Origin of the sequence: Georgenia sp. Z1344 (assembly GCF_049856295.1) — a bacterium.
Taxonomy (GTDB): Bacteria; Actinomycetota; Actinomycetes; order Actinomycetales; family Actinomycetaceae; genus JB111.
The window spans coordinates 111,668-167,040 of sequence record NZ_JBNDMZ010000010.1; the positions used below are offsets into that span (position 1 = coordinate 111,668).

Consider the following 55,373-nt stretch of genomic DNA (forward strand, 5'->3'; position numbering starts at 1 on the left):
CTCGACGTCGTCGTCCGTGACGGCCCCGGCGAGCGCGAGCCCGCGCAGGACCTCCCACCGCTGCTGGGCGTCGACCTCCTGGCCGGCCAGAGGCGCGGTGCCGTCGACCCAGCCGCGGACGGTCGCCACCTGCTCGTCGGTGACCACGAGCTGGGCGGCCGCCCGCGAGAGCTGGAGCTGGGCGTCGGACCCGGCCTCGGCGAGGACCGCGAGGTCGTCCGCCACGGCGGCCCGGACCTGGTCGCGCGTGGTCGGGTCGGAGTACCGCTCGACGGCGGTGCGCACGTTCGCGAGCAGCACCCGCATCGCGGTGGGCTGCTGCTCGGAGGCCAGCGCCCGCAGCGCGAGGTCGAGGTACCGGCTCGCGGCCCACTGACCGTCACGCGTCATGTCCCACGCGGACGCGAGCACGAGGGTGCGCGGCATCGCCTCGGCGAACGCGTCGACGTGCTTGGTGGCCGCGGCGAGCGAGCGGTCGTCGAGCCGGACCTTGGCGTAGGAGAGGTCCTCGTCGTTGACGAGCAGCACCGCGGGCCAGGGCCGGCCCACGATCTCCGGCAGCTCGGTGCGCGCGCCGTCGACGTCGACCTCCTCGGACCAGCTGCGCACGAGCCGTTCGCCGTCGAGCTCGTACCCCGCCACCGCGAGCCGGTGCGGGCGCTGGACCGGGTGCGCGTCCGGCACGGACTGGAGGATCGCGGCGGTGGCGATCCGCTCGACGCCCTCGTCGTCCTTCTCGGTCGTCACCTCCGGCGTGAGCGTCGTGACGCCGGCGGACTCGAGCCACACGGTCGACCACGCCCGCAGGTCGCGCCCGGAGGCGGCCTCGAGCTCGACGAGCAGGTCGGACAGCTCGGTGTTGCCGAAGGCGTGCGCGGCGAAGTAGCGGCGCAGGCCCGTGAGGAAGGCGTCCTTCCCGACGAAGGTGACGAGCTGGGTGAGGACCGAGGAGCCCTTGGCGTAGGTGATCCCGTCGAAGTTGACCTCGACGTCCTCGAGGTCCTCGATCGACGCGACGATCGGGTGGGTCGTCGGCAGCTGGTCCTGGTCGAGCGCCCAGGCCTTCTCCAGCGACGTGAAGGTCACCCACGAGTCGTCGATCCCCAGGCCCTCGGCGGCGGCGAGGTGGGACGCGTACTCGGCGAACGACTCGTTGAGCCACAGGTCGTTCCACCACCGCATGGTCACGAGGTCGCCGAACCACATGTGGGCGAGCTCGTGGAGGATCGTGATGACGCGGCGCTCGCGCACGGCGCCGGACACGGGCCCGCGGAAGACGTAGTTCTCGAGATAGGTGACGAGGCCGACGTTCTCCATCGCGCCCGCGTTGAACTCCGGGACGAACACCTGGTCGTACTTCGTGAACGGGTAGGGGCGGTCGAACGCCTCCTCGTAGAAGGCGAAGCCCTGGCGGGTGACGTCCATGATCGTCTCGGCGTCGAGGTGCTCGGCGATCGAGGCGCGCGCGTAGACGCCGAGGGGGATCGTCCGGCCGTCGCTCGAGGTGAGCTCGCCGGTGGTCCCGGCGTACGGGCCGGCGACGATCGCCGTGAGGTAGGTCGAGATGCGGGCGGTGGGGGCGAACGTCCAGGTCCGCGCGTCGGCCTCGGAGTCGCCGTCGGCACCGGGGTCGACCGGGGCGTCGCTCACCTCGGCGGCCGCCTCGTTGGAGAAGACCGTCCAGCTCGCGGGGGCCGTGACGACGAAGCTGAACTCGGCCTTGAGGTCCGGCTGCTCGAAGCACGCGAACACGCGACGCGCGTCGGCCACCTCGAACTGCGAGTAGAGGTAGACGTTCTCGTCGACCGGGTCGACGAACCGGTGCAGGCCCTCGCCGGTGGTCATGTAGGCGCCGTCGGCCTCGACGACGATCTCGTTGGTCTCCGCGAGGCCCGTCAGCTCGATGCGCGAGTCGGCGAACGCGGACGTGTCGACGTCGGACCCGTTGAGCGTGATCCGGTGGACGACCGGCGCGATGAGGTCGAGGAACGTGGACGCGCCGGGGGTGGCCGCGAAGGTGAGCGTCGTCGTCGAACCGAACACCTCGGGTCCACGGGTGAGGTCGAGCTCGACCCGGTAGGTCTGCGTGGCCACGACGGAGGCGCGCTCGGCGGCCTCCGCCCGGGTGAGGTTCTCTGCGGGCACGAGGGCTCCTGTGGATCGGGGGATGACGCACCGGGACCGCCGTGGTCCCGGCCGGGCGCAGGAGCGCCGTCAGGCAGCGTAACCGCGTCCGGGCGCGGGCCGCCGTCGACACCCTGTGCCGCTCCCGCCGACCGGCCCGACCCCGTGGGACGATGAGGTCATGACGGACTCCGCCTCGTTCCAGCCGCACGACGTCGACCTGTTCTTCGACCCCCACTGCCCCTGGGCGTGGATGACCTCCCGCTGGCTCACCGAGGTCGCCGAGGCCCGCGGGCTCAACCTCCACCTCCACCTCATGCCGCTCGTCATCGTCAACGAGGGCAAGGACGTCCCCGCCGACTACCGCGCGGGCCTCGACCGCCAGTGGGGCGTGGTGCGCGTCTTCCAGGCCGCCAAGGAGCGCCTGACCGCCGAGCAGTTCGCCGCGCTCTACACGGCCGTCGGCACGAAGTTCCACCCGGAGGACCGCAAGAGCGAGGAGCTCGCGGTCGTGACCGAGGCGCTCGCCGAGCTCGACCTGCCGGCGGACCTCGTCGAGGCCGCCGAGGACTCCTCTCTCGACGAGGCCTTCCGGGCGACGACGGCCACCGCCCAGAAGCTGGTCGGCGACGACGTCGGCGTGCCGGTCATCAAGTACGGCGACGGCGCGTTCTTCGGCCCGGTCGTCACCCCCGCCCCCACGGGCGAGGACGCGCTGCGCCTGTGGGACGGCTTCGCGCTCGTCGTCTCCGTGCCCGGGCTCTACGAGCTCAAGCGCACCCGGACCTCGGGTCCGATCCTCGCCTGACCCCCTGATCGACCCGACGCGTGCCGGCGCACCGGCACGGCGGTTCGTCCCCGTCCCCTGAGAAGGAGTCCCATGCGGCACGGTCGCACCCTCGGCGCCGGCGCGGCGCTCGTCCTCGCGGCGGCGCTCGCCGCCTGCTCACCCGTCGAGAGCCTCGACGACGAGGAGACGAGCGAGTCCCAGGAGTCCCCGTCCGGGTCCTCGAGCTCCGAGGGTCCGGCGGAGGAGGAGACCGAGGAGTCGAGCACGGCCGACGACGACGAGGGCGCCGGGTCCGCCGCTGAGCCCAACGGCCCCGCGGAGGACGAGCCCAGGGACTCCCCGAGCGACGGGGCCGGCGAGGAACCGACCTCCGAGGAGGGCGACGACGACGCGGAGGGCGAGGCGCCGGCCGCCGACGGCGAGCGGATCACGATCGAGCACGACGCCGGCACCGTGTCCTACGCGCTGCCCGAGGGCTGGAACGACCTGTCGTTCGCCTACGAGGGCCACCCGACGATCGTCCTCGGCGCCGCCCCCCTGGAGACCGCCGCCAACGGCACGCAGCTCACGCTCACGGCGATCGAGGGCGGAGCCGGCTCGTTCGAGGCCTACCGCGAGGCGCTCGAGGCCCAGCGGCCGCCGGACGCCGAGATGTCGGAGGCCGACGCGATCACCGTCGACGGTTCCTCGGTACCCGGCCTGCGGGTGGAGATGTCGACGCCGACGGGCGGGTTCGTCCAGTACACCTACCCGATCTACACGGACGGCTACCAGTGGGAGCTCCAGTTCGCGATGGACGCGGGGGACGAGGAGGCGGACCTTCCGGGCCTTCGTCAGGTCGCGGAGTCGATCGACATCGAGTAGACCCGCCAGGCCCCGGGTGATTCGGACGGACTCCCGGTGATGCCGGACGGTCGCGGTCCGACAGGTAGTCCGACCTGGTCAGACGTCCCCATGACAGCGGTTCACCGGACCTCGACCGGCGGATCAATCTGACGTCAGGACAACGCGAAAGATCTCCCCCCGCCACGCAGCCACCGCCACTCTCGCCCTCGCCGCCACGCTCACGCTCGCGGCGTGCGGTGGTGACGACGAGGTTGCTCCCTCGCCCGACGACGACGCCACGACGACCGAGCCCTCGGAGCCGGCCGAGGAGCCGTCGGAGGACGAGGACAGCGACACCGAGGACGACGCGGCCGAGGCGCCCAGCGAGGACGCCCCCGCGGAGGACGAGGACACCGAGGACGACGCGGCCGCCGCCCCGAGCGACGACGCGGCCGAGGCGCCCAGCGACTCCGACGAGCAGGCCCCGGGCGCCGGCGCGACCGGCGAGCTCCCGCAGGTCGAGGTCACCTGGCCCGACGAGTGGGTCGACATGTCCGACCAGGTCCCGGAGCAGCCCGGCATGGGCATGCAGATCTACGGCGTGCCGAGCCAGGACGGCTTCTCGATGAACGCCGTCATCACGACCTACCCGGCGGGCACCGCCCCCGCGGGCTCGTCCTACGGCGACGTGCTCGTCCAGGAGCTCGGCGGCGACTCCGGCTCCCTCAACGAGGTCGGCGAGCGCGACATCGACGGCCACACCGCGACCGGCTACCAGCAGGACGCGAGCGAGTCCGGCTTCACCTTCCGCCAGCGGCTCTACGGCGTGGTCCTCGAGGACGGCAGCATCGTCGAGTTCGTGCTCTCGGCGGAGGTCGACGAGATCACGGAGGGCATGGAGCTCTTCGAGTCGGTGCTCGACTCGGCCACCATCAACTGACCCGAGACCACCAACGACTGACGTCCGACGTCGCCCGCGGCCCGGGACCCCTGCAGGGGTCCCGGGCCTCGGTGCGTCCGCCGATCTGTGGAACCGTCGAACCGCGGAACCATGGGGAGAACTCGCCGCACGACGCATCTTGTCACCGTGTGCGGGATGAGAGACTTCGGCCATGCAGATCTCGACGTCCCCCCGCCACGCCGCCGCCGCGGCCCTCACCCTCGCGACCGCCCTCACCCTCGCCGCCTGCGGCGGTGACGACGACTCCGCGATCGCGCCCTCGCCCGACGAGAACCCTCCGGCGTCCGAGCCTGCCGAGGAGAGCGAGCCCACCGACGAGGAGACCTCCGAGACGGAGAGCGAGCCGGCGGAGGAGACCGAGCCTGCCGAGGAGACGCAGCCCGCCGACGAGGAGACGAGCGAGGACGGCTCCGACGACGCGACGGAGGAGCCGACCGAGGAGGGCTCCGACGCCGCCGCGGGGTCCGGCGACGTGCCCCAGGTCGAGATGCAGTTCCCTGAGGGCTGGACCGACGTGAGCGAGCAGCTCGCCGCCGGCACGGCACCGCTCGAGGTGCAGGCCTACGCGGTGCCGGACGCGGAGCCCGGGACCTTCACGTCCAACATCGTGGTCGTCGCCTACCCGGCCGGCACCGTCCCGAGCGGCTCGTACCGCGATCTTGCCGAGCCGCAGGTCGCGGACCCCTCCAGCCTGCGCGACCTGCCCGAGCGCGAGATCGGCGGGCACCCGGCCGAGGGGTACTCGACCGACGCGTCGCAGCAGGGCATCACGTACCGCCAGCAGCTATACGGGGTCGTCCTCGAGGACGGCAGCGCCGTCGAGATCGTGTACTCGGCGGGCATCGAGTCCGTCGACGAGCACCAGGAGGCCTTCGAGGCGGCGCTCGACTCGGTCGTCATCAACTGACCGACGCCTCCGCCTCCAGCTCGTCGTGACGAAGGATCCGGCCGTGAGTGTTCCCGCCGCGCGTCCGACCGGCCCGCAACCGTCCGCCTCGTCTCCCACCGCTCCGCGTCCGTCCGCCCGACGTCTCGGCGTCAGCGCTCTCGCCCTCTCCCTCACGTTCGTGCTCGCCGCCTGCGGCGGGGACGACGACTCGACGCCCGGCCCCGCTCCCGAGCCGCCGGCCTCGGTCGGCGCGCCCGAGGGCACCGTGGCCCCGAGCGAGGCGGCCCCGAGCGGGGAGACCTCGACCGGGGAGACGCCTTCGGAGGACGAGAGCGCCGAGGAGTCCGGCACGGACGACGCGACCTCCGCACCCGAGGAGTCGAGCTCGGACTCGCGCGTGACCGGGTCGGCCGGTTCCGACGACGACGCCGTCGAGCCGGGTGATCCGGCAGCCGTCGGGGACGGCCGCGTGACGGTCGCACTGCCCGAGGAATGGGAGGCTCAGCCCCAGGAGCCGGGCAGCGGGGGGGCAGGAGGAGACGCTCAGCGCGCTGACCCTCACCGGCCCCGCCGACGTCCGGATCACGCTGTGGGAGCCGGGCTACTGGGGTGACGACTACGCCGAGTCGATGGTGGATCACTGCCGCTCCACGCCGGACGGGCCCGGGCAGGACGCGGCGCTCATCGAGCCGCGGGAGATCCTCGGCACCGAGGCGGACGGGTACGAGGTCACCATCGTCTTCGAGACCGAAGGCGTGGAGGACCAGCTTCTGCACGGCTACGGGCTGATGACGGAGGACGACCAGTTCCTCGAGGTCGTCGTGGGTGCACCCCAGGCCACGTTCGGCGAGTTCGAGCCGGATTTCCAGGCGATCATCGACTCGATCTCGGTCGACTGAGGGGCGTCGACGGGTACCTCCGCGGCGTGTCGCGTGCGGTTCATCTCACGGCGGGCAGGGATGCGAGATCGCGCCGGTGGTGCAAGCGTGGGGGCGATGAGCACCCGACCGACGCACGTCCGCGCCGCCGCAGCACTCGCTGCGACCGCGGGTTGTGCGCTCCTCCTCGCCGCCTGCGGCGGGGGCGAGGACGACTCCGAGAGCACGTCGGGGGAGACCCCCTCGACGGAGAGCTCGGGCGAGTCGTCGTCCGAGTCGTCGTCGGAGTCGTCGTCGGAGAGCCCGACCGCCGAGCCGTTCGACGGCCCGGAGGTCGAGATCACCTGGCCCGAGGGCTGGGAAGACCTGTCGCCGTACATCTCGACCACCCCCGAGGGGGCCGAGGTCCAGGCGTACGGCGACCCGACGAACCAGTTCGCGACCTCCGTCGTCGTCATGTCGTTCGGGGAGTCCACCACCGAGGGTCGGTCGTACGCCGAGATCCTCGAGGAGCAGGGGACCGATCTCGCCGAGCTCCTCGAGCTGCCCGGACGGGAGGTGGACGGAACCCCCGTCACCCCGTACGAGCGCGTCACCGACCCCGGGACCGGCTCGGTCGTCCAGCACCTCTACCCGGTCGAGCTCGACGACGGCGGTCTCGTGGAGATCACCCTGGTCGCCGAGGAGACCGAGTTCGCCAGCCTCATACCGACCTTCGACGAGATCCTCGCATCCGTCGTCATCGACTGAGTGAGGAAGGTCCCACGGGGAGATCTCCCCGTCGATCCTTCCCGTACTCGACAGACCCCTACCGGAAAGTGGTTCACATGAACATCACCCACAAGCCTGTCCGTCGCTCCCTCGTCGCGGCCGCCGCGCTCGGCGCCGGCCTCACGCTCGCCGCCTGCGGCGGGGGCGACGACGAGGAGACGACCACCACCGAGGAGGAGGCTCCGGAGACCGAGGAGGAGCCCGAGGCTCCCTCGGACGGCGGGGAGACCGAGTCCGACGCCGCCGAGACCGGGTCCGAGACCGAGTCCGACGACGCAGCGGGCCTCCCCCCGGAGACCGAGAGCGAGGCCGGTTCGGCCGGCGCGGCGCCCGGCGGCGAGTCCGAGAGCGGCGCCACCGGCGAGGAGCGCATCGAGATCACCTGGCCCGAGGGCTGGGAGGACCTGTCCGCGGCCGCCGGCGAGATGCCGATCCCGGAGGGCGTCGAGGAGATGCACGCCTACGGCACGACCGACTCGGCCAGCTTCGCCACGAACGTCACGGCCATCCGTTACGCGCCCGGCATCATGGGCGACGGCTCCTACATCGAGCTGCTCGAGCAGAGCGGCCAGGACACCTCGGCCTACACCGAGCTCGAGCCGCGCGACATCGACGGGAACGAGGCCGAGGGCCTCGAGTTCGAGCAGGACGCCCAGGGCACCGCCATCGTGCAGCGCGCCTACGGCTTCCAGCTCGAGGACGGCTCGTTCGTCGAGATCGTCCTCTCGTCCTCCGCCGACGAGTTCGAGGCCAACGAGGAGGACTTCAACGCGATCCTCGACTCGATCACGATCAACTGACCCGCTGAGGTGAGGTCCTGAGGGACCGCCCCGCAGGTCGCACGACGGCGTCGCCCACCTCGGGCGGCGCCGTCGTCGTGCGTGATGGGTGTCGGCACGAATGGTGGGGGAGCCCCGTGCGGATCCCGGTCCCACGCCTGTGGCGCCCTGATGCACAGTGGAGGGCATGAGGATCATGCACACGCCTGTCCGTCGATCCCTTGTCGCGGCCGTCGCGCTCGGCGCCGGCCTCACGCTCGCCGCCTGCGGCGGGGGCGACGACGAGGAGACGACCACCACCGAGGACTCCCCGCAGACGTCGGAGGAGCCCGAGGTCACGTCGGGCGGCGCGGGGGACGGCGCGGAGTCCGGGTCCGACGACGGCGCCGAATCGGGCTCCGGGTCCGAGACCGGGTCCGACGACCCCGCGGGCCTGCCGCCCGAGACCGGGAGCGAGTCCGGCTCGGCCGGCCCCGGTGGAGAGTCGGGGAGCGCTGCCGCCGAGGAACGCATCGACATCACCTGGCCCGAGGGCTGGGAGGACCTGGAGACCGACAGCGCCGGCCTGCCCCAGGGGGTGGCCGAAACCCACGCCTACGCGCTCGACCCGGCCGAGCCGTTCCCGACCGGGGCACGCGTCATCCGGTACGCGCCCGGCACGATCGGCGAGGGCACGTTCATGGAGCTGTTCGCGCAGAGCGGCCAGGACACGTCGGAGTTCACCGAGCTCGAGCCGCGCGACATCGGCGGGCACGAGGCGGAGGGCATCGAGACGACGCAGGACCTGGGCGACGGCGAGATGCGCCAGCGCGCCTACGGCTTCCCGCTCGAGGACGGCTCGTACGTCGAGATCTCGGTCCAGTCCCCGGTGGACGACTTCGACAGCCACGAGGAGGACTTCGAGGCGATCCTCGACTCCATCGAGATCAGCTGACCGGCCGAGGGCCGTCCCGAGGGACCGCCTCGCGGGTCGCACGACGGCGTCGCCGATCGCGGGTGGCGCCGTCGTCGTTCGTCGTGGTGCGCCGTCCCGGTGGATGTGGACAGGTGGCGGTTCGGAGCGGACGTGTGGATGACGAGCCGCCCGAGGTGCTGCGCGCGGCCAGCCTGGCCGCATGCGCACACGCACACGCACACGCTCCGGGTCCAGCAACGCCGCTCGCGGCACCTCCCTCACGGCGCTCCTGCTCGCCGCCGGCCTCGCCCTCGCCGGGTGCGGCGACGGCGAGCCGACGGGCGCGTCGGACGGGACGGTCGCGCCCGACGGGGCCCGGTCCTCAGAGTCCGGGGCCGGGTCGGACACCCCGCCCGACGACGACGAACGACCGGTGGATCCCGACCCTGGCTCCGACACCTCGCCCTCGTCCGTACCCGCACCCGAGCCCGATCCGGAGACCGAGGAGACAGAGACGAGGACCGGCTCCGCATCGGAGGACGCGGCGCCGTCCGGCGACCGCGCCCCGGCACCGGACGGGGCGCTGGCCCTCTCGGTGACCTACCCGGACGCGTGGGAGGAGCAGTCCGCCGCGGCGGCGAACCTCCCGCCGGGCTCGCTCGCCATGGCCACAGCGACCGCGGACGGCACGATCGCCGGCTCGACGGTCGTGGTGGAACCGGCCGACGGTCCGGTCGCGGACATGCCCGGCCTCCTTGCGGCGCGCGGGAACGACCCGGCGAGCATCGTCGAGGCGGGGACGCGGGACGTGGCCGGCGAGAGCGTGACGCGCTGGGAGGCGCGCAGCACGTCGGGGGAGTGGGACACGATCGCCTATCCGGTGCCAGGACCGGACGGCGTCGTCGTGCTCGTCATGTTCGTCGTCACCGCCGAGAGGACCGACGTCGTCGAGGAGGACGTCGCGACCGTCCTCGACTCCCTGGCGCTCGGGTGACGTCGGAGGTCGGGACGGCGACTGCGGCGCACCGCCGTCGTGGCGGCGATGCGCCGTCCTGCGCGACTGTCGGCCGCGCGCTGCCCGCCCGGCTCACCAGATGGCGACGCGCTCCTCCGGGGCCCGGTAGCCACCGTCGCCCGGCTGGACGTCGAACGCCCGGTGGAAGGCGTCGAGGTTGGAGGCCGTGACGTTCGCGCGGAACTCGTCGGGGGAGTGCGGGTCGGTGGACATCTGCGTGCGCAGCACCTCGTCGCGGTGCTTCGAGCGCCACACGCGCGCCCACCCGGTGAAGAAGCGCTGCAGGCCGGTGCGGCCGTCGACCACCGGAGCGTCGTCGAGGCTGTCGACCCCCTGCGCGCGCAGGGCGATCGCGTAGGCCTTGAGGCCGATGTCGAGCCCGCCGAGGTCGCCGATGTTCTCGCCGACGGTGAGGGCGCCGTTGACCGAGACCTCCGAGCTCTCGCCGAGCTGGGCGGGCACGAGGCCGTCGTACTGGGCGATGAGGGCGTTCGCGCGCTCCATGAACCGCTCGCGGTCCTCGTCGGTCCACCAGTTCTCGAGCTGGCCGTCGGGGCCGAACTTCGAGCCCTGGTCGTCGAACCCGTGCCCGATCTCGTGGCCGATCACCGTGCCGATGCCGCCGTAGTTGAAGGCGTCGTCGGTCTCCGGGTCGAAGAACGGGGGCTGGAGGATCGCGGCCGGGAAGACGATCTCGTTCCACACCGGGTTGTAGTACGCGTTGACGGTCTGCGGCGTCATCAGCCACTCCCGCCGGTCGACCTCGCCGCCGTAGCGCGACATCTCGTCGTCCCACCAGTACGCGCGCCCGGCGCGCACGGTGGCGACGAGGTCGCCCTCGGTCACGGTGAGGCCCGAGGAGTCGCGGACGATCTCCGGGTACCCGATCTTCGGGTTGAACGCGGCGAGCTTCGCCTGGGCCCGCTCCTTGGTCTCGGGGCTCATCCAGTCCAGCCCGTCGATCGAGACGCGGTATGCCTCGACGAGGTTGGTCACGAGCTCGTCCATGCGCGCCTTGTGCGTGGGCGGGAAGTGCCGCGCGACGTACAGCCGGCCGACGTCCTCGCCGAGCAGGCCCTCGACGAGCCCGACGCCCCGGCGCCAGCGCTCGCGATTCTCCTGCGCGCCGGTGAGCGTGCGCCCCGCGAAGTCGAACCGCTCGGCCACGATCTCCTCGGTGAGCAGGGACGCACGGGAGGCCGCCGCGTGGAAGGACAGCCAGACCTTGAGGTCCTCGAGCGGCGTCTCCGCCCAGGTCTGCGCGGCGCCGACGAGCGCGGACGGCGTGGCGACCAGCAGCTTGAGCTCGCCCTCGGGCAGGCGCAGCCCCGCGTGGTAGGCGTCCCAGTCGAGCCCGGGGGCCGAGCCGGCGAGCTCGACGAAGGACATCGGGTTGTCGATCTTGTCCGCCTCGCGGGTGGCGACGACGTCCCAGTGGTGCGCGGCGATACGCGTCTCGAGCGCGAGGATCCGCTCCGCGGCGCCCGCGCCCTCCCCGGCCTCGACGGCACCGACGAGCTCGAGGAGCCGGGCGACGTGCCCCGCGTACGCCTCGCGTACGGCGGCGTGCTCCGCCTCGCGGTAGTAGGCCTCGTCCGGCAGGCCGATGCCGTCCTGCGCGAACCACACGAGGTAGTCCGGGTCGGAGATGCCGGGGGAGACGTCGATGCCGGCGATGCCGGAGACGCCCGTGCGCTGGAGCTCGCCCATGACGCGGGCGAGCGAGGAGTGGTCGTCGGCACCGCGGACGAGTGCGAGGTCCGCCTCCAGCGGGGCGGCGCCGGCGGCCTCGATCGCGGCCTCGTCCATGAACATCGCGTACACCGCGCCGATCTTGGGCGCGGCACCCGCGGGGTCGGGGTTCTCCGCGGCGGCGTCGGCGCCGGCCTCGGCGACCGACCCGGCGTCCTCGCCCGTCGCGGCCGCCTCGCCGAGCTCCTCGATGAGGGCGCGGACCCGCTCCTCGGAGCGGTCGCGCAGGTCGACGAACCCGCCGATGCGCGCGCGGTCGGACGGGATCTCGGTCTCGGCGATCCAGCGTCCGTTGACGTGGCGGAAGAGATCGTCCTGCGGGCGGACGCCGCGGTCCACGTAGCTCTCGAGGTCGACGGGCTGCTCGGTGCTCGGTGAGGTCATGGCATCCAGCGTATGCGTGGCATGCCGCGTGCCACACTGTGCGCCATGCGCGTCCACATCGCCGCCGACCACGCCGGCTTCGAGCTCAAGTCCGCCCTCTCGGCCCACCTCGCGTCCGCCGGTCACGAGGTCGTCGACCACGGCGCCGAGACCTACGACGCCGAGGACGACTACCCCGGCTTCTGCTTCCAGGCCGGGGAGGCGGTTGTCGCTGACCCCGGCTCGCTCGGGGTCGTCATCGGCGGGTCCGGCAACGGCGAGCAGATCGCCGCCAACAAGGTGCGCGGCGTGCGCGCCGGTCTGGCCTGGTCGGTCGAGACCGCTCGCCTGACCCGGGCGCACAACGACGCCAACGTGGTCGGCGTCGGCGCCCGCATGCACACCCAGGAGGAGGCGTTCGAGATCGTCGACGCCTTCCTCGCCGAGCCGTTCTCGGGCGAGGCGCGCCACCAGCGGCGCATCGACCAGGTGGCCGAGCTCGAGTCGTGAACGGATAGAGGGGCAACGGCATGAGGTCCATGAGCACGACGACGAACCGCCCGGCCGCCCCGCGCCGTGCCCCTGCGCTCGCGGGCGCCTCGCTCGCGACCGCACTGGTCCTCGCCGCGTGCGGGGGCGATGACAACGACGACACCACCGACGCCGCCACGACCGAGGCGCCGCCGGCAACGACCGAGCCGGCTGAGTCGGAGAGCTCCGACGGCACCGGCCAGGACGACGGCGGTTCGGAGACCGACTCCGACGCGGCTCCGTCCGACGAGGGCGAGGCCGAGGCTGAGGCCTCCTCCCGGGCGGACGAGGCAGCCTCCGATGCGGACGAGGCGGCCTCCGACGCGGGTGCGACCAGCGGCGAGGGCACGCCCGGCGGCATCGCCCCGGTGTCGCTGGTCTGGCCCGCCGAGTGGATGGACCTCACCGACATGCTTGCGCCGCCGCCGGAGGGCGCCGAGATCGAGATGGTCGGCTCCTCGGGGACGCTGATCTACCCGGCCGGGGTGCTCACCGTCTACACCGCCGAGTTCGTGGACGGTCGCAGCTACCTCGAGCTCGTGGAAGCCGACGGCGCCCCCGCCGACGCGCTCACCGAGATCGAGCCCCGCGAGGTCGCCGGCCAGACCGTGACGCCCTACGAGGTCGACCTCACGCCCTACAGCTTTCCGGCGATCCAGCGGATCTACCCGCTCGAGCTCGCGGACGGTGCGATGGCCGGGCTCACGCTGACGGCACCCATCGAGGAGCTCGAGGCGGCCGAGCCCCTGTTCGAGGCGATCCTCGACTCTGTGACGATCGAGGAGTAGCGCGTGGACGGCCGCCCCGCGCCGCTCGTGCTCCTGGGCGGCAGTGGCCTGGGCGGGTGGATCTGGGAACGCGTGACGCCGCTGCTCGAGGCGGCCGGCCACCGGGTGGTCACCCCGCGCCTGCGCGGCATCGACGGCGACCCGACCCCGGCCGCCGAGGTGACGCTGACCTCCTGGGTCGACGACGTCGTCGCCGCCCTTGAGACGGTCGAAACGGATGACGCCTCAGGTGCCGAGAGTGCGGGTGAGGGCCCGGATCTGGGCTCGCCGGGAGTCGAGAGTGCGGCTCAGGGTCCGCCCGGCCCGGAGGGCGTGACGATCGTGGCCCACTCGTTCGCGGCCTTCATCGTCGCGGGCGTCCTCGCCCGGCAGCGCGCGAGCACGCCTCCACCAGCGACGAGTGAGCGGATCTCGGCCCGGACTCCCGCGACGAGTGAGGGGATTCCTGCCCCGCGCACGACACCGGTCCGCAGCGTCGTCATGATCGACGCCGTCCTGCCGACGCCCGGCCGCTCGTGGTTCGACCAACAGGGACCCGGCGCGTCGGAGGTCATGCCGCTGCTCGCCGTCGACGGCGCGACGCCCTGGTTCACCCGCCAGGAGATCGACGCCCTGTTCCCCGGGCACGGCCTCACCGACGACGACTACGCATGGATGGCGGAGCGGGTGAGCGGCCAGCCGCTGGGCACCTACGCCGAGCCGGCCGCCGACCTCGAGCTGACGGACGCCGGGTTCGACCTCGGCTACGTGCGCTGCCTACGGACGGACCCGCCGACGTCGCACGTCACCGCCGAGAGCCCCGGCTGGCGCTACCGGGAGATCGACGCCGGCCACTGGCCGATGGTCACGGCGCCCGACGAGACCGCGCGCGTCATCCTCGATCTCGTGCAGTCACAAGGTTTGTCCAGGGAATGATCGACATCCGCCCACCTGAGGCAGACGACCGCTCCTGACCGCCTCAGCGGCGACGGGCCGAGCCCCGCACGCTGAGCGCGGCGCAGAGCGCGGCCAGGAGGACCACCGCTGCGGCGAGCGGCCCCGACAAGATCGCCGCCACACCCACCGCCGGACCCTGGACGAGCCAGGCGAGCGGCAGGTCGAGCCCCTCGTCCCGGCCGGCGATCGCCTGGACGCGCGCGGCCTCCGCCGCGTCACCCGGCTCGAACAGCGAGCGGCGCCAGGCCACGGTGGCGAGCGCGTCGGCGATCGCCGACGCCGCCCACCACGCGCCGCCCGCGACCAGCGTGGTCCACACGACCGGCGACACCCCGGTGAGCGCCGCCCCGGCGAGCCCGATGACGGGGCCGAGTGCCGCCGTCGTGGCAGCTCCGGCCGCGAGGCCGAGCCGGGAGGACCGGCGACCGAGGTGCCGGACGAGGAGCACGCCGAGCGCCGACGCGATGAGCCATCCGACGGCGACGACGAGCGCGAGGAGCCCGGCGCGCGCGCCGTCCCCGGTGACGAACGTGCCGACGAGCCCGACGACGAGGGGCACGGCGGCGATCGTGCAGACGAGCGCGGAACGGGTGCGTGAACGGCGGGCGGCGGCGGTGAGCTCGGCGCGGACGTCGATGTGCTCGTGGGGCACGGAGTCGTCGCAGTGTGAGCAACCAGCCCCGTGCGCGTCGGCGGAGGCGGGCGTGGGGAGGGTGGAGGAGGACATGATGCTGAGATCATAAGGAGCATGTCCGCACCGCAGCCCGTGGGGATCGCCACGACCGAGCTCGCCGAGCTCGTGCTGGAGGTCGCCCAGCAGGTCCCCGCCGGTCGCGCGACCACCTACGGCCTCGTGGCCGAGGCCGTCCGCGACGTCACCGGCCGGGGCAGCGCCCGTTATGTCGGCACCGTCCTCTCGCGCCACGGATACCGCGTGCCCTGGTGGCGGGTGGTCCGCGCAGACGGGACGCTCCCACGCCAGCTCCGCGCCGAGGCGAGCGCGCGGTACGAGAACGAGGGCACGCCGCTCGAGCCGCTGGTGCCGACGATGATCGACCTGCGCCGCGCGCTGTGGGACGCCCCGACCGAGTGGAAGGCACCCGACCGGCATGCCTGAGGGTCACTCGATCCGGCGCCTCGCGACCATGCTCGACTCGCTGTTCACCGGCGCGGTGGTGCGCGCGTCCTCCCCGCAGGGGCGGTTCGCCGCCGGCGCCGAGGCGATCGACGGGTGGCGCGTGACAGGCACCGGCGCGCACGGCAAGCACCTGTTCGTCGAGCTCGAGCCGCCCACGGGCGGGGAGCCGCGGTTCGTCCACGTCCACCTCGGCCTCTACGGCGCGTGGTCGTTCGTCACCGCGAACGGGTTCGCCCCGCACGCGATCGGGGCGCCGCGCCGGCCCGCGGAGGGTGGCCCGGCGAGCGACGGGACCGGTGCCGTCTCGCCCGGGGCGGGGCGGGGGACGACGCCGGGTGGCGTCGTCGACACCGGCGGGGACGACAGCCTGGCCGTCGACGTCGTGCCCTCCGATCCCATGGACACCGAGGACCACGGCTATGCCGAGCTCGTGGTGCCCGAGCCGCGCCCGACCGTCCGGCTGCGGCTCCTCACCGACGGGGTGGTCGCGGACCTCACGGGCCCGGCGCGCTGCGACCTCATCGACGAGGGTCAGAAGGACGCGGTGCACGAGCGGCTCGGGCCCGACCCGCTGCGCCCCGACGCCGACCCCGACCGCTTCGTGGCCGCCGTGCGCCGTACCCGCCGCGGCATCGGCGAGCTGCTCATGGACCAGTCGGTCATCGCGGGGGTCGGCAACATCTACCGGGCCGAGGCGCTCTACCGTGCGCGCATCCACCCCCGAACCGAGGGGCGGGCCGTGAGCGTGGCGCGGCTGCGGGCGATGTGGGACGACGTCGCGGGGCTGCTGGCCGACGGGGTCGAGCACGGCGTCATCGTCACGACCCGCCCGGAGGACCGCCGCGCGCCGCGGCCGGACTCGTGGGCGCGGGCCGCCGAGCGCGCCACCGACGAGGAGGCCGACTTCCGCTGGTACGTCTACCGGCGTGCGGGGCGCGCCTGCCACGTGTGCGGGCAGGCCGTATCGATCGACGACATGGCGGGCCGCACCGTGTTCTGGTGCGGGAAGTGTCAGCGTCTGCTGCGCTCGCGCGCGCGGGCGGCGTAGACGGGGAGGCGGCCGCCGGTGGCCACCGCCGACGCGGCGGAGGCTCCTCGGTTCGGGCATGCGACCAGCTGTCCCCCAGGGCGCCACCGAGGCACCACGAGACCTGTCGTCGCCTCTATCCTGGGCGCCACCGTCGATGCCGACCCTGGCACCGGCCATGCGGAAGGAGTCACCATGCCCCAGCGCTCAGTGATCGTCGCCTCCGAGCACGGGCTGCACGCCCGTCCCGCTCAGGAGTTCGTCGCGGCGGCGACGGCGTCCGGTGCGGAGGTGACCATCTCGAAGGTGGACGGCGCCCCGGTATCCGCGAGCTCGATCCTCTCCGTCATGTCCCTCGGCGTGAAGCAGGGTGACACCGTGGTTCTGGCGGCGGAGGGCGAGGGTGCCGACGAGGCCGTCGATTCGCTGGCGACGCGCCTCGAGAACCCGCAGGACAACTGATGGACGCGACGACCGAGGGCGTACTGGACGGCATCGGGGTGGGCCGACGCGGCGTCGTCGGCCCCGTGCGGCAGGTCCGGGGCGGGCCCGAGCTGCCTGCCGACGAGCCCGCGCCGGCGGACCCGGAGGCGGCGGTCGCCGAGATCGAGGCGGCGCTCGCCGCCGTCCAGGAGGACCTCACGGCACGGTCCGCTGCCGCGGAGGGCACCACCCTCGGCGAGGTGCTCGGTGCGGCCGCGCTCATGGCGGGTGACCCCGCGCTCTCCGCCCGCGCCGCCGAGCTCGTGCGCGCCGGCACCGGCCGCGCGCACGCCGTCCACGACGCGGTAGAGGAATTCGCCACCACGTTCGAGTCCATCGGCGGCTACATGGCCGAGCGCGTCACCGACCTGCGTTCGGTCGGCGACCGGGTGGTCGCGCGCCTGACCGGACAGCCGGAGCCGGGACTCGACCTGCAGGAGCCGGCGGTCGTCGTCGCGCGGGACCTCTCGCCCGCCGACACCTCGGCGCTCGACCTCGACCTCGTCCTCGGCATCGTCACCGAGGAGGGCGGGCCCACCTCCCACACGGCGATCATCGCGGGCCAGCTCGGCCTGCCGTGCGTGGTCCGGGCCGCCGGCGCGACGGGGCTCGCGGACGGGGAGATCGTCGCCGTCGACGCCGCGCACGGCCGTGTCGTTCTCGATCCCGACGACGAACTTCGGGGCGAGCTCGACCGCCGCTCGGCCGCGCTGGACGCGCTCGAGGCCGACCGGGAACCCGGGGCGACCGCCGACGGGCACGCCGTCCAGCTGCTCGCCAACATCGGCACGGTCGCCGACGCCGAGCGCGCGGCCGCGACCGCTGCCGAGGGCGTCGGGCTCTTCCGCACCGAGGTGCTCTTCCTCGACGCCACCGAGGCGCCGGCCGTCCAGGCTCAGGCCGAGACGTACGCGGCCGTGCTGCGGGCGTTCGCCGGACGGAAGGTTGTCGTCCGGACCCTCGACGCCGGCGCCGACAAGCCGCTCGCCTTCGCCAACCAGGCGGACGAGGACAATCCCGCGCTCGGCGTACGGGGCTACCGGCTCGTGCGCACGATGCCGGAGATCGTCCGCGACCAGCTGCGCGCGCTCGCGAGCGCGAGGGGCCAGGCCGGTGCCGACGCCGCCGAGCTCTGGGTGATGGCGCCGATGATCTCCACGGCCGGCGAGGCGGCGGAGTTCGTCGCGACCGCCCGCGAGGCCGGGCTCACCGACGGCGTGGGGCTCGGCGTCATGGTCGAGGTCCCGGCCGTGGCGCTGCGCGCGGACGGCGTCCTCGCCGACGTCGACTTCGCCTCGCTCGGCACGAACGACCTGGCCCAGTACACGATGGCGTCGGACCGGCTGCTCGGCGGGCTCGCCGACCTCCTCGACCGGTGGCAGCCGGCGGTGCTCGAGCTCGTCGCGCGCACGGCGGCGGCCGGGGTGTCCGCCCGGAAGCCTGTGGGCGTGTGTGGCGAGTCCGCCGGGGACCCCCTCATGGCGCTCGCCCTGACCGGCATGGGCGTGACGAGCTTGTCGATGTCGGCTGGTGCGCTGCCGGCGGTCCGGCACGCCCTGCGCTCGCATACGCTGGCCGAGTGCGAAGCGATGGCGCAGGCCGCGCTCGCGGCCGCCGACGCGGCGGGGGCGCGCGACGCCGTCGTCCATCTCCTGCGACCGGAGGCACGGGAGGTGCTCGCGGTCTGAGTGGACGACGGCGCCGTAGGCGTTTGTCGTGTCCGGCCCGGCTTGTCGTGTGTTCGCCAGGGTCCGATCAGGCGTCGGCGTCGACCGAAGCTGACTCTCTCGCAGCGGTCGCACGGCGTCGCCGACCCACGAGGGCACTGGCGACGAACATGAGGACGACCCCCAGCAGGATGCCCGCGACGATCGCCCACGTGCCCCCGAGCTGGTCGAGCCAGCCGATGAACAGACCGAACCCGTAGTCGGAGTCGCCGAACGTCGCGGCTGCCGACCCGAACTCGCCGAGCATGTCGAGAAGTGCAAGCGGGATGACCGTGATGAGCGCGCCGTTGGCAAACGCGCCGAGTACGGCACCGCGGCGGCCGCCCTGTGCGTTTCCGATGACTCCGGCTGCGCCGCCGGTCATGAAGTGGGCGATGATGCCCGGGATGATGACCGCGGTTCCTGCGAAGCCCATGATGGCCATGCCGATGATTCCGGCGATGAGCGAGGACAGGAACCCGATCATCACCGCGTTGGGCGCGAACGGGAATGTCACGGGCACGTCGAGCGCAGGCTTGGCATTCGGGACGAGCTTCTCGGAGATGCCCTTGAAGGCAGGCACGATCTCGGCGAGGATCACCCGGACACCGGCGAGGATGATGAACACGCCGGCGGCGAACTGTCCGGCTGCCATGAGTGCCCAGACCACATAGTTCTGACCGTCCGAGATCTCCGTCGAGACGTACGCCGGTCCGGCGATCAGCGCCACGACGAGGAAGATCAGCCCCATCGACAGAGCAACGATCACCGTGCTGTCCCGGACGAAGCCCAGTGACTTCGGCACGTTGACCTTCTCGGTCGAGTTCTCGGGGTCGCCCTTCGTCACCTTGGCGACAAGGCCGGACAGGGCGATGCCGACGCCACCCGTGTGGCCGAGCGCGATGTCGTCATTGCCCGTCACCTTGCGCATGAACGGTTGCACGAGCGCCGGAGAGATCGTCACGATCAGTGCTTCGGCGATCGAGCCCCAGAGGATGGCTTCCCACTGAGACATCCCTGCCGTGATGAGGAGAACCGCAATCATCGCGGACTGGTAGAGCGCGACGTGTCCGGACAGGTAGATGTACTTGAACTGCGTCAGACGCGCGAACAGGACGTTGAGGATCATCCCGAAGAAGAAGATGAGTGCGGCTGTGGTGCCGTAGTCGACGAGCACGGGGCCGACGATCGCCTCGTTGTTCGGCACGACACCTTGGACGCCGAACACCTCGGAGAACATGGCGCCGAACGGGTCGAGCGCGGTGACGACGACACCGGCGCCGGCAGAGAGCACGAGGAACCCCACGAACGTGCGGATCGTGCCCTTCATGACGTCCGAGCCGCTCTTGCGCTGCAGGGCGAGGCCGAGCAGCGCGATCAGGGCGACGAGGATCGCGGGTTGACTGAAGACGTCGACGAGGACGTTCAGGAACGAGTTCATGCGGGTCTGCTTCCTGTGTGGGCCGCGGCGGTGCGGCGAAGATTCAGCTCGTGTGGGGGATCCCGAGGCGCTCAGCCGTGGTGCGGACCTTCTCGACCAGCTCGTTCTGGTCGATGATCGAGTCGAGGACGACGACGTCGTCGAAGTGGGCGACCGAGTTCTCCAGGTCCTTGCCGACGAAGAACACGTCGGCGTCGGCGTTGGAGGCGGATCCGAGGTCGGCGTGCTCGACCTCGACGCCGTCAGCCCCGATCGTCTTCAGCGCCTTCTCGATGTTCATCCGGACCATGAGGGACGAGCCGAGTCCGGAGCTGCACATTGCCATGAACTTCACGAGTACTCCTTGAGTGGTGGTGTGCCGCTGAGCGGCGTGGTCGTGACGCCGGGTTCAGGCCGCGTCGACGACGGCGCGGACCTGGGCGTGGGTCGTGGAGGACAGGAGTGCACCGCGCCGCTCCTCGTCGGTGAGCATGGCGGCGATGTCGGCGAGCGTGTCCTGGTGGCTGGAACTGTCGGTCGCTCCCAGGACCACGACGGCGCGAACCGGGTGGTCGGGTGAGTCGGCGAGCTCGGTGGGGCGTGCGAGCAGGAGGAGCGCCACCGACGTGCGGTTGACTCCTGCCTCGGGACGAGCGTGCGCAAGCGTGATCCCGAAGCCGAGATCCATGTAGGTACCGCCGGGTTCGTTCACGTTGGTGACGATCTGATCGACGTAGCCCGTATCGACCGACCCGTCGGCGACGAGCGGAGCGGCGGCGCGACGGATCGCCTCCTCCCAGCCGAGGGTGTCGGCGAAGGTGATCCGATCGTCGGTCAGCAGAGTGGACAACATCATGCTCCTCGGGTCGTGGACGGCAGCCCCGCCGTGGCGGGGTCTCGGAGTGGTGATCCGGACGTGACCACGGTGAAGCTCGCGGTCGCGTCCGCCGAGGCGAATGTCGTCCGACCGTGCACGATCGGCCTGTGGTCGGGCGCGTACGCCGTGGAGGAGGTGTGCAGTCGGAGCGAACCGGCAGGTGCGTCCAGCAGCGCAGCGACGTCGCCCGTGGGGCGGACCATCGACACACTCACGCGGTCCTCGACGAGCTGGAGACCGTAGGTCTCGCGAAGGAAGTCGTACAGCGAGATCTCGTGAAAGTCGGTCGTCGCGACGGCGGGGTAGGCGTCGTGGGAGAGCCACACGCGGCTCAAATGATCCACGGTGCCGTCGACGGAGCGGAGGCGGTCGAGCCGGACGACCGGCGCGGTCGGGTGCACCCCGAGCTCGAGGGCGACGTCGGCGGCTGGTGCGAAGACACCCTGCGTGAGAACGCGGGACGTCACCCGCCGTCCCTCAGCCGCCATCTGATGGAAGAAGCCCGTGAGGTCGAAGACCTCGGTGCGCGGGCCGGCGCTCCGCCGTCGTCCCGTGGTGAAGGTCCCGCGGCCCTGCTCTCGCCGGACGATGCCGTCGCGGTCGAGCTCGTCGAGCGCTCGTCGGACCGTGATCCGCGATACGCCGTACTCCTCGCACAGCAGGGCCTCGCTCGGCAATGGGGTATCCGCCGGAGCCGGACCGAACCGGCGCATGAGGTCGTCGCGAACCGCTCCCCACTTTCCCCGGCGCCCGTTGACACGGACCGCTTCCGGAGGAGTGCTGGTGGTGGATGACATCTGCGCCTCGCTGCACATCATGACGACTGGGGAGAAACATTATGACAAGTTGCGGGAGCGTTCGTCAATCATCATGACAACTTGATGGGCTTCCCACCAACGTCGAGGGCCGAGAAGCGCGTGCTCCTCGGCCCTCGAATGGAAGCGCTCGGTGGTCGAGCGCGCCGGCTCAGATGTAGATCGCCGGGTCCATCCAGCGGGCCTCCTCGGCCGGCGGCTTCGGAGCCAGCTCCTTGGCCGGCACGCCGACGGCGGATCGTCCGGCGCCGACATCCTTGACCACCACGGCGTTGGCGCCCACGCGCGCGTCGGCCCCGAGGGTGACCGGCCCGAGCACCTTGGCGCCGGCGCCGATCGTCACGCGGTCGCCCACGGTGGGGTGCCGCTTGCCCTTGGACATCGAGACTCCGCCGAGCGTGGTGCCGTGGAAGATCACCACGTCCTCACCCACCTCGGCGGTCTCCCCGATGACCACGCCCATGCCGTGGTCGATAAACATCCGGCGGCCGATGACGGCGCCCGGGTGGATCTCGATGCCGGTCAGCGCGCGCGCCGCCTGCGAGAGGAGCCGCGCGGGCAGCCGGAGCCGCCCGCGCGAGCCGTCGGCGTGCCAGAGCCGGTGAGCCACCCGGTGCGCCCACAGGGCGTGGACGCCCGGGTACGCGAGGGCGACCTCGACCTTCGACCGCGCGGCGGGGTCGCCGTGCTGGGCCGCCTCGAGGTCCTCGCGCAGGAGGACCCAGAAGGGCACACCGGAATCATGCACGTCAGTCGACCAGGCCCTCGAAGAGCGCGGTCGACTGGTAGCGCTCGCCGAGGTCCGGGAGGACGACGACGATGGTCTTGCCCGCGAGCTCGGGCCGCTTGGCGACCTGGACCGCGGCGGCGATCGCGGCGCCCGAGGAGATGCCGACGAGGAGGCCCTCCTCGGTGGCAGCGCGGCGCGCGTAGGTCAGGGCGGCGTCGATGTTGATGTCGACGACCTCGTCGTAGAGCTCGGTGTCGAGGATCTCGGGCACGAAGTTCGCGCCGAGGCCCTGGATCTTGTGCGGGCCGGGCTTGCCGCCGGTGAGGATGGGCGACTCCTCGGGCTCGACGGCCACGAGGTGGAGCTCCGGCTTCTGCTGCTTGAGGTAGCCGCCGGCGCCGGTGATCGTGCCGCCGGTGCCGATGCCGGACACGAACACGTCGACCGCGCCGTCCGTGTCGTTCCAGACCTCCGGGCCGGTCGTGGCGCGGTGGACCTCGACGTTGGCCTGGTTGGCGAACTGGCGGGCGAGCACCGCACCGGGGCGCTCGGCGGCGACCTTCTCGGCGGCCTCGACCGCTCCGCGCATGCCGTCGGGCCCGGGCGTGAGGATGAGCTCGGCGCCGAAGGCCCGCAGAAGGGCGCGGCGCTCCTTCGACATCGTCTCGGGCATCGTGAGGACGACCGTGTAGCCGCGGGCCGCGCCGACCATCGCGAGGGCGATGCCGGTGTTGCCGGACGTCGCCTCGACCACGGTGCCGCCCTCGGTCAGCTCGCCGGACGCCTCGGCGGCGTCGATGATCGCCACTCCGATGCGGTCCTTGACCGAGTTCGCGGGGTTGAAGTGCTCGAGCTTGGCGAGGACGGTCGCGCCGGCGCCGTCGGTCACGCGGTTGAGACGGACGAGCGGGGTGCGGCCGACGGCCTGGGTGACGTCGTCGAAGATCTGGGCCATGAGGGTCCTCCGGTTGGTGGGGTCAACGGGCGTACTGGTCGGGAGCGCCTCGGGGGCGCGGCCGCACCCGTCGACGCCGGAGCGGGGCTCGGGCGGTGGGGGCCGGGTACGGCGGGGCGGGGGTCGGGAGGCCTGACGGCTCGTGCGGGCCCGACGCCCTAGCGACAGCCGCCGTCGGTGCAGAACGCGAAGTGCGGCGGAGGCACGAGGGACACCAGGTCGTCGCGCACGCGTCACCTCCCTACCGGGGCCGTCGTCGGCCATGAACGTTTGAACTCTCAACCACCTTAGCCGGTGGCCACCGTCCATGGTGCCTGATCGGTGGGGCCGGTCGGCACCAGTCCCACGCGCGTCCGGGATGTGGGCGCGTCAGTCACCCACGACGCCGGCGTCGCTCCCGCCGTCCGCTGCAGCCTTCCGGCCACCCGCCGCCGGCCCGTGCGGCTCGATCGCGTCGCGGGCCTGCGGACGGGGAGCGGCGTCGCCGAGCTCGGTGTCCTCGAGCCGGGAGACCGGCCGCGCGCGCTCCGCCATCGTGTTGAGCAGGGCGGCGCCGCGCCCGGCGTCGTCGATCGTCACGAGCTGGATGCGTCCGCCCGATCGCTCGACCCGGATCGCCTCGCCCCTGCGCGTGACGAGCCCGACGCGACCGTGGGCATCGGTCCGCAGCCCCCAGCCGCCGAACTCGGCGAACGGCTCGACCTGCACGACGTCGGACCGCACGACCTCGTCGGCCCGCGCCCGGAGCACGGTCATGCCGAGCATCGAGCGGGCGACGAGGCCGTCCGCGTCGACCCGCACGTGGAACCGGAGGAAGGCCAGCTCGAGGGCGATGAGCGCGATGGCGAAGACGGCGCCCCACAGCCAGCTGCCGAGCACGCCCATGAGAACTCCGATCGCGGCCATGACGAGGACGAGGGTGACGAGCACGCCCGTCGATACGCCGGTTCCCTGCGCCCACACCGCGCGCTGGGTCGGCCCGAGGTCGGCACGCTCGGCGTCCGCGGGCACGGGCTCGGTCGCGCGGACGACCGGGTCGTCCCCGGCGCCGGCGGCCGCGGCGATGCCGACGACGAGGCCCGCGACGGACGCCATGAGGATGCCGGCAAGCGGCTCGCCCGGCGGGTCGGTGAGGTTCACCTGCACCGTGGCGACGGCGATCCCCGCGAACATCGTGGCCAGTCCTGCCGAGAGGCCGACCGTCATCCGCCGCGTCATCGACTGCCGGCCGGTCAGGGCCGCAAGCGGGCACGTGATCGCCAGGCTGACCGCGCACAGGATGGCCGGCACGAGCAGCAGCTCGGTGCGGGAGCTCCACCGGTCCGGGCCGTCCGTGCCCCAGTGCACCGCCACCTGGCTCGGGAGGTCACTCGCGACCGCGGCGATGTAGATCCACGCGGCCGCCGTGACGAGGAGCGGGAGGGCGACCCCGAGCAGGAGTCGACGTCCGCGGTGGGGGACCGGGCCGCGACCGGTGCGGGTGGCTGTGGCGTCGGCGGTGGTCATGACTGCGGCTCCTTGAGGAGGTGGATGACGGTGTTGAGGGGGACGCCGGAGTCCGCGGCCGCCCGGCGCACGGTCTCGATCGCGCGCAGCAGCTTGGCGTCCGGGTAGGGGTGGTCGGCGCGGACCGTGGCGCCACGACCGCGGCGGAGCTCGATGAAGCCCTCGTCGCGCAGCGCCTGGTAGGCGTGCAGCACGGTGTGCTGGTTGACGTCGAGCCCGGCGGCGAGGTCCTTCGCCGACGGCAGCTTCTCGCCCGGACGGACCTCGCCGGCCAGGATGGCGCCCCGGATCTGGGCGACCACCTGCTCGAAGAGCGGTTCCGCCGAGGCGGTGTCGATGACGACCTGCATAGGTTCACTCTATAGTTCTATGAGAACTAGAACAAGCCGTCCAGGTTGATGCCGTGGGTCCCCGCACTCGCGGGGCGAGATCCCCTCATCCGTGGGGCAGCTCGACCTCGTGGGGTCCTGCGACGATCACCCGGGCCGTCCCGCCGGACAGCTCTGCCGCCCGCGCCTCGAGCGCCCCCGGGTCGTCGGTGGCGACGTCCAGCTCGACACCTTCCGCGTTCCACCGCACGTCCAGGACCGACGTCATCGACGACCCCGACGACAGCAGCTCCGCCTCGAGCCGCGGCCCGACCGCATGGTCGGCCGTCACCGTGCACCGCGTGAGCACCCGCACGCCGACCCGGGGCAGTTCCTCGAGCGCCCCACCGACGGCGTCGCCGTACGCACGCACGAGACCGCCGGTCCCCAGCAGCGTCCCGCCGAAGTACCGCACGACGACGACGGCCACCGCCTCGAGGCCCGCCCCGTCGAGCCGGTCGAGCATCGGTCGGCCCGCCGTCCCCGAGGGCTCGCCGTCGTCGGAGCTGTGCGCGACCGGGGGCCCGCCGTCCTCACCGGGCAGGATCCACGCCGAGCAGTGGTGCCGGGCCTGCGGGTGCGCGGCCCGCGCGTCGGCCAGGAGGGAGCGGGCGGCGTCCTCGTCGTCGGCCCGTGCGGCGAGTGCGAGGAACCGCGACCGCTTCTCCACGACCTCGAACTCGGCCCGGGCGCCGCGCGCGGGGCGGAGCGCGACGAGGGGTGCGCCGTCGTCGGGGGAGAAGGTCCCGGACCCGGCGCCGACACCCCCGGGGCCGACGCCGGACGTGCCGGCCTCGGACCCAGACCCAGACCCAGACCCAGACCCAGACCCGGACCCGCCGGTGGCACCGGCGGTCACTCGGCGGCCTGCTCCTCACGCCCGAGCAGGTGGGCGACCCGGTCGGCCTCCAGGGCCGCGACATGGGCGTCGGCCGGGGTTCTCGTGGTGAGGACGAAGTCCGTCAGCTGCTTGCGGACCGTCGCGCGCAGGGCATCGGGGTCCCAGGGCTTGCCGATGTAATGGTCGAGCCCGCCCTCGTTGACCGCCCGGATCGTGTCCGCCTGCTCGGCCTCGGCGGTGAGCAGGATCTTGCGCGAGTCGGACGTGCGCGGGTCGACCCATGCCTCGACGAGCATGTCGACGCCGTTGCGGCCGGGGAGCCCGTGGTCGACGAGCAGCATCGCGGGGATGTCCTCGTCCGCCATCACCTCGTCGACGATCTCCCACGCGTCGTCGACCGTGTCGGCCTCCTCGATGCGCACCGTCGCCGCGAACGGTTCGAGGTCACGCACGACGGCGGCCCGCACCCCGGGGTCGTCCTCCAGCACGACGATGGTCAGCCTCATCTCGTCTCCCTCCCGGCGGTCCCGTCCGCCACCTGCGCGCCCGGACCGGGCGGCAGCTCCACGATCATCTCCGTCAGTCCCTCGCGCGAGCGAGCCGTCATCGTCCCCCCGGCGTGCTCGACGATGTCACGCGACAGCGCAAGCCCCAGTCCCAGTCCACCGCCGCTGCCGCCGGACCGGGTGGTGAACCGCCGCGTGAAGATCCGTTCGAGGTCGCCGGCCGGGATCGGCGGCCCGTCGTTCCCGACGACGACGCGCACGTTCCCGTCCTCCGTCGCCGACACGTCGATCGACAGGGTGCCGTGCCCGCCCATGGCGTCGGCCGCGTTGACGAGGACGTTGGTCCAGACCTGGTCGAGACGGCCGGGCTCGGCGCGCACAGGTGGGACGTCGGCGAGCGTGACCTCGGTGGCGATGCCGCGGCGGCGGTGCTCGGTGAGGGTGAGGGCGGAGCGCAACGAGTCCGCGACGACGACGGACGCGGTGGGGTCGCCGCCAGGGCCTCCGCCGCCCGGTGCCCCGGGGTCCGCAGACGTCGTCGACGCGTCCTCGCCCTGTGCCACCGGGGCGCTCTGGTCGACGGAGCTGCCCGACGCCGCGGCACCCCCTTGCGGAGGGGAGTCTGCCTGGACGTGTGCGCGGATGCTCGCGACGAGCGCGCCGACCTGGCGGGTGCCGCCGTCGAGGTGCCGCAGCGCGTCGCCGACGGCGGTGGCGTGCGTGGCGCGCGCGATCGCCGACTCGTCGCCCGCGAGCCGCGCGGCCTCGGCCGGGTCCTCCACGCCGGCCGAGAGCAGTCGGCGTGCGAGCACGTCGTCCCCGACCTCGGCCGCGAGGGAGCGGCGCAGCGCACGGTCGTCCGCGCTCGCGCGCAGGGGGCGGTTGCGGGCGTGGGCGATGCGGCGCCGTGCGTCCTCGATCCGTCCGCGCAGGTCGGCGGCAGGAGAGTCGCCCGCGCGCGAGCCGTGCGCGAGCGAGTCGAGCAGGTCGTCGAGGTCGTCGGCAAGGTGGTCGAGGGCGCTGGCCATCGCCGCGACCGGGTTGGTCAGCTCGTGCGCGATCCCTGCGGTCAGGTCGCCGAGCAGGGCGGCGGACGCGCGGGTGGCCTCGTCGTCGTGCGGTGACGGGCTCGGCACGGCGGTCCTCTCCTCGGGCTCGGCTGCAGCTCGATCCTAGGCGGGCGGTGTGACGCGTCGCGCGCCCGAGGGCCTGGCGAGGGATCTCACACGACGCGTAGGCTGTGCAGGTTGGCCCCTGGGCGTCGTGCTCTGGCATCCTTGGGGGTCGTTGATCGTCCACCCGAGAAAGGAGCGGCAGGGCCATGGCAGTTCCCAAGCGCAAGATGTCCCGCAGCAACACCCGCTCTCGCCGGTCCCAGTGGAAGGCCGAGCTCACCGAGCTCGTCACCGTCCGCGTCAAGGGTCGCGAGATCAAGGTCCCCCGTCGTCTGGCGAAGGCCTACCAGAAGGGCCTCGTCGAGGCTGACTGACGCATCTTCACGCACGGCCCCGTACCCGTCAGGGTGCGGGGCCGTCGTCGTTCCACGGGCCCAGGTGCGTGGGACGGGTCGCGCGCCGGGGCGCACCGGACGCACGTCCGCCGTGGCGCGCCCACCGGCTACTCGACGCCCCCGGGGCGCGCGGCCGACACTCCTCACCCGCACACTCGAGCGCCCCGGCACGCACCCGTACCGGGCGGGCGGGACACACTCGTGCGGACCGGACGCGCCCCACGGACCGACGCCGCCCCGCACTCGACGTCCCCGGGGATCGGGACAACTCCCCGCCGCGATGTCGACCGACGCCTCCGCGTCCGGTGAGAATGGCGGGTCCCGCCGACCAGCGCGGGCACGATCGAAACGGAGTGAGCATGTCCGCCGTCCAGGGCCTGGTGCGCATCGAGGGAGCGCCGCGGGACTACGCATGGGGATCCGCGACCCGCATCCCCGAGCTCCTCGGCGTCGAGCCGGCGGGCGGTCCCGTCGCCGAGCTGTGGTTCGGCGCGCACCCCGAGGCCCAGGCCCGGACCCGCCCGTGCCGCCCCGCGGGATCGACACCCGTCACCACGCCCGACGGCGAACCTCCCCTGACCGCCGGCGGTCCCGGCGCGACGACCGACCCGCCCGACGGCGAACGGCGCACCACCGGCGGCGAACCGCGCTCCCTCGGCGACCACATCGCGGCCGACCCGTCCCGCACGCTCGGCGCCGACGTCGTCACCCGGTACGGCGAGCACCTGCCCTACCTGCTCAAGCTCATCGCGCCCGACCGCGCGCTCTCCCTCCAGGTCCACCCCGACCTCGAGCGGGCCCGGCGGAGGTTCGACGAGGAGGAGGCCGCCGGCATCCCGCGCGGCGACTTCGCGCGCAGCTACCGGGACCCCAACCACAAGCCGGAGATGGTCTACGCCCTCACGCGGTTCGAGGCCGTGTGCGGGTTCCGGGCCCCGCGGCGCGCGATCGAGGTGCTCGCCGGTCTCGGGACGCCTCTGACAGCGGAGCTCGAGGAGGCGCTGCGGGCGGCGCCGTCGGCGGACGGTGTGCGCTCCGTGGTCGAGCGGCTGCTGCGCGAGGAGACCCGGCCGAGCGCGGACGAGGTCGCTGCGGTGGCTGCCGCCTGCGCGCGGCGCCTGGCTGACGGGTCGTCGCCGTCGCCGCGCATGGACCGCATCGTCGGGCAGCTCGCGGGGGAGCACCCGGGGGACCCGGGCGTCGTCGTGGCCCTCCTGCTCAACCCCGTGACCCTGCACCCCGGCGAGGCGATGTTCGTGCCCGCCGGCGCGGTGCACGCCTACCTCTCCGGGTTCGCGGTCGAGATCATGGCGTCCTCGGACAACGTCCTGCGGGCAGGGCTGACGAGCAAGCACGTCGCCGTCGGGGAGGTGCTCGAGGCGCTCGAGTACGTGGCGGCGCCACCGGTCCGGATCGCGCCGGAGACCGTGAGCGAGAGCGTGGGCGTCTACTACGCGCCCGTCGACGACTTCGAGCTCGCCGTCGTCACGCTCGAGGCCGAGGGCGAGGCCGAGTCCCTCGTGCCCGGTCGCGGGCCGCGGATCCTGCTCGCGCTCGACGGCGAGGTCACCGTGACCGTCGACGGGCTCGCCGCCACGCTGCACCGCGGGCAGGCCGTGTTCGTGGCGGGCGACCTCGGTCCCGTGACGGTGACCGGACGAGGGCGGCTCGTCCAGGCCGACGTGCCCTGACCGACCCGGCTGCACGAGGTCGATCGCATGTCCGGCACCGACCGGAGCCGCCGGCGACACGCGCCGACGGGGGAGAACTAGCCGCACCTCGGGGTGCCGACGGCGATAGCGTGTTGCGAAGGTATGTTCGCGTCAGTTTCGCGCGCCCAGTCGTCAGAGCGGAGTCCATCGGTGGATCACGAGCCCGGCCAGCAGTTCGCCGGCTACACGATCGTGCGCGAGCTCGGTCGGGGCGGCATGGGGTCGGTGTATCTCGCGAAGCACCCGAGACTGCCGCGGCAGGACGCCCTCAAGATGCTCAGCACCTCGCTCGCGAAGGACGAGGCCTTCCGCACGCGGTTCGAGCGCGAGGCGGACCTGGCGGCGCAGATCTTCCACCGCAACGTCGTGGCGGTCTACGACCGCGGCGAGCACGAGGGCCAGCTGTGGATCGCCATGCAGTACGTCGAGGGCACGGACGCCGCCGCCGAGGTCAAGGCGGTCGAGGGCGGCCTGGACCCGGCGCGCGCCGTCCACATCGTCCACGAGGTCGCCGCCGGCCTCGACTTCGCCCACCGCAACGGGCTGCTCCACCGGGACGTCAAGCCCGCCAACATCCTGCTCGCCCCGCCGCTCGACCCGGACGACGAGGACGAGCCCGAGCAGGTCCTTCTCACCGACTTCGGCATCGCCAAGACCGTCGACGACGGCGACAACCTCACGGGCACCGGCAACCTGCTCGCGACCCTCGCCTACGCCGCCCCGGAGCAGATCGAGGCGCACCACCTGTCGCACAAGGTGGACGTCTATGCGCTGGGCTGCGTGCTCTACGAGCTCCTCACCGGCAGCATCCCGTTCCCCGCGGACACGCCGTTCAACAAGATGAACGCGCACCTCACCCTCCCGCCGCCGAAGCCCTCGGAGTCCGTGCCGGGGCTGGGGACCGCGTTCGACGCCGTCATCGCCAAGGCGATGGCCAAGGACCCGGCCGAGCGGTACGACACGTGCCGTGCGCTCGGTCGCGCCGCGTACAAGGCCTTGCGCGAGTCGCAGGCAGGTGGCGCGGGCGAGAGCTCCGAGGCCGGTGGGTCTTCGGGTGGTGTGGGATCCGGTGCTGGTGTCGCGGCCGCCGGTGCTGCAGCGGGCGCCGGATCGTCGGCGTCGGGTGGTGCGAGCGGCCTGCACACGGCGGGCCCGCCGACCGGCCGGCGCGTGGCCGGACCCGGCGAACGGACGGGCACCGGACGAACCGCCACCCCCGGCGCGGGTGCCCAGGCGGCGCCGGGCCGGACGCCCGGCGGCGGCCAGTACCCGAGCGAGTCCCAGACCGGCCCGCGCCCGCCGTTCACGCTGATGGTCCGCCGGTTCTTCGGCCCGGGCACGCAGTCGCTCCAGGTGGGGCCGGTCGACACGCGCCAGGCCTCGCCCCAGGACCGCGGCGCGATCGAGCAGCTGCTGCGCGAGTCCCAGTTCTTCGACCTCCCACCGCGTCTCCCGCTCGAGCGCGTGATCCCGGGCGACCACCTCGAGGAGATCACCGTGGGCAGCGGTGGCCGCACCTGGACGGTCGCGTACGAGTTCAAGGGGGCCCGGCACCCCGTCGTCCTCGACGGGATCAGCCAGCGGCTCGCCCGCCTGCAGCAGTGGCAGCCCACAGGGGCGATCCCCGTGTCCGAGCAGGCCGGCGGCCCCGGTGGCGGTCCCGTCCCTGGTCGGCCCGGCGGCGGGCCCGGTGGCCCAGGAGCCCCCGGTGGCCCGGGCGCCCCCGGTGGCCCAGGAGCCTCCGGGGGTCCGGTTGTGCCCGGACGTCCCGGTGCGCCCGGCAGCTCCCCGTCCGCGATGTCCGGCGCCACGGGAAGTCACGGAGTCCCGGGAGCGGCTGCTCCGGTGGCGGCGGGCCCGGGTTCGGGTGCCACGGGCACGGCCGGTCCGGGCGCCGGCTCACCCGTCTCGGCCGCGTCCGGTGCGACGGGCTCCCACGCGGTACCCGGACCCGGCGGCTCGGGCCCGCAGACCCAGCAGGCCCCCGGTGGTCCTGGCGGCCCTGGCCCGCAGCCTCAGCAGAGCCCCGGTGGTCCCGGCGGCTCGAGCCCGTCGGCCGTCTCCGGCGCGACCGGCAACCACGCCGTCCCGCCGCAGGGCGGCGCCGCGGCGACCGGCGCAGCCGGCCGTCCGGGTGGACCGGGCGGCACCGGCGGACCCGCTCCGTTCGCCGGCTCTCCCGCGTCGGCTGCCGGCCCGTCCGGTCCCGGCGGCTCAGCAGCTCCCGGGCGACCCGTGGGCCTCGGCGGTCCGGGCGGTCCCGCGCCGTTCGCGGGGTCGCCGGCGTCCACGGGTGGCCCGGCACCGTTCGCCGGCTCGCCCGCATCGGCTGCCGGCCCCGGACCGTACGGTGGCAGCGGCCAGTACGGCGGTCAGAGCCAGTACGGCAGCGCCGCCAAGGGGACGAAGCGCCGAGGCCTGCACCCGGCGGTGCTGGGCGCGATCGTCGTCGTCGGGCTGATCGTGGTGGGTGGCGTCATCTGGCTGCTGACCCGCGGGGGAGGGGAGGAGCCCCAGGGCGCGGAGGAGCTCGCCGACGCGTGGGGCACGGAGTCCTCGATCCCGGCCACGTTCCCCGACCTCGTCGCCTCGCAGGAGGGTGGCCAGGGCTACAACTCCGCCACCTGCGAGAACGGTGTCTCCGGCCACATGGATGACGTGCCCGCGGGCCTCGTGGCGGCGATGACCTGCACCCAGTCGGACGGCATCGAGTACTCGGTGCTCGAGTTCGAGAGCAGTATCGAGCGCGACGAGTTCACCTCAGAGGGCGACGAGAACCTGGGCTGGGAGCGGTCGGTCTGGGGCTACTCGGGCGGCGAGGACGGCATTGCGTTCCGCACGCCGCCCGACGTCACCGACCCGGGTGAGCACTACACAACCTTCTACGACGCCGAACGCTCGGGCATGGTCGTCGCCGTGTACGGCGACGGCATCGGATCGCAGACGCTGCACGACACCTGGTGGATTCCCTCGCCGTTCTGATCCGGGGAGCGGGCCACGGCGGCGCGCTCCTCGAGGGGCGTGAGCCGCTCACGCCTCCGGGCCGGTGATGCCGACGTCCGCGAGATCCTTCGCCGACTGGCTCTCGGGGTCGTACGGCTTGGCCGCCGACATGAGGACGCGGGCGTTCTCCGGGGTGACGACCTCGACGTCGACCGTGTTCCACGGCGTGTGGCGCGGTCCCTGCGTCGAGCCCGGCCGCAGCTCCTTGCACGCCTCGGCGATTCCGTCGACCTGGTCGAGGACGGCAGCGAAGGTCACGCTCGACGCCGGGGGTGCCGGGGTTTCCTCGTCGGTGGCGACGAGCAGGACGTCCTGGAACGCCCAGCGGCGCAGGTGGACCATCCGGCCCGGGATAGAGAAGAGGTCGACGAAGCCCAGCGCGCGCTGCCAGAAGTCGGCGGACACGTCGATGTCGGTCGTGGGGATCGTGACGAACATGGGCATGCCGTAGATGCCGCGGAAGATGTCGGGCGCGACGGCGTCGGGCCCGGGCTCGGGGACGGGACTGTGCTCGAAGGCGTCGTAGTAGGTGCTCATGTGGACCACCCTGAAGGCTCACCCAGCGTCAAGGTCAAGGGAGTTTCGGAGATCACCCCACCGCGACGTCGCGCGGGCGACCGGACCGGCTGGACCCCCGTCACCGGGGGTTCAACCGTCCACGATGTCCCGGGACATCACATCGGTCGGGGTGGCGGGACTTGAACCCACGGCCTTCCGCTCCCAAAGCGGACGCGCTACCACCTGCGCCACACCCCGTTCGCCCCGGTCTCCCGGCGACGAGGACCGTTCCTCCGGTGCACCGAGTGCTCGGTCCGGACGACGATCGCCCGCTCAGGGTACGGCGGGAGTCCGGCGACGGCGGCTCCCGACGCGGGCAGGAGAGACCGATCACTCACCCGGGCGCCGGCTTCGGCGAGGGCGTTCCGCCTTGCTAACCTGGGCGCTGCCCCTGGCCACGGTCGAGGGCGCGCGAGTGTAGCTCAATGGTAGAGCCTCTGCCTTCCAAGCAGATTACGCGGGTTCGATTCCCGTCACTCGCTCCGAGCTCCTCGGCCCGACGCCATCGACACGGAGTCGGGCCGAGATATTTCTCTAAGCCTGCGCCGAGAGCCGCGAACCGATCAGCTCCGTGACGCACGACGTCCCCGGCCCGGACGAGCGGGACGGGGACGTCGGAGTGAGCTGCCTGGGTGTCAGGCGCGGGCCTCGTAGGACAGGCAGTCGGCCTCGGCGCCGCCGACGCGGATGAAGTCGGCCGAGCACTCGAGGTTCTCGTTGTGCAGGCAGGACGTGCGCTGGCAGGCGCCGACCTGGGCGACGACCTTGTCGAGGCCGCCCTTGACGTTGAGCGGCAGGAACGTGGCGCACTGCGCGTCCTGGCCGACGGTGACGGCGAAGGCGGTGCAGCCGTCGTGGTTGTAGGAGCAGCCGTCGATGGAGCACTCGCTCACGCGCGGCATCTCGAGCACGGACATGGTGTCCTCCTGACGTCGAGGCGCGCTGGTCGCGCCGGATGAAAAGAATGTAGAACCAATGGAGGAATGCGTCCAGAAAGGTAATGCATGCCTTACCGTTCGATGCGAACAAATATGCATTTCTATTTCGGTGGCGTTTTCTTTATCGCCTATGTTGCGTAAATGGCTGGAGAGCTTCTCGTGTGCGCCCCTCTCCGAGGTCGACTGACACCGGGCTGCCGGACCGAGTCTCGCCCAGGAGCCGCGGCCGTCGGTTGACTTCGATATCGCAGTCATGATGCTTGACGTCAAAAAGGTAGTCACCTACGTTGACGTTATTATCGACGTCGGAGGTTCGGATGGCATACACCGGAACGGTGACGGGTCCCGAGTCCCTGGGCAGGATCCTTCAGCAGGCCCGGCTGCTCTCGGGGCTCACGCAACGTGAGCTGGCCGAGCAGCTGGGCACCACCCAGAAGTACGTCTGGGAGCTCGAGGCTGGCAAGCCGTCGATCCTCGTCGACCGTCTCTTCGCCTTCATGCGCGCGACCGGGATGGAGCTGAGCGCCACGATCACACCTCCCGACGACGATGGGTGACCTCTCCGTCGACCTGTACGGCACCCGCATCGGACGGCTGACCGGCGATCGCCGGACCTTCGACCTCGTGCCGGACCCGGGTGCCGTGGCGAGGTTCGGGCTCGACAGCCAGGTGCTGTCGGTCGCGATCCCGCTGTCCGCCGTGCCCGTTCGCGCGCGCCGGGCGCAGCGGCAGAACTACTTCGCCGAGCTGCTGCCGGAGGGGCGCATGCTCACCAGGCTCGCGCAACAGGCGCGCGTGCCCGAGACCGACGTGCTCGGGCTCCTGCGCGCGCATGGTCGCGACATCGCGGGTGCGCTCCAGATCTGGGACCCCGAGCAGCCCGGCGAGCCCCGCACTCCCGCCTTGGAACCGCGAGACGCGGCGGAGGTGGCCCAGATGCTGCGCGAGGTCGGGGGGCGACCGCTGGGGAACGCGCCCGGCCGGGGGAAGACGTCCCTCGCCGGTGTGCAGGACAAGATCGTCCTCGCCCGTGTCGGTGGCGGGTGGGCGCAGGTGCTCGACGGATGGCCGTCCACGCACATCCTCAAGCCCGTCCCCGTCGATGCGCCGACGACGATCTACGACGAGGAGTACGGCTCTCGGATCGCGCGGGCGCTGGGGCTCGCGTCGCACGCGACCTGGATCGACGACTTCGACGGTGTGCCGGCGCTCGTGATCGAGCGCTACGACCGGTCTCCCGACCTGTCCGAGGGGCGCCTGCATCAGGAGGACCTCAACCAGGTCCTCGGGGCGTCAGGGGACGAGAAGTACCAGCGGCACGGCGGCAGGGTGAGTCTCGCGAGGATCGCCGCCGCCCTCGGTGCTGCGGCGGGCCGCGAGTCCGTCGACGAGTTGTTCCGGCTCGTGGTTCTCAGCGTCGCCGTCGGCAATCTCGACATGCACGCCAAGAACGTCTCGCTCCTGCATCCCCCTGACGGGTCGATGCGTCTCGCGCCGGCCTACGACGTCGTTCCCCAGGCACACCAGCCCACCGACGGCGAGCTCGCGCTGTCGGTCGCAGGGGAGTACCGGCACGCCGCCGTCACCGGCGAGCACCTGCTCGATGAGACGCGATCGTGGGGTGTGCGAGGAGCCGAGGACCTGATGACGGCCACACTCGAGGCCGTCCTGGACGTGGTCGCGGCCCAGGAGCCGGAAGCTCGGGCGCATCCAGGGCTCGCCACCGACATCGCCGGCTTCGCCACGAGCCTCCTCGCCGGACGGCCCGCGGGTCAACCTGGCAGCTGACGCCCCGCGTTCCACCACGAGCGCGCGGACTCCTCGCCGAGCAGCCACGCCACCGCGATGGCCCCGGGGGCGTAGAACCAGACCGCGGGGCCGACAGCGGCATCCGCCACGTCGCGCCCGCTCCCGACGGCGGCGAGGAAGAAGACGCCGATGGTCGAGAGCACGAGGAGCCCGCCGATCGCCACGTCGACCCCGCGGCGCCTGCCGGAGTCCCGGTGCGCGGCGTGGAATCCCAGCGAGACGAGCGCGAGGATCGAGACGACGGCCGGCAGGGAGATGACGGTCGTCAGCAGGATCCCGCCCCCACCCTGCTCCTCGACGACCCCGTCGGCGAGGGCCTTGATGCCCGCCCAGGCCAGGGCGAACGACGTCGGTTCACCGTCGTCCGTGTAGCGCAGGAACGGGAGGACCAGACCCGCGACGAGCAGGGCGCCCGCCGCGCCCATGACGAGTCGGACGAGGGCGTTCTCGAGCGTACGCACGCGCGCCTCGAGGGCCCGCAGGTCGCGGCGCAGCTCGGTCGAACCAGGGTCGGTGGTCATGGGGTCTCCGTCGTCGTGCCCGTGGGTGTCGCGCCGACGGTAGCGGGCAGGTGAGGAGGCGGGGCGGGTCCCCGATGGGGTCCTCTCGCCTCGCATGCCGCGCACGGTCCGTCCGTGGGGTGCGTGGGGGCGAGCGCACGCACGAACCGCAATCTCGACGACGACGAACCGCAATCTCGACGGCGTGACCCGCACTCCCGGCCACGACGAACCGCAGTCTCGACGTGCACCAACCGCAATCTCGACGCGAGGAGAGGTGTGGCCCGGATGACGCCCGCGTGAGGCCGAGCACCCTCTACGCGAGGCGCGTCGTGCCGTAGGATCGTGAGGATCGTGCGTGCCCACGCCTGCTCGACGAGGCGTGCGGCGCCACCCCACGGGTCCCACCGCGCCGCCGTGCGCGCTGCCCCGTGCTCAAGTCATCTACCGACGAGTTGGAGTACCCCGCAGTGAAGACGGACGTGGAGAACCTCGAGGCCACCCGGGCCAGGCTGACCGTGACGGTCCCGTACGAGGACCTCAGCTCGGCGATCGACTCCGCCTACGCCACGGTCTCCCAGCAGGTGAGCATCCCCGGCTTCCGCAAGGGCAAGGTCCCGGCCCGGATCATCGACCAGCGCGTCGGCCGCGCCGCGGTCCTCGACCAGGCGATCAACAGCCAGATCGACTCCCTGTACCGCGGGGCCGTCGGCGAGGCCGGCATCAACCCGCTCGGCCGCCCGGAGATCGAGGTCACCGAGCTCCCGGCCGTCACCGGCCCCCTCGGCGGCCAGCTCGTCTTCACCGCCACGATGGACGTGCGCCCCGAGCTCGAGCTCCCGGACTTCTCGACGATCACCCTGACGGTGGCCGACTCCGAGGTGTCGGACGAGGACGTCGAGGAGCGCCTCACCGCCCTGCGCGAGCGCTTCGGCACGCTGACCGGCGTGGACCGCGCCGTCGAGACCGGTGACTTCGTCACCCTCGACCTGTCCGCCATGGTCGACGGCGAGGAGGTCGACACCGCCTCCGGCATCTCCTACGAGGTCGGTTCCGGCTCGATGCTCCCCGGCCAGGACGAGGCCCTCGTCGGCCTCACCGCCGGCAAGGAGGGCACGTTCACCACGACGCTCGCCGGCGGCGACCACGCCGGCAAGGAGGCCGACGTCTCCGTGACGCCGACCGCCGTCAAGGTGCGCGAGCTTCCCGAGGCCGACGACGACTTCGCCCAGCTCGCCTCCGAGTTCGACACGCTCGAGGAGCTGCGCGCCGACCTGCGCACCCAGGTGGCCTCGGACCGCGCGGGCAACCAGGCCGTCGAGGCCCGCGACCTCCTGCTCGCCCACCTGCGCGAGAACCTCGAGGTCCCGATCCCGTCCGGCGTGGTCGACGCCGAGATCGCGCGCCACCTCGAGGCCGAGGGCAAGCCCGAGGGCGACCCGCACGGCGAGGAGATCCGCGGCGAGACCGAGGAGCTGCTCCGCGACCAGATCATCCTCGACACGATCTCCGACCAGGTCGACGTCCAGGTCTCGCAGAACGAGCTTCTCGAGTTCCTCGTCCAGCAGGCCCAGCAGTACGGCATGGACCCGAACAACTTCATCCAGGCCGCCGGTCAGACCGGACAGCTGCCCGCCTTCATGGGCGAGGTGGCGCGCAACAAGGCCCTCGCGGTCGTGCTCCGCGACGTCACCGTCGTCGACGGCTCCGGCACCGAGCTCGACCTCAGCGAGTACCTCGGCTCCGAGGAGACCGACAAGACCGAGGCCGAGGGCGAGGAGTCCGAGGAGTCGGCCGACAGCGCGGACTCCGGCGACTCGGCGGACTCGGCCGACAGCGCCGACTCGGCGGACTCCCCGGACAGCCCCGACTCCGCCGACAGCGCGGACGAGGCCGAGGAGTCCGACGACGACGAGAGCTCCGACGACGAGCCCGCGGACGAGAAGCCGGCGGCCAAGAAGCCCGCCGCGAAGAAGCCGGCGGCCAAGAAGCCGGCTGCGAAGAAGCCGGCGGCCAAGAAGCCGACCGCCACCAAGGCGGCTGCCGACGAGGAGTCCGCCTCCGAGTAGCGTCGGGGCCCCTGCGCAACGCAGGTGCCGAGGTCGACATCGACCGCCGAGGGGCGGCCGGCCATCGCGGCCGGCCGCCCCTCGGCATCTCGTCGATCGGCGAGGCGTGTCGTGGACCGTCCGTGTGCAGCGCTGCGCACGGATGCGAACCCGCGGGTGTGAGATTGCCCATTCCGCACCGCTCCATGTCAGCGTTCGGTTCTAATGTCCGACCAGGACACGGCCGCCACCGCCAAGGCTCTCCCCCAGAGCACCGGCACCACGTCCGGAGCACTCGGAGGACCACATGCTCGTCGGACGCGCGTCCGAGCTCGATGCCCTGCACCACCTCGCCCAGGACGCACTGGCGTCCTCCCGGGTGGTCTGGTTCCTCGGCCCTGAAGGAGTGGGAAAGTCTGCGCTCGCCGAGCGCACCGCGGAGCTGGCCGGCCGTCCGGTGCTCCGGGTCGACCTGTTCCCCGAGGACCGGCACAACCGGCGCTACGCCGTCGAGGCGATGGCAGCCCTGGTCGACATCGACCTCGGTAGCGCCCCGCAGGCCGAGGGACGGGGCGCGTCCGACCCGGTCGAGAGCATCCTGCGCGCGCTCGCGTCCCGCGGACCGGTCTGCATCCGGATCGAGGACGCGCAGTGGCTCGACGACGAGTCGCGAGCGATCCTCTGGCAGCTCGTCCGACGGCTGCTCGACCTGCCCGTCCTGCTCCTGATCACGAGTCTCGACGACGAGGACGACGGTGTCCTCTTCGACGGACTGCGCCTCCTGCTCAGGCTGCCGGAGCGCGGCAGGGTCGTGGCCGTCGAGCCGCTCGGCCGGGCCGCCGTCGCCGAGCTCGTGAACTCGGGCCTCGGAACCGCGGTCACCGGGTGGACTCTCGACCGGATCGTGGCGGTGACCGGTGGGTACCCGGCCCTGGTGATGTCGCTCGTCGATCAGCTGAGGCGCGCCGAGTCCATCGCCGGAATCCGCACGGTCCTGCGGTCCCTCGGCGAGCAGGCCGCAGGCAGCGGCCTGCTGCGACGGCACGCCACGCGGGTCCTGACCGACACCACGCCGGCCCTGCGCACCGGCCTGCTCGCGCTCGGGCTGGGCCGGCAGCTGACGATCCGCCAGGTCGCGCACGTGACCCGGGAGCGTGGCGCGTCGTCCGTCTCGACCGCGGAGCTCGTGGCGACGGGGCTCGTCGAGGTCGTCGGCGTCGATCAGCTGCGGCTGCGGTACCGGATGACCGAGTCGGTGATCGTCGACCACTTCTCGCCCGACGACATCGCGGCCACGCACCGCGTGCTCGGCAGCCTCCTCCGTGGGCCGCGTGGGCTCGAGCACCGGGTGGCGGGCGCGGATCGCTCCGACGTCCCCGAGCTGGTCGCGGAGCTCGGCGCAGACCTGGAGGACGCCTTCCGCCGCGGTGACCGCGAGACCATGTACGAGCGGGCCGTCCTCGCCGCCTCCCTCGATCCCGAACGGGTCCCGGACCTCGTCTTCGCTGCGATCTGGTCCAACCAGCCGTCCCGGCTGGCCGATCACGAGGACGCGATCGAGAACCTTCCGTGGTCGGCCGAGCGCCTTGTCGGCATGAGCTTCCTCGGCGCTGTGGACCTCGACATCAGCGGCACCGCGCAGCTCCTGGAGAGTGTGGAGATCTCCTCCCGCACCTCCGACCGGCAGCTGTTCCTCCTGGGCTACTGGGTGCTCCACGTCGCTGCCCGACGTGGCGCCGTCTCGCTCGCCGAGCTCGCCGTCGCGACCCGACCGGTTCTGCGTGAGCTCCGGGTGCGCGGGCGCAAGCTGGTCGCCGACGGCCAGCTTCGGTTCGGCGAGCGGTTCCTCGGTGACGCCCTGCTCCTCGAGCTGACGCTCGAGCACCTGTTCGACGGAGAGGTGCCGTTGATCGACCGGATCCCGCGCATGGAGGCTCTGCGCGCCACGGCGGCGGCAGACGGGCTCGCCGACGGGGTGCCGGAGGCCGGCATCATCATCGACCTCGTGCGCAACGCGGCCGGGGACACGGCCGGGAGCGTCGACCGGCTGACCGCCGTCCCTGCGACCATGAACCCCACGTTGAGGCTGGAGGCCGGCCTCGGTGCCGCCTACACCTGGTTCCTCGCCGGCGACTGGGCCGCCGCCCAGCGGGTGGCCGAGCAGGCGTCGGGGCTCGCGCTCGACCGCCTCATGCTCGACCACTGGCAGCGAGCCTCCGACCTGGCGCGCCTCGTCCCGGTGGTGCAGGGGACGACGCCGACGGTCCCGGAGGTCGAGCTGAGCCATCAGGCGGTGGCCGGTCCGCTGGGCGAGGCGCTGCGCGAGGTCGTCGGCGCGTGGAAGGGCGTGGCCCACGACGGCGACCCGAGCGCGACCGGCCGTGCGCTCGACCGACTGTGGGCGGCCGGAACCTTTGATCGTGCGGGCGCCTACCTCACGGGCGTCCTGCGGGTGCGTGCCCACGTCGCGGCCGGAGACCTCGAGGCCGCACGGGCTGCCCGGACCGACCTGGCCGCCGCGTCCTACACGGCGCTGGGAAAGGACTATGCGCTCACCCACGCCGATGCGCTCATCGCGGCGGCCGAGGCGGAGCAGCCCGTCGTCGCCCGCGCGGACTTCGCCGAGGTCGCCCGGCGACTGGCCGCGCACCTCGACGACCAGGGACCGAGCGGCCCCCACCTTCTCGGTGCCGTGCTCGCCGAGGACTGGGGGCTCGCGGTCCTCGCGAGCGTTGCCGACGGCGACCCGGCCGGATCCGGGGCAGGCGATGCCGGCGACCTCTGCCCACCGGACGAGCTGCGGCAGCTGCTCGGCGCGACGTGCGTGCTCCTGGCGACCGCGGGTGCGGGGGAGTGGCAGGCGCGCCTCGAGCGGGTGCGCGAGCGGCTGACGGAGTCGCCCTCCGTCCGGGGGGCGGCCGATGCCTGGTCGACCCTGACCGTGCGCGAGCGAGAGGTGGCCGGACTCGTGTCGGACGGCCTGAGCAACAGGCAGATCGCGACGACACTCTTCGTCACCGTCCGCACGGCCGAGTACCACGTGGGCAACATCCTCGCGAAGCTCGGGCTGGAGTCCCGGCAGGAGCTGCGCCGCACCGTCCTGGCCGCCGACGGCTGAGCCTTCCCGCCGGCTTACCTGTCCGGCAGGGTGACGACGAGCGTGTCCGTCGCGACGGCCTGGACGGGAAGCGGGTGGTCGGTGCTCGTCACCGTGTACACGAACGTGTACCTCAGGGCGCGGGTGTCGTCCTCGACGTCCCCGACCAGCACCGAGGCACCGGCCGTGGAAGGCAGCAGCACGTCGGCCCCGGACGCCGTGACGAAGGGCTGGGTGACGGCGTCGTCGGGGACCGACTGCCACCCGTCGACGGTGAGCCGGTCGACCTCGACCGTCAGGGAGGCGAGCAGGGTCGCGCCGGGCGCGTCGGCCCCGACGACGAGCGTGAGCGGCTTGGTGCCCGACGGCGACCACTCGTCGCGCGGGAGCGTGGACCAGTAGTCCACCTCCAGCACGGCCGCACCGGCGACGAGCTGCCGTTCCGCCGAGCCGGTCGCGAGGTCGTCCACGACGGTGGGCACGCCCGGCCCCGCGACGGGCGCCGGGGAGCTCGCCTCCTCCGAGTCCGAGTCCGAGTCCGAGTCCGAGCCCTCGCTCGCGGCGCCGTCGTCGGACCCGGCCGTGCTCGACGGGCCGACGACCGGCAGGTCGCCGTCGTCCGCCTCGTCCACGACGGTGCCTGCCTCCGAGGCCGACTCGCCCGTGGTGGTGCCCTCCTCGGCCGCCGCACTCGCCTCCCAGGGAGGCGTGCCGCACCCGCCGAGAGCAACCGCCGCGCCGAGGGCGATCAGTGCCAGGGCGGGGGCCCGCCGTCGCCGTCGCGTCATGTCGTCCACATCCTTCTCCGTGCGGGCGCGGCCTGCGGCGCCCGGTCGGAGCCACTCTGCGGTGTCCGGGCGTCCCGGCCTAGACCTCGGGCCACCAGTCTCCGGATCCCGGTGGCGGCGAGCCCCGACCCCGTACCGCACCTGGGGCAGACCCGTACGGCACCGGTGGTCGTCGACGAGGGATTCACGTGGTCCGGCGGAAGGAACTGGTGGTCGCGCACCTGGTCACCACACGCGTCGGGGCGCAGGATCGAGGCCGTCCCCCACGCTGGAAGGCCCCCGCCATGACCGCAGAACCGCTGCTCGCCCCGGCTCCCCCCGCCGCGCGAGCCGCCCGAGACGCCGCGACCGCCCCCGCCGCCCGCCTCGGCACGACCACGTATGCCCCAACGACCTCCTACGCCTCAATCACCCCCGTCGTCGACGTCGACCTCGACGCCGATGCCGGCCCCCGTGCCGACGTCGAGGAGATCCTGCGCTCTCGACCGGGGCAGCAGTACGCCGGTGCAGCGCTCGAGCTGTACGGCACCGCGCCGGACCCCGGCGCCGAGCGGCGTCCTGTCGTGGGCTGCGTGATCCCCGCGTACAACGAGGAAGGGTCGATCGCACGCGTGCTCGAGGCGCTGCTGGCGCAGACCCGGCTGCCGGACGTCGTGCACGTGATCATCAACAACACGACCGACGACACGTTCTGGGTCGCCCGCGAGTTCGCGGGACGGCACGAGCGGCGCTACCGCGGCGAGACGATGACCTGCGACGTGCACGTCCACGACGTCGGCCGGCTCGCGGACCGGAAGGTGGGCGCGCTCAACACCGGCTTCCGGTTCGTCCAGGACTGCGACTACTTCCTCGGTGTCGACGGCGACACGATCCTGCACCGTCGCACGCTCGAGCGCCTGCTCGCCGAGATCCGGTCCGACCGGCGGATCGGCGGCATCAGCGCGGTCTACTCGATCGACTTCGACGAGGGTGCGGGGCTCGACGAGAAGTTCCTCATCGCGGGGCAGCGGCAGCAGTTCGCCGGCTTCAACCTCCTCAACCTCCTGCGCGGCCGGAACATGGCCGTCATCGGTGGTCAGTGCTCGATCTTCTCCGTCGAGGCGCTGACGACCGTCCGTGACACGTACCGGCAGGGCGGGCCCTGGGTCTCCGACTCCGAGGTCGAGGACTCCCTGCTCTCGCTCCAGCTCAAGAGCACGGGATTCTCGACGAAGATCAGCGCGTCCGCACGTGCCGACGTCGGTCCCATGCTCAGCCTCAAGTCCCTGGACGCGCAGCAGGTCAAGTGGAACTACGGCGCGATCGACCTCATGTGGCCGGGCCAGCGCGGAAACACCACGGGGCATCCGTTCCATCCCAACCTGCGTCTGCGGTGGCTCGAGAACTGGCAGATGCTGTTCAACCTGCTGGTGCGCGTCGGGTTCGTCCTGCTGCTCGCCGCCTCGCTGAGCATCGGCGCGTTCACCTTCTACTGGTGGTGGCTCCTGCCGCCCGCGGTCTCGATCCTGCTCAACGTGCGCATCGCCCTGACCATGAAGGACCGGACGGTGAAGGACCTGCTGTTCGCCCTGCTGTTCGTGCCGGGCGAGATCTACATGTGGATCCGGATCGGCCACTTCGTCCGTGCGTGGACGAAGTTCCTCTCCAGGCAGGAGGTCGACAACTGGGGTGCGCAGGCTGCAGCCGAGTCGGGCAGGGCCAACAACGACTACCTGCGCCCCGTCGTCTACGGCGTCGTGCTGCTCGCGCTCCTCGTCGTCGGATGGCTGCAGCTCCCGCTGCTCGCCCAGGAGGTCGTGCTGTGGATCTGCTGGCCGGCACTGGCCATGGTCGCCGCGCTGCAGTCGGTGGAGATGCTCGTCCGGCTCCTGCGCCGGCACCGTGGTTTCCGGGTCTGAGCCGCACCGCTGATCCCACCCGCCGCGGCGGTCGGCGCTCTCGTCGCGTCCTCCCGGGGACGCGGCGGGTCCGCCCGTGCCCCGCCCGTGCGCCGACAGCGAAAAGGCCTCGGACGGGGGCAGGATCGCTGCCCCCGCGCGGTTAGGGTCCAGTGACGACCCGCGGTCGGCGCATCCGCACCGCCGCCCCCACCTTCGATCAAGGAGCTGCACGTGAGCGAACCGATCGCGCGCACCGAGGCCAGCGGTCTCGGCCTGAACGACAGCATCTACAACCGGCTGCTCAAGGAGCGCATCATCTGGCTCGGCTCGGAGGTGCGCGACGAGAACGCGAACGCCATCTGCGCGCAGATGCTCCTCCTCGCCGCCGAGGACCCGGACGAGGACATCTTCCTCTACATCAACAGCCCTGGCGGCTCGATCACCGCGGGCATGGCCATCTACGACACGATGCAGTACGTCAAGCCGGACGTCGCCACGGTCGGCATGGGCCTCGCGGCCTCGATGGGCCAGTTCCTGCTCACCTCGGGCACCAAGGGCAAGCGCTACGCCACGCCCCACGCCCGCGTGATGATGCACCAGCCCTCGGGCGGCATCGGCGGCACGGCCACCGAGATCAAGATCAACGCCGAGCTCATCCTCCACATGAAGAAGGTGCTCGCCGAGCTGACGGCCGAGCAGACCGGCCAGCCGCTCGAGCGCATCAACTCCGACGCGGACCGCGACCGCTGGTTCACCGCCGCCGAGGCGCTCGAGTACGGCTTCATCGACCACGTGGTCGACAGCGCCGCGTCCGTCACCGGCGCCGGCGGCACCGGGTCCGACGGCGACTCGTCCGACAAGTCCTGAGCCCCGCGACCACCTAAAGGAGTCCGAATGAACCTCCCCATCATGGGCCGCGCCGGCTTCGCCCCGAACGGCTCCACCACGCAGATGCCCGGCGGGACCGCCCCCCAGGGCCCGTCCTCGCGCTACATCCTCCCGTCGTTCGAGGAGCGCACCGCCTACGGCTACAAGCGGCAGGACCCGTACGCCAAGCTCTTCGAGGACCGCATCATCTTCCTCGGCGTGCAGGTGGACGACGCCTCCGCGGACGACGTCATGGCTCAGCTCCTCGTCCTCGAGTCACAGGACCCGGACGGCGTCATCACCATGTACATCAACAGCCCCGGCGGCTCGTTCACGGCGCTGACGGCGATCTACGACACGATGCAGTACATCAAGCCGGAGATCCAGACGGTCTGCCTCGGTCAGGCCGCCTCGGCTGCCGCCGTGCTGCTCGCCGCGGGCTCGCCCGGGCGTCGTCTCGCACTGCCGAACGCCCGCGTGATGATCCACCAGCCCGCGCTCGAGGGCGGCGGCTACGCGCAGGCCTCGGACATCGAGATCCACGCCAACGAGGTCCAGCGCATGCGCCAGTGGCTCGAGCAGACGCTCGCGCACCACACCTCGCAGGACATCGAGACCATCTCGCGCGACATCGAGCGCGACAAGATCCTCACCGCCCAGCAGGCGCTGGAGTACGGGATCGTCGACCAGGTGCTCGAGTCCCGCAAGAACACCGAGCCGGTAACCATCCAGAAGTAGTCCCGCGCGGCGCCCCCGGACCAGTCGGTCCGGGGGCGCCGTCGTGCGTACGGAGCCCTGCCCGACGCCGTCGCGAGGGGTCGTACGGAGGCTGCCCTTCGGCGTCGGGCACGTGTGTACGGAAGCCCGCCCGACGCCGTCGCGAGCGCCCGTACGGAGGTCTCTCTCCGGCGTCGGGCACCAGGGAGCGCAGGCCCGGGTGGCGTGCGCGACGAGGCGCGCCGGGCAAACGCAGGTGCCTCCCGGGCCGAGCGTGTGCGAAGGTTGAGCCGAGAGCCGTACCCAGCGGCGAGCGGCCCCGGACCGCGAACGAGACAGGAGGACCCGATGGTGCGAACTGGACCCGCCACGGCGGACCTCCTCACCTGTTCGTTCTGCGGGAAGAGCCAGAAGCAGGTCAAGAAGCTCATCGGCGGCCCGGGCGTCTACATCTGCGACGAGTGCGTCGAGCTGTGCAACGAGATCATCGACGAGGAGCTGGCCGAGCTCGGCGAGTCCTCGCTCGAGAACCTGCCCAAGCCGCGCGAGATCTTCGACTTCCTCGGCGAGTACGTGGTGGGTCAGGAGGACGCGAAGCGCGGGCTGGCCGTCGCGGTCTACAACCACTACAAGCGGATCCGCTCGCTCGACGAGAAGCCCGCCCCGGACGCGGTCGAGATCCAGAAGTCCAACATCCTCATGATCGGCCCCACGGGGACCGGCAAGACGTACCTCGCCCAGTCGCTCGCGAAGATGCTCGACGTCCCGTTCGCGATCGCCGACGCCACCGCGCTGACCGAGGCCGGCTACGTGGGCGAGGACGTGGAGAACATCCTCCTCAAGCTCATTCAGGCCGCCGACTTCGACGTGAAGAAGGCCGAGGGCGGCATCATCTACATCGACGAGATCGACAAGGTGGCCCGCAAGGCCGAGAACCCGTCGATCACGCGCGACGTCTCGGGCGAGGGCGTCCAGCAGGCGCTGCTGAAGATCATCGAGGGGACCTCCGCGGCGGTGCCGCCGCAGGGCGGGCGGAAGCACCCGCACCAGGAGTTCCTCCAGATCGACACGACCAACGTGCTGTTCATCGTCGCCGGTGCGTTCGCCGGGCTCGAGGACATCGTCAGCTCGCGCGTGGGCCGGCACGGCATCGGGTTCGGCGCCGCGCTCAAGGGGACCGAGTCCGAGGCGGACCTGCTGACGAAGGTCTCGCCCGAGGACCTGCACAAGTTCGGGCTCATCCCGGAGCTCGTCGGGCGCCTCCCCGTGACGGCGACCGTCAACGCGCTCACGCAGTCCGACCTCGTGACGATCCTGACCGAGCCGAAGAACGCGCTCGTCAAGCAGTACCAGCGGATCTTCGACCTCGACGGCGTCCAGCTCGAGCTCACCGACGAGGCGGTCGAGGCCATTGCCGAGCTCGCGCTCGAGCGGGGGACCGGCGCGCGCGGCCTGCGGGCGATCATGGAGAGCACGCTGCGCGAGACGATGTTCGACGTCCCCTCACGGGAGGATGTCGAGAAGGTCGTCCTCACCGGGGAGTCCGTCCGCAGCGGCCAGGCGCCGACCCTCGTGCTGCGCTCGAAGCGGCGTCGCCAGCAGCGCTCCGCCTGAGAGTTCCTGCCCGCCCTCGTTGACGGGACCAGGACATTCAACGAGGCGGACCCACAGTTCCATATCACCGTTGACCGACCGGCTTGGTCGCTGTTATGCTGCCGTCGTAGGCAACAGCGACGATGCCTAGTAAGGGGGAACTGTCAGATGCATGTCAACGGCGACAGGAACTGTTCAACGCATAGCGACGGTAGGGTCAAGTGGCGAAGAAGCATCATTCGAGCCGCAATCGCCGCCGCAGTTGGCGCGGGAGGAGTATTCGCGGTCGCGACACCTGCTAGTGCTGCGGTGGCAAAGGACGGGACTACACACTGCAACCCGGGGGCTCGTCCGGACGCGTACGTGCGGTACGAGGTGCGGGGCAACGCAAACGTACGCCCGCCGGGCAACGCAACAACGTACTTTGTCCGCTCCGGACGTCCTGCAAGCGAGTGGTGGAGTTCGGCGCGCCAGGGCATTGGTTCCGGAGGCTATTGGTACGTTTCGGGGCAATACTCTCTCGACGTGCCCGGCACCTACGGATACTGCTCGCCACCGTGATCAGGCCAGCTACTCGGGGCGTGCTCGGGGCATCGCTCGTTTTCCTACTCGCCGGGGCCACGGCGTGTGCGTCTGAGCAGGACGAATCAGGGAACGGAACCGAGGTGGCCACCGAATACTCTGGCACCGTTGCCGAGTACTACGGTGAGTTGGTCGAATGCATGGCAGACCGCGGCTGGGACTCCCGCGTGGAGATCGATCCCCAGTATGGCCGAATTATGGCAACGGATTCCGGTCGCGGGCGCTCGGACGCGGCACTCTCGGACGACACGTTCGCATGCACAGGGACGTTGGCGGCGGCACCCGTACTCGACTCGCCCGAACGCTACAGAGAGATCTATCCGATCCGTGTCGAACGGTACGAGTGCATGGTTGATGCGGACTTCCAGCCCGATCCACCTCCGTCGATCGAGACCTTCGTCGAGTCCGGGATGGGCGAGTCGCGGGCGTGGGAGCCGGTGTCCGGGCTTTCCGTGGGGGAGGCAATGCGAGCCGCAGAGGCGTGTCCGGTCGACCCGGACCAGTGGCTCTACTGATGGCGGCAGTTTCGCGGCGATGGCAGCATCCGCTCCCTCTTGTTGAATTCTGGCATCGGTGAGTGTGATGAATGCATGAGTGAACGCGGGTGGGACGGCCCGGCGTCGCTAGAGGGGGACGGGTGGTCGATCTGAGCGAGGAAGCCCGTCGTAGGCCGCGGCTGGTTGTCATCGTCCTGCTCGCGACGCTGTGCCTGGCCGCTGGCGCCGTCGTCGGCTGGGCGTTGCGGGAAGTGGTGGCACCGGCCAGCTCCGACGAAGAGGTGGAGGACCACACGGTCGTCGAGGTCGTTTACGGCGACGTCGGTTCCACACTGTCGCTGACGGCGAGCGCCTGGTGGCCCACCACTCCACTCGCCACGCCCGCCGCCACAGGAACTGTCACGGCGGTCGCGGCCGACCCCGGGGCACGCGTCGAGAGCGGAGATGTGGTGATCCGGGTCGACGAGCGGCCCGTGGTCGTCCTTGACGGCGCGGTGCCTGCATACCGCCTGTTGGCGGCCGGGGCCACGGGGGAGGACGTACGCCAGCTGCAGGTCTTCCTGGTCCGCGCCGGGTACCTGACCGGCGACCCGGACGGCACCTACGGCCCCACGACCGCCGCAGCGGTACGCGCGTGGCAGCGCGAGCTCGGCACCACCGTGACCGGCGAGGTGGCGGAGGGGTCTGTCATGTTCGTCCCGGGCCTGCCGGCACGTGTCCGCGCAGCCGAGGGCATCGACGTCGGAGTGCGCCTTGCCGGAGGTGAGTCCGTCCTCGAACGGTTCGAGGACGCACCGCGGATCGAGGTCGCGATTGCGGGGAACCAGGCCGACCTCGTGTCCGTCGGCTCGACGGTCGTGGTGGACGGACCGAGCTCGTGGTCCATGGTCGTCGACGCGGTGACGGAGGACGAGGCGGGCGGCCTTGTCGCGGTGCTGGCCGCTCCCGACGGCGGGCCGGCTTGCGGGACGACCTGCGGTGAGATTCCCGTCGAGGGGTTCACCACGTACCCCGCGTCGGTCGAGCTCGTCCCGTCGACGCCCGGCCCGATGGTGCCGGCGGCCGCGCTTGCCACTCGGGCTGACGGTTCCTACGTCGTCGTCGACGCGGGTGGGACCGAAGTACCGGTCGACGTGCTCGCGCAGGGCAGCGGCTACGCGGTCGTCGACGGCATCGAGCCCGGTGCCGAGGTACGGGTCCCCGGATGATGCTGGTGGCTGATGACATCGGCTTTGCCTACCCGCGATCCGCTCTCCTGTTCGACGGACTCGATCTCCGGGTGCCGGGCGGTGCGATGGTGGCGCTCACCGGTCGGTCGGGGACGGGCAAGTCAACCCTTCTCTACATGTTGGGGTTGATGGTGACGCCGACGGAGGGGCGGATCGTCGTCGACGGCAAGGTAGCCAGCGGCCTGAATGACGCAGCCCGGGCCCGGCTGCGAGCCGAACGATTCGGGTTCGTCTTCCAGGACGCGGCGCTCGACCCGACGCGGACCGTCCTGGACAACGTCGTTGAGCCCGCCCTTTACCGAGGGCACGATCCGCGTGCTGTTCGCGATGCTGCCGGCGACCTGCTCGACGAGCTCGGCGTCGACGTGCCGGTGGACCGCGTGCCAGGTCAGGTCTCCGGCGGACAGGCGCAGCGAATTGCGCTCGCTCGGGCACTGTTGCACAGGCCGTCGATCGTGCTCGCGGACGAACCGACCGGCAACCTCGACGACGAGTCCTCGGACACCGTGCTGCGCACGCTGCGCTCCCAGGCGGAACGGGGGGCGGCCGTCGTCGTCTCGACGCACGACGACCGAGCACGGGAGCACTGCGACCGGGAGCACGCGCTGTGACCGTGCGGGCGATCGTGCTGCTCCGCGAGGCGTGGGCCTGGGCGCGAGCCGAACGGATCGGCAGCATATTGACGGTGGTCCTCGTGGCCGGACTGTGCCTCTCCGTGCTCATGACGTCTGGACGGACGGTCGGCGTGGAGCAGCAGGTTCTCGCGACCATCGATGCCGCGGGCACCCGGACGATCGTGGTGCGGGCCGAGCCCGAAGCCGCCGTGACCTCAGACGCGGTCGAGCGGATCGCGGCAATCGGAACCGTCGAGCAGGTGGTGGGCTTCGGTCCGGCCCAGGACGTCCGTAGCGCGACCATCACTGGCGGTCCCGCCGTCGCCTCGCGGACGGTGCATGCCTCAGATCTCTCGGACATCCTCGGCCATCGCGCCGACGCGGTGCCCGGATCGATCCTGCTCACCGGCCGGGGCGCCCAGACACTGGGCCTGGCCGACGGCGTCGGCCCGGTCACGACCGCGAACGGGACCATCGCGGCCGTGGTCGGCACCGTCGATCGCCCCGAGTTCCTCGACGCTCTGGGCTCGACGGCCTATGTCGTGACCGATGAGCCTGGCCCACTCGCCATCGTCGTGGTGATCGCCGACGCCGTCGACGCCGTCGACCAGCTCGTCCCGGTCGTGCAGGCAGCCCTGATGACGCAGCAGCCCGGATCTGTCAACGTCACGACGTCCGAGGCGTTCGCGCAGGTACAGGCTGTCATCGGCGGACAGCTCGGCGGCTTCGGCCGAAGCCTCGTGCTGGGAATCCTCCTCGCGCTCGGCGTCCTCGTCGCAGGGTTGCAGTACGGGGTCGTAATGATCCGGCGGAAGGACTTCGGTCGGCGCCGCGCGCTCGGTGCGTCCCGGCGGCTCATCGTAGGCCTGCTCCTGCTCAGGACGATGCTGTGCGCCGGTGTCGGAGCCCTGCTCGGAGCCACGACCGGGCTGGGCGTGACACGGGCACTCGGCGATCCCGCGCCGGGACTCTCGTTCGTCGTCGCCCTCATGGTGCTCGCGATCGCTGTGTGCGTCGTCGGAGCGATTGCACCAGCAATCGTCGCCTCGAGACGCGAACCCCTCGTCGAGCTTCGCGTCCCTTGACGGCGCCCAGGTCCAGCGGCCTCGGCGTACTTGAGGAGACGCCGATCGAGGCGGCGGACGCCGATCTGGACCAGACCCGGGACGCTGCGTCGGCACGCGTGAATGCTCGCGTGCACCTCGCCGCCGACTTCGGCGACAGCCAGTTTCTGTCAACCCCGGTTGACAGAGGGGCGGCTGTCAACGTAAGTTGACAGCATGAGTCGACACGACACGACCGTTGCGGCGCAGGACCCGGACCCAAGGACGGGGCTGAGGGGTGTGCGTGCCATGCGCGAGCTGGCGGACCGGCTCGAGATCCTGCAGGTGGATCGCGCACGGGATCTCGGGTGGTCGTGGCAGGAGATCGCCGACGAGCTCGGTGTGAGCCGCCAGGCCGCCCACAAGAAGCACGGCCGCGGACGCTGAGGAGGACCGGACATGTTCGAACGATTGACCACGGACACCAAGGCCGCCGTGACGCGCGCGCAGGAGGTGGCGCGGGAGACCGGTGCGGAGCGCATCGAGACCAGGCACGTCGCCGTCGGCGTGCTGGAGGCCGACGGCGACGCCGCCCGCGCGTTGTCCGGTCTCGGCGTCGACGTCGCGGCGTGCAGGTCCGCGCTGATCGGTCGGCCGCCCGGCGTGGACCCCGAGGCGCTCGCCTCGGTGGGCATCGACCTGGACGCGGTGCGCGGGGCGACTGACGAGGTCTTCGGGGACGGCTCGCTCGACCGTGCCGACCACGTCGCCCGGATCCGTGTCAGGCGACGCGGGCACATGCCGTTCGCGCCGGCCGCGAAGGACGCGCTCCGGGCGGCACTCCGTGAGGCGGTGCGCCTCGGTGACAAGGAGATCACCGACCGGCACCTCCTGCTCGCGCTCCTGCGGGACGGAGAGGTCGCGGTGGCGCTCGACGACGGGGTCGACCGCCCGACGCTGCGCTGCACGCTCGAGGGGCGGCCGCCGCGATGTAGGTCTCGGCGACGGTCCGGTGCTCGAGGTCCGGGGCCCGGGCACCGTCTGCGCGCTCGAGGGTTGTCGGTCTACCGTGACGGGCATGAGCGACGAGCGCACCCCCGAGCCGGACGACCTGCCCGAAGGGCTGCGCTCAGCCCGCGCGACGATCGACAACATCGACGCCGCCCTCATCCACCTGCTGGCCGAGCGGTTCCGCTGCACGCAGGCCGTCGGGCGGCTCAAGGCGGAGCAGGGGCTCCCGCCCTCGGACCCCGGACGTGAGGAGCGCCAGGTGGCCCGCCTGCGCGCGAAGGCCGAGGAGGCCGGGCTCGACCCGGTGTTCGCCCAGAAGTTCCTCGACTTCATCATCGCCGAGGTGATCCAGCACCACGAGAGCATCGCGGACGAGCACGGGCGACCCTGACCCGGTCCGTCACGCCGAGTCGCGACGGGGCCGGGCCGCGAACGCGCCTACGATCGTCCGTATGGACGCTCTCAACCTCCGCTACGGCAAGGGTTTCCCGATCGCCTTCATCGTGATCGGTGCGCTGCTCATCCTCACCGGCGTGCTCGGCGAACGGTGGATCTCGCTGTTCCCCGGCATCGTCATGCCGATCCTCGGGATCTTCATGCTCATCAACCCGATGGCGCGCATCGAGCCGCACGAGGCCCAACAGAGGAGCCCCATTGGCATCGTGACCAAGCGGTTCCCGCTGCGGGGCCCGGCCGACCTGCGCGCCGAGGAGAAGTACCTCGTGCACGTGCCGACCGGCAAGAAGGTGGCATCCATCGGCTTCATGTCGAACAAGGAGGACGTCGCCGCGATCCGCGCGCGGTACGGCGGCGGCCAGCCGGGGATGCCCCTGCAGGGAGCTCAGGCGCAGCAGCAGTACGGTCAGGGCGCTCAGGGAGGCCCGCAGCAGGGCTACGGACAGCCGCAGCAGGGCATGCCCCCGCAGGGTGCCCCGCAGCAGGCCTACGGCCAGCCCCAGGGTGCACCGCAGCAGGCGTACGGCGTGCCGGGCCAGCAGCCGTACGGCCAGCCGCAGCAGGGCGGCATGCCCCCGCAGGGCGCACCGCAGCAGCCGCAGCAGGGCGGCGCGCCCCAGCAGCCGCAGGCCGGCGAGCAGGGCGGCTACTGGCAGCCGGGTCCGCCGCAGCAGGGTTGAGCCGGCGCGGACTGACCGCGTCGCCTCGGCCCGCAGGGGCGCGGTCACCCGGCGTACGGCCGTGGCGGGCCGAGGAGCGTCCCTACGATGGTGCGCATGCTGGCGTTGACGTACCACCGCGTCGTCACGCGGATCGTCGCCGCCGTCGGGATCGTGACCGTCGTCGTCGGGATCGTGACCGTCGTCGTCGGGCTCGTGCTCGGCGAGAAGCTGGTGTGGGCGATCGGGCTCGGTGTCGCCGTCCTCGGTACCGCCTACGCGGTCGCCAAGCCGCTCGTCATCGTCCCGGGCGAGGTGCGGGTGCGCCCCGTACCGACGTCGATGCTCACGAGGAGATACCCGATCCGTTCGGGCAGCGACCTCCTCGCCGACGAGAAGGGCCTGTGGTACCTCCCGGACGGGACGCAGCTCGAGAGCTGGGGCCCCTGGTGGAACACGGACGAGGTCGCCGCGATCCGCGCCGAGTTCGGACCGCACCGACACCCCTGGGGAGCTGACGGCAGGGGCGCGCCGCGAAGCACGCCCCCGCCGCCCCACTACTTGGCGTAGATCTTCTCGATCTCGTCGGCGAACTTCTCGTGCACGGGCGCGCGCTTGACCTTCGACGACGGCGTGAGCAGGTCGTTCTCGAGCGTGAAGTCGGTGTCGAGGATCGTCACCTTGCGGATCGACTCGGCCCGGCTCACGGCCCGGTTCGTCCGCTCGACGGCGCGGTCGATGGCAGCGACCACGTCTGGGTGCTTCGCGGCCTCGGCCACGGTCATCTCCGGAAGGTCGTGGTTGGTCAACCACTGCGGGAGCATCTCGGCGTCGAGGGTGACGAGTGCGCCGATGAACGGCCGCCCCTCACCGACGACGACCACCTGCGAGACGATCGGGTGGCCGCGCAGCCGGTCCTCGAGCACGGCGGGGGCCACGTTCTTGCCGCCGGCAGTCACGATGATCTCCTTGGCGCGGCCGGTGATCGAGAGGTATCCGTCGTCGTCGATGGCGCCGAGGTCTCCCGTGCGGAACCAGCCGTCCTCGGTGAAGGCCTCCCGGGTGGCCTCCTCGTTCTCGTGGTACCCGCGGAACACGTGCGGGCCGCTGATCTCGATCTCGTTCGTCTCCGAGATCCGCACCGACGTGCCGGGGTAGGCGGGGCCCACGGTCCCGATCTTGATGCGTCCGGGCAGGTTGACCGAGGTGGGTGCGCCCGTCTCGGTCAGGCCGTAGCCCTCGAGGACGACGAGTCCCATGCCGCGGTAGAAGTGGCCGAGCCGTGTGCCGAGCGGCCCGCCGCCCGAGACCGCGTACTCCAGCCGGCCGCCCATGACCTCGCGCAGCGTGGAGAACACGAGCCGGTCGGCGACCTTGCGCTGGGCGGTGAGCACCCGCCCGAGACCCTGGCCCGACTCCTCCGCGCGCGACGCCCGCTCGGCGACCTTCGCGGCCCACCGGAAGATCCGGCGCCTCACGGTGGAGGCGGACGCCTTGGCGTCGGCGGAGTTGTAGACCTTCTCGAACACGCGCGGGACGGCGAGGAGGAAGGTGGGGGAGAAGCTCTGCAGGTTGGGTACGAGCTGCTTGATG

55 protein-coding genes, 2 tRNA genes and 1 pseudogene (2 of these 58 running past the window's edge) are annotated in these 55,373 nt (G+C 72.1%); 38 read left to right on the plus strand and 20 right to left on the minus strand.

Annotation, left to right across the window (positions count from 1 at the left end):
• Positions 1-2,145: the 5' portion of an aminopeptidase N gene (gene pepN, locus ACPYO6_RS12275; protein ID WP_425714932.1), read on the minus strand. Its footprint begins 453 nt before the window's first position; only the first 2,145 of its 2,598 coding nucleotides appear in the window; the start codon lies at positions 2,143-2,145; its stop codon lies beyond the left edge, outside the window.
• Positions 2,146-2,305: 160 nt separating this feature from the next.
• Here pepN and ACPYO6_RS12280 point away from each other — a divergent pair, with 160 nt between their 5' ends.
• The 10 genes from ACPYO6_RS12280 to ACPYO6_RS12325 all read left to right on the plus strand — a co-directional run bounded on the left by ACPYO6_RS12280 (position 2,306) and on the right by ACPYO6_RS12325 (position 9,906).
• A complete protein-coding gene (locus ACPYO6_RS12280; protein WP_425714931.1) occupies positions 2,306-2,932 on the plus strand; it encodes a disulfide bond formation protein DsbA in 627 nt (208 codons plus the stop codon).
• A 72-nt stretch (positions 2,933-3,004) separates the two neighbouring features.
• Positions 3,005-3,778 (plus strand): hypothetical protein, encoded by a 774-nt coding sequence (locus ACPYO6_RS12285; RefSeq protein WP_425714930.1) that lies wholly within the window; start codon positions 3,005-3,007, stop codon positions 3,776-3,778.
• Between the two features lie 511 nt (positions 3,779-4,289).
• Positions 4,290-4,679: a hypothetical protein gene (locus tag ACPYO6_RS12290; protein ID WP_425714929.1), complete on the plus strand. Its 390-nt coding sequence runs from the start codon at positions 4,290-4,292 to the stop codon at positions 4,677-4,679.
• Between the two features lie 172 nt (positions 4,680-4,851).
• Positions 4,852-5,607 (plus strand): hypothetical protein, encoded by a 756-nt coding sequence (locus tag ACPYO6_RS12295; protein WP_425714928.1) that lies wholly within the window; start codon positions 4,852-4,854, stop codon positions 5,605-5,607.
• Positions 5,608-5,650: 43 nt separating this feature from the next.
• Positions 5,651-6,202, plus strand: coding sequence for a hypothetical protein (locus ACPYO6_RS12300; RefSeq protein ID WP_425714927.1), 552 nt, complete (start codon positions 5,651-5,653; stop codon positions 6,200-6,202).
• 16 nt (positions 6,203-6,218) lie between these two features.
• Positions 6,219-6,488, plus strand: coding sequence for a hypothetical protein (locus ACPYO6_RS12305; protein WP_425714926.1), 270 nt, complete (start codon positions 6,219-6,221; stop codon positions 6,486-6,488).
• 96 nt (positions 6,489-6,584) lie between these two features.
• Positions 6,585-7,217 carry a hypothetical protein gene (locus tag ACPYO6_RS12310; RefSeq protein ID WP_425714925.1) on the plus strand — a complete coding sequence of 211 codons (633 nt, stop codon included), beginning with the start codon at positions 6,585-6,587 and terminating at the stop codon, positions 7,215-7,217.
• A 77-nt stretch (positions 7,218-7,294) separates the two neighbouring features.
• Positions 7,295-8,038 (plus strand): hypothetical protein, encoded by a 744-nt coding sequence (locus ACPYO6_RS12315; RefSeq protein WP_425714924.1) that lies wholly within the window; start codon positions 7,295-7,297, stop codon positions 8,036-8,038.
• Between the two features lie 166 nt (positions 8,039-8,204).
• Positions 8,205-8,951: a hypothetical protein gene (locus tag ACPYO6_RS12320; RefSeq protein ID WP_425714923.1), complete on the plus strand. Its 747-nt coding sequence runs from the start codon at positions 8,205-8,207 to the stop codon at positions 8,949-8,951.
• A gap of 181 nt (positions 8,952-9,132) precedes the next feature.
• Positions 9,133-9,906 (plus strand): hypothetical protein, encoded by a 774-nt coding sequence (locus ACPYO6_RS12325; protein WP_425714922.1) that lies wholly within the window; start codon positions 9,133-9,135, stop codon positions 9,904-9,906.
• A gap of 93 nt (positions 9,907-9,999) precedes the next feature.
• Here ACPYO6_RS12325 and ACPYO6_RS12330 read toward each other — a convergent pair whose 3' ends face one another.
• Positions 10,000-12,063 (minus strand): M13 family metallopeptidase, encoded by a 2,064-nt coding sequence (locus tag ACPYO6_RS12330; protein WP_425714921.1) that lies wholly within the window; start codon positions 12,061-12,063, stop codon positions 10,000-10,002.
• Between the two features lie 45 nt (positions 12,064-12,108).
• On the opposite strand from ACPYO6_RS12330, the gene ACPYO6_RS12335 reads away from it, so the two are divergent.
• The 3 genes from ACPYO6_RS12335 to ACPYO6_RS12345 are packed head-to-tail and all read left to right on the plus strand — an operon-like array spanning position 12,109 to position 14,276.
• Positions 12,109-12,552: a ribose-5-phosphate isomerase gene (locus ACPYO6_RS12335; RefSeq protein ID WP_425714920.1), complete on the plus strand. Its 444-nt coding sequence runs from the start codon at positions 12,109-12,111 to the stop codon at positions 12,550-12,552.
• Between the two features lie 29 nt (positions 12,553-12,581).
• Positions 12,582-13,361 (plus strand): hypothetical protein, encoded by a 780-nt coding sequence (locus ACPYO6_RS12340; RefSeq protein ID WP_425714919.1) that lies wholly within the window; start codon positions 12,582-12,584, stop codon positions 13,359-13,361.
• A 3-nt stretch (positions 13,362-13,364) separates the two neighbouring features.
• On the plus strand, positions 13,365-14,276 hold the full coding sequence (locus tag ACPYO6_RS12345) for an alpha/beta fold hydrolase (RefSeq protein WP_425714918.1): 912 nt from the start codon (positions 13,365-13,367) through the stop codon (positions 14,274-14,276).
• Between the two features lie 43 nt (positions 14,277-14,319).
• Here the strand turns inward: ACPYO6_RS12345 and ACPYO6_RS12350 are convergent, their stop codons facing one another.
• Complete coding sequence (locus tag ACPYO6_RS12350; RefSeq protein ID WP_425714917.1) at positions 14,320-15,024, minus strand: hypothetical protein; 705 nt, start codon at positions 15,022-15,024, stop codon at positions 14,320-14,322.
• Positions 15,025-15,045: 21 nt separating this feature from the next.
• Here ACPYO6_RS12350 and ACPYO6_RS12355 point away from each other — a divergent pair, with 21 nt between their 5' ends.
• The 4 genes from ACPYO6_RS12355 to ptsP all read left to right on the plus strand — a co-directional run bounded on the left by ACPYO6_RS12355 (position 15,046) and on the right by ptsP (position 18,633).
• On the plus strand, positions 15,046-15,414 hold the full coding sequence (locus tag ACPYO6_RS12355) for an MGMT family protein (protein ID WP_425714916.1): 369 nt from the start codon (positions 15,046-15,048) through the stop codon (positions 15,412-15,414).
• A complete protein-coding gene (locus ACPYO6_RS12360; protein WP_425714915.1) occupies positions 15,407-16,483 on the plus strand; it encodes an Fpg/Nei family DNA glycosylase in 1,077 nt (358 codons plus the stop codon). Before ACPYO6_RS12355 ends, ACPYO6_RS12360 begins: the two co-directional genes overlap by 8 nt.
• Positions 16,484-16,657: 174 nt before the next feature.
• On the plus strand, positions 16,658-16,924 hold the full coding sequence (locus ACPYO6_RS12365) for an HPr family phosphocarrier protein (protein ID WP_425714914.1): 267 nt from the start codon (positions 16,658-16,660) through the stop codon (positions 16,922-16,924).
• Complete coding sequence (ptsP, locus tag ACPYO6_RS12370) at positions 16,924-18,633, plus strand: phosphoenolpyruvate--protein phosphotransferase (protein WP_425714913.1); 1,710 nt, start codon at positions 16,924-16,926, stop codon at positions 18,631-18,633. The genes ACPYO6_RS12365 and ptsP overlap by 1 nt, the downstream gene beginning before the upstream one ends.
• Before the next feature lie 67 nt (positions 18,634-18,700).
• On the opposite strand, the gene ACPYO6_RS12375 is transcribed toward ptsP, so the two are convergent.
• The 11 genes from ACPYO6_RS12375 to ACPYO6_RS12425 form a co-directional block, all read right to left on the minus strand.
• Positions 18,701-20,092, minus strand: coding sequence for a PTS ascorbate transporter subunit IIC (locus ACPYO6_RS12375; RefSeq protein WP_425714912.1), 1,392 nt, complete (start codon positions 20,090-20,092; stop codon positions 18,701-18,703).
• A 43-nt stretch (positions 20,093-20,135) separates the two neighbouring features.
• Complete coding sequence (locus tag ACPYO6_RS12380) at positions 20,136-20,417, minus strand: PTS sugar transporter subunit IIB (RefSeq protein ID WP_425715053.1); 282 nt, start codon at positions 20,415-20,417, stop codon at positions 20,136-20,138.
• A 63-nt stretch (positions 20,418-20,480) separates the two neighbouring features.
• Positions 20,481-20,927 carry a PTS sugar transporter subunit IIA gene (locus tag ACPYO6_RS12385; protein WP_425714911.1) on the minus strand — a complete coding sequence of 149 codons (447 nt, stop codon included), beginning with the start codon at positions 20,925-20,927 and terminating at the stop codon, positions 20,481-20,483.
• Positions 20,924-21,766, minus strand: a complete 843-nt coding sequence (locus ACPYO6_RS12390) for a GntR family transcriptional regulator (RefSeq protein WP_425715059.1) — start codon at positions 21,764-21,766, stop codon at positions 20,924-20,926. Before ACPYO6_RS12390 ends, ACPYO6_RS12385 begins: the two co-directional genes overlap by 4 nt.
• Before the next feature lie 148 nt (positions 21,767-21,914).
• Positions 21,915-22,496, minus strand: coding sequence for a serine O-acetyltransferase EpsC (gene epsC / locus ACPYO6_RS12395; protein WP_425714910.1), 582 nt, complete (start codon positions 22,494-22,496; stop codon positions 21,915-21,917).
• A 16-nt stretch (positions 22,497-22,512) separates the two neighbouring features.
• Complete coding sequence (cysK, locus tag ACPYO6_RS12400; protein ID WP_425714908.1) at positions 22,513-23,448, minus strand: cysteine synthase A; 936 nt, start codon at positions 23,446-23,448, stop codon at positions 22,513-22,515.
• 369 nt (positions 23,449-23,817) lie between these two features.
• Positions 23,818-24,954, minus strand: coding sequence for a DUF1648 domain-containing protein (locus ACPYO6_RS12405; RefSeq protein ID WP_425714907.1), 1,137 nt, complete (start codon positions 24,952-24,954; stop codon positions 23,818-23,820).
• A complete protein-coding gene (locus ACPYO6_RS12410; RefSeq protein ID WP_425714906.1) occupies positions 24,951-25,304 on the minus strand; it encodes a GntR family transcriptional regulator in 354 nt (117 codons plus the stop codon). Before ACPYO6_RS12410 ends, ACPYO6_RS12405 begins: the two co-directional genes overlap by 4 nt.
• A gap of 85 nt (positions 25,305-25,389) precedes the next feature.
• Positions 25,390-25,992 (minus strand): IMPACT family protein, encoded by a 603-nt coding sequence (locus tag ACPYO6_RS12415; protein WP_425714905.1) that lies wholly within the window; start codon positions 25,990-25,992, stop codon positions 25,390-25,392.
• Positions 25,993-26,177: 185 nt separating this feature from the next.
• Positions 26,178-26,669: a response regulator gene (locus ACPYO6_RS12420; protein WP_425714904.1), complete on the minus strand. Its 492-nt coding sequence runs from the start codon at positions 26,667-26,669 to the stop codon at positions 26,178-26,180.
• Positions 26,666-27,805, minus strand: a complete 1,140-nt coding sequence (locus tag ACPYO6_RS12425; RefSeq protein WP_425714903.1) for an ATP-binding protein — start codon at positions 27,803-27,805, stop codon at positions 26,666-26,668. Before ACPYO6_RS12425 ends, ACPYO6_RS12420 begins: the two co-directional genes overlap by 4 nt.
• A gap of 185 nt (positions 27,806-27,990) precedes the next feature.
• Between ACPYO6_RS12425 and rpmF the strand changes: the two genes are divergently transcribed.
• From rpmF to ACPYO6_RS12440, 3 genes are all read left to right on the plus strand, one after another.
• Positions 27,991-28,158: a 50S ribosomal protein L32 gene (gene rpmF / locus ACPYO6_RS12430; protein WP_425714902.1), complete on the plus strand. Its 168-nt coding sequence runs from the start codon at positions 27,991-27,993 to the stop codon at positions 28,156-28,158.
• 380 nt (positions 28,159-28,538) lie between these two features.
• Positions 28,539-29,870, plus strand: coding sequence for a mannose-6-phosphate isomerase, class I (gene manA, locus ACPYO6_RS12435; protein ID WP_425714901.1), 1,332 nt, complete (start codon positions 28,539-28,541; stop codon positions 29,868-29,870).
• Positions 29,871-30,041: 171 nt separating this feature from the next.
• Positions 30,042-32,873: a protein kinase domain-containing protein gene (locus ACPYO6_RS12440; protein ID WP_425714900.1), complete on the plus strand. Its 2,832-nt coding sequence runs from the start codon at positions 30,042-30,044 to the stop codon at positions 32,871-32,873.
• 48 nt (positions 32,874-32,921) lie between these two features.
• On the opposite strand, the gene ACPYO6_RS12445 is transcribed toward ACPYO6_RS12440, so the two are convergent.
• Positions 32,922-33,431 (minus strand): VOC family protein, encoded by a 510-nt coding sequence (locus ACPYO6_RS12445; protein ID WP_425714899.1) that lies wholly within the window; start codon positions 33,429-33,431, stop codon positions 32,922-32,924.
• Between the two features lie 146 nt (positions 33,432-33,577).
• Positions 33,578-33,650: transfer RNA gene (locus ACPYO6_RS12450), tRNA-Pro, on the minus strand.
• Between the two features lie 213 nt (positions 33,651-33,863).
• Here ACPYO6_RS12450 and ACPYO6_RS12455 point away from each other — a divergent pair.
• Positions 33,864-33,934, plus strand: a tRNA-Gly gene (locus ACPYO6_RS12455).
• Positions 33,935-34,087: 153 nt separating this feature from the next.
• On the opposite strand, the gene ACPYO6_RS12460 is transcribed toward ACPYO6_RS12455, so the two are convergent.
• A complete protein-coding gene (locus tag ACPYO6_RS12460) occupies positions 34,088-34,369 on the minus strand; it encodes a DUF1540 domain-containing protein (RefSeq protein ID WP_425714898.1) in 282 nt (93 codons plus the stop codon).
• Positions 34,370-34,707: 338 nt separating this feature from the next.
• Between ACPYO6_RS12460 and ACPYO6_RS12465 the strand changes: the two genes are divergently transcribed.
• Together ACPYO6_RS12465 and ACPYO6_RS12470 are read left to right on the plus strand one after the other, a co-directional pair.
• Positions 34,708-34,947 carry a helix-turn-helix domain-containing protein gene (locus tag ACPYO6_RS12465; RefSeq protein WP_425714897.1) on the plus strand — a complete coding sequence of 80 codons (240 nt, stop codon included), beginning with the start codon at positions 34,708-34,710 and terminating at the stop codon, positions 34,945-34,947.
• A complete protein-coding gene (locus ACPYO6_RS12470) occupies positions 34,940-36,178 on the plus strand; it encodes a type II toxin-antitoxin system HipA family toxin (RefSeq protein ID WP_425714896.1) in 1,239 nt (412 codons plus the stop codon). The genes ACPYO6_RS12465 and ACPYO6_RS12470 overlap by 8 nt, the downstream gene beginning before the upstream one ends.
• Here ACPYO6_RS12470 and ACPYO6_RS12475 read toward each other — a convergent pair.
• Positions 36,163-36,720 (minus strand): hypothetical protein, encoded by a 558-nt coding sequence (locus ACPYO6_RS12475; RefSeq protein ID WP_425714895.1) that lies wholly within the window; start codon positions 36,718-36,720, stop codon positions 36,163-36,165. The two genes, ACPYO6_RS12470 and ACPYO6_RS12475, sit on opposite strands and share 16 nt — an antisense overlap.
• 449 nt (positions 36,721-37,169) lie before the next feature.
• Here ACPYO6_RS12475 and tig point away from each other — a divergent pair, with 449 nt between their 5' ends.
• Positions 37,170-38,768, plus strand: a complete 1,599-nt coding sequence (gene tig, locus ACPYO6_RS12480) for a trigger factor (RefSeq protein WP_425715060.1) — start codon at positions 37,170-37,172, stop codon at positions 38,766-38,768.
• Between the two features lie 286 nt (positions 38,769-39,054).
• Positions 39,055-41,865, plus strand: coding sequence for a helix-turn-helix transcriptional regulator (locus ACPYO6_RS12485; protein WP_425714893.1), 2,811 nt, complete (start codon positions 39,055-39,057; stop codon positions 41,863-41,865).
• Between the two features lie 14 nt (positions 41,866-41,879).
• Here the strand turns inward: ACPYO6_RS12485 and ACPYO6_RS12490 are convergent, their stop codons facing one another.
• Positions 41,880-42,632 (minus strand): hypothetical protein, encoded by a 753-nt coding sequence (locus ACPYO6_RS12490; RefSeq protein ID WP_425714892.1) that lies wholly within the window; start codon positions 42,630-42,632, stop codon positions 41,880-41,882.
• A 284-nt stretch (positions 42,633-42,916) separates the two neighbouring features.
• On the opposite strand from ACPYO6_RS12490, the gene ACPYO6_RS12495 reads away from it, so the two are divergent.
• The 13 genes and pseudogenes from ACPYO6_RS12495 to ACPYO6_RS12555 all read left to right on the plus strand — a co-directional run bounded on the left by ACPYO6_RS12495 (position 42,917) and on the right by ACPYO6_RS12555 (position 54,350).
• Complete coding sequence (locus ACPYO6_RS12495) at positions 42,917-44,530, plus strand: glycosyltransferase family 2 protein (protein ID WP_425714891.1); 1,614 nt, start codon at positions 42,917-42,919, stop codon at positions 44,528-44,530.
• Between the two features lie 213 nt (positions 44,531-44,743).
• Entirely contained in the window at positions 44,744-45,379 is a 636-nt protein-coding gene (locus ACPYO6_RS12500) for an ATP-dependent Clp protease proteolytic subunit (protein WP_425714890.1), read from the plus strand.
• A gap of 27 nt (positions 45,380-45,406) precedes the next feature.
• Complete coding sequence (locus tag ACPYO6_RS12505) at positions 45,407-46,117, plus strand: ATP-dependent Clp protease proteolytic subunit (protein ID WP_425714889.1); 711 nt, start codon at positions 45,407-45,409, stop codon at positions 46,115-46,117.
• Between the two features lie 327 nt (positions 46,118-46,444).
• Positions 46,445-47,710, plus strand: coding sequence for an ATP-dependent Clp protease ATP-binding subunit ClpX (gene clpX / locus ACPYO6_RS12510; protein WP_425714888.1), 1,266 nt, complete (start codon positions 46,445-46,447; stop codon positions 47,708-47,710).
• 644 nt (positions 47,711-48,354) lie between these two features.
• Complete coding sequence (locus tag ACPYO6_RS12515; protein WP_425714887.1) at positions 48,355-48,786, plus strand: hypothetical protein; 432 nt, start codon at positions 48,355-48,357, stop codon at positions 48,784-48,786.
• Between the two features lie 122 nt (positions 48,787-48,908).
• Positions 48,909-49,976 (plus strand): peptidoglycan-binding domain-containing protein, encoded by a 1,068-nt coding sequence (locus tag ACPYO6_RS12520; RefSeq protein WP_425714886.1) that lies wholly within the window; start codon positions 48,909-48,911, stop codon positions 49,974-49,976.
• Complete coding sequence (locus ACPYO6_RS12525; RefSeq protein WP_425714885.1) at positions 49,973-50,608, plus strand: ABC transporter ATP-binding protein; 636 nt, start codon at positions 49,973-49,975, stop codon at positions 50,606-50,608. Before ACPYO6_RS12520 ends, ACPYO6_RS12525 begins: the two co-directional genes overlap by 4 nt.
• Positions 50,605-51,696: an ABC transporter permease gene (locus ACPYO6_RS12530; protein ID WP_425714884.1), complete on the plus strand. Its 1,092-nt coding sequence runs from the start codon at positions 50,605-50,607 to the stop codon at positions 51,694-51,696. Before ACPYO6_RS12525 ends, ACPYO6_RS12530 begins: the two co-directional genes overlap by 4 nt.
• 195 nt (positions 51,697-51,891) lie before the next feature.
• On the plus strand, positions 51,892-52,101 hold the full coding sequence (locus ACPYO6_RS12535; protein WP_425714883.1) for an RNA polymerase subunit sigma-70: 210 nt from the start codon (positions 51,892-51,894) through the stop codon (positions 52,099-52,101).
• Between the two features lie 12 nt (positions 52,102-52,113).
• Positions 52,114-52,560, plus strand: a pseudogene (locus ACPYO6_RS12540) (Clp protease N-terminal domain-containing protein); the annotation flags it as partial.
• A 172-nt stretch (positions 52,561-52,732) separates the two neighbouring features.
• Positions 52,733-53,056: a chorismate mutase gene (locus ACPYO6_RS12545; RefSeq protein WP_425714882.1), complete on the plus strand. Its 324-nt coding sequence runs from the start codon at positions 52,733-52,735 to the stop codon at positions 53,054-53,056.
• A gap of 61 nt (positions 53,057-53,117) precedes the next feature.
• Entirely contained in the window at positions 53,118-53,801 is a 684-nt protein-coding gene (locus ACPYO6_RS12550) for a hypothetical protein (RefSeq protein ID WP_425714881.1), read from the plus strand.
• Between the two features lie 96 nt (positions 53,802-53,897).
• Positions 53,898-54,350 (plus strand): hypothetical protein, encoded by a 453-nt coding sequence (locus ACPYO6_RS12555; protein ID WP_425714880.1) that lies wholly within the window; start codon positions 53,898-53,900, stop codon positions 54,348-54,350.
• Here the strand turns inward: ACPYO6_RS12555 and ACPYO6_RS12560 are convergent.
• On the minus strand, positions 54,338-55,373 hold the 3' portion of the coding sequence (locus ACPYO6_RS12560) for an AMP-dependent synthetase/ligase (protein WP_425714879.1). 779 nt of this gene lie beyond the right edge of the window; the window shows 1,036 of its 1,815 coding nt (coding positions 780-1,815); its start codon lies off the right edge, out of view — the gene reads right to left on this strand; the stop codon is at positions 54,338-54,340. The two genes, ACPYO6_RS12555 and ACPYO6_RS12560, sit on opposite strands and share 13 nt — an antisense overlap.

Excerpts from the sequence above, each read along its gene's own strand:
- ACPYO6_RS12385 (WP_425714911.1), bottom strand. The coding sequence starts at position 20,927 with ATGATGTTGTCCACTCTGCTGACCGACGATCGGATCACCTTCGCCGAC.
- ACPYO6_RS12290 (WP_425714929.1), top strand. The coding sequence starts at position 4,290 with ATGTCCGACCAGGTCCCGGAGCAGCCCGGCATGGGCATGCAGATCTAC.
- ACPYO6_RS12365 (WP_425714914.1), top strand. The coding sequence starts at position 16,658 with ATGCCCCAGCGCTCAGTGATCGTCGCCTCCGAGCACGGGCTGCACGCC.
- ACPYO6_RS12470 (WP_425714896.1), top strand. The coding sequence starts at position 34,940 with ATGGGTGACCTCTCCGTCGACCTGTACGGCACCCGCATCGGACGGCTG.
- ACPYO6_RS12335 (WP_425714920.1), top strand. The coding sequence starts at position 12,109 with ATGCGCGTCCACATCGCCGCCGACCACGCCGGCTTCGAGCTCAAGTCC.
- ACPYO6_RS12325 (WP_425714922.1), top strand. The coding sequence starts at position 9,133 with ATGCGCACACGCACACGCACACGCTCCGGGTCCAGCAACGCCGCTCGC.
- cysK (WP_425714908.1), bottom strand. The coding sequence starts at position 23,448 with ATGGCCCAGATCTTCGACGACGTCACCCAGGCCGTCGGCCGCACCCCG.
- ACPYO6_RS12495 (WP_425714891.1), top strand. The coding sequence starts at position 42,917 with ATGACCGCAGAACCGCTGCTCGCCCCGGCTCCCCCCGCCGCGCGAGCC.
- ACPYO6_RS12475 (WP_425714895.1), bottom strand. The coding sequence starts at position 36,720 with ATGACCACCGACCCTGGTTCGACCGAGCTGCGCCGCGACCTGCGGGCC.
- ACPYO6_RS12360 (WP_425714915.1), top strand. The coding sequence starts at position 15,407 with ATGCCTGAGGGTCACTCGATCCGGCGCCTCGCGACCATGCTCGACTCG.
- ACPYO6_RS12310 (WP_425714925.1), top strand. The coding sequence starts at position 6,585 with ATGAGCACCCGACCGACGCACGTCCGCGCCGCCGCAGCACTCGCTGCG.
- ACPYO6_RS12545 (WP_425714882.1), top strand. The coding sequence starts at position 52,733 with ATGAGCGACGAGCGCACCCCCGAGCCGGACGACCTGCCCGAAGGGCTG.
- ACPYO6_RS12410 (WP_425714906.1), bottom strand. The coding sequence starts at position 25,304 with ATGCAGGTCGTCATCGACACCGCCTCGGCGGAACCGCTCTTCGAGCAG.
- ACPYO6_RS12485 (WP_425714893.1), top strand. The coding sequence starts at position 39,055 with ATGCTCGTCGGACGCGCGTCCGAGCTCGATGCCCTGCACCACCTCGCC.
- ACPYO6_RS12390 (WP_425715059.1), bottom strand. The coding sequence starts at position 21,766 with ATGATGTGCAGCGAGGCGCAGATGTCATCCACCACCAGCACTCCTCCG.
- ACPYO6_RS12315 (WP_425714924.1), top strand. The coding sequence starts at position 7,295 with ATGAACATCACCCACAAGCCTGTCCGTCGCTCCCTCGTCGCGGCCGCC.
- ACPYO6_RS12375 (WP_425714912.1), bottom strand. The coding sequence starts at position 20,092 with ATGAACTCGTTCCTGAACGTCCTCGTCGACGTCTTCAGTCAACCCGCG.
- ACPYO6_RS12550 (WP_425714881.1), top strand. The coding sequence starts at position 53,118 with ATGGACGCTCTCAACCTCCGCTACGGCAAGGGTTTCCCGATCGCCTTC.
- ACPYO6_RS12280 (WP_425714931.1), top strand. The coding sequence starts at position 2,306 with ATGACGGACTCCGCCTCGTTCCAGCCGCACGACGTCGACCTGTTCTTC.
- ACPYO6_RS12305 (WP_425714926.1), top strand. The coding sequence starts at position 6,219 with ATGGTGGATCACTGCCGCTCCACGCCGGACGGGCCCGGGCAGGACGCG.
- ACPYO6_RS12355 (WP_425714916.1), top strand. The coding sequence starts at position 15,046 with ATGTCCGCACCGCAGCCCGTGGGGATCGCCACGACCGAGCTCGCCGAG.
- ACPYO6_RS12350 (WP_425714917.1), bottom strand. The coding sequence starts at position 15,024 with ATGTCCTCCTCCACCCTCCCCACGCCCGCCTCCGCCGACGCGCACGGG.
- ACPYO6_RS12535 (WP_425714883.1), top strand. The coding sequence starts at position 51,892 with ATGAGTCGACACGACACGACCGTTGCGGCGCAGGACCCGGACCCAAGG.
- ACPYO6_RS12525 (WP_425714885.1), top strand. The coding sequence starts at position 49,973 with ATGATGCTGGTGGCTGATGACATCGGCTTTGCCTACCCGCGATCCGCT.
- ACPYO6_RS12380 (WP_425715053.1), bottom strand. The coding sequence starts at position 20,417 with ATGGCAATGTGCAGCTCCGGACTCGGCTCGTCCCTCATGGTCCGGATG.
- ACPYO6_RS12505 (WP_425714889.1), top strand. The coding sequence starts at position 45,407 with ATGAACCTCCCCATCATGGGCCGCGCCGGCTTCGCCCCGAACGGCTCC.
- ACPYO6_RS12405 (WP_425714907.1), bottom strand. The coding sequence starts at position 24,954 with ATGACCACCGCCGACGCCACAGCCACCCGCACCGGTCGCGGCCCGGTC.
- ACPYO6_RS12320 (WP_425714923.1), top strand. The coding sequence starts at position 8,205 with ATGAGGATCATGCACACGCCTGTCCGTCGATCCCTTGTCGCGGCCGTC.
- ACPYO6_RS12295 (WP_425714928.1), top strand. The coding sequence starts at position 4,852 with ATGCAGATCTCGACGTCCCCCCGCCACGCCGCCGCCGCGGCCCTCACC.
- ACPYO6_RS12555 (WP_425714880.1), top strand. The coding sequence starts at position 53,898 with ATGCTGGCGTTGACGTACCACCGCGTCGTCACGCGGATCGTCGCCGCC.
- ptsP (WP_425714913.1), top strand. The coding sequence starts at position 16,924 with ATGGACGCGACGACCGAGGGCGTACTGGACGGCATCGGGGTGGGCCGA.
- rpmF (WP_425714902.1), top strand. The coding sequence starts at position 27,991 with ATGGCAGTTCCCAAGCGCAAGATGTCCCGCAGCAACACCCGCTCTCGC.
- ACPYO6_RS12445 (WP_425714899.1), bottom strand. The coding sequence starts at position 33,431 with ATGAGCACCTACTACGACGCCTTCGAGCACAGTCCCGTCCCCGAGCCC.
- clpX (WP_425714888.1), top strand. The coding sequence starts at position 46,445 with ATGGTGCGAACTGGACCCGCCACGGCGGACCTCCTCACCTGTTCGTTC.
- ACPYO6_RS12465 (WP_425714897.1), top strand. The coding sequence starts at position 34,708 with ATGGCATACACCGGAACGGTGACGGGTCCCGAGTCCCTGGGCAGGATC.
- manA (WP_425714901.1), top strand. The coding sequence starts at position 28,539 with ATGTCCGCCGTCCAGGGCCTGGTGCGCATCGAGGGAGCGCCGCGGGAC.
- ACPYO6_RS12460 (WP_425714898.1), bottom strand. The coding sequence starts at position 34,369 with ATGTCCGTGCTCGAGATGCCGCGCGTGAGCGAGTGCTCCATCGACGGC.
- ACPYO6_RS12285 (WP_425714930.1), top strand. The coding sequence starts at position 3,005 with ATGCGGCACGGTCGCACCCTCGGCGCCGGCGCGGCGCTCGTCCTCGCG.
- ACPYO6_RS12330 (WP_425714921.1), bottom strand. The coding sequence starts at position 12,063 with ATGACCTCACCGAGCACCGAGCAGCCCGTCGACCTCGAGAGCTACGTG.
- ACPYO6_RS12490 (WP_425714892.1), bottom strand. The coding sequence starts at position 42,632 with ATGACGCGACGGCGACGGCGGGCCCCCGCCCTGGCACTGATCGCCCTC.
- ACPYO6_RS12420 (WP_425714904.1), bottom strand. The coding sequence starts at position 26,669 with ATGAGGCTGACCATCGTCGTGCTGGAGGACGACCCCGGGGTGCGGGCC.
- ACPYO6_RS12340 (WP_425714919.1), top strand. The coding sequence starts at position 12,582 with ATGAGCACGACGACGAACCGCCCGGCCGCCCCGCGCCGTGCCCCTGCG.